At 59.6% G+C, this 43,730-nt stretch carries 44 protein-coding genes (1 of these 44 only partly in view); 38 read left to right on the top strand and 6 right to left on the bottom strand.

What is annotated here, in order from left to right; all coding sequences use genetic code 11:
* The 8 genes from alaS to HGHM_RS04285 form a co-directional block, all read left to right on the top strand.
* On the top strand, positions 1 to 64 hold the 3' portion of the coding sequence (gene alaS / locus HGHM_RS04250) for an alanine--tRNA ligase (protein WP_019140270.1). Its footprint begins 2,546 nt before the window's first position; only the last 64 of its 2,610 coding nucleotides appear in the window; its start codon lies off the left edge, out of view; its stop codon occupies positions 62 to 64.
* Between the two features lie 18 nt (positions 65 to 82).
* Entirely contained in the window at positions 83 to 607 is a 525-nt protein-coding gene (locus HGHM_RS04255) for an NUDIX domain-containing protein (protein ID WP_026075685.1), read from the top strand.
* A gap of 77 nt (positions 608 to 684) precedes the next feature.
* Complete coding sequence (locus HGHM_RS04260) at positions 685 to 912, top strand: sulfurtransferase TusA family protein (protein ID WP_019140272.1); 228 nt, start codon at positions 685 to 687, stop codon at positions 910 to 912.
* A gap of 257 nt (positions 913 to 1,169) precedes the next feature.
* On the top strand, positions 1,170 to 1,919 hold the full coding sequence (locus HGHM_RS04265; protein ID WP_019140273.1) for an electron transfer flavoprotein subunit beta/FixA family protein: 750 nt from the start codon (positions 1,170 to 1,172) through the stop codon (positions 1,917 to 1,919).
* Positions 1,920 to 1,988: 69 nt separating this feature from the next.
* The gene (locus HGHM_RS04270; RefSeq protein WP_019140274.1) at positions 1,989 to 2,921 is read left to right on the top strand and encodes an electron transfer flavoprotein subunit alpha/FixB family protein; all 933 of its coding nucleotides are present in this window, start codon (positions 1,989 to 1,991) and stop codon (positions 2,919 to 2,921) included.
* Between the two features lie 110 nt (positions 2,922 to 3,031).
* Positions 3,032 to 4,822 carry an acyl-CoA dehydrogenase gene (locus tag HGHM_RS04275; protein ID WP_019140275.1) on the top strand — a complete coding sequence of 597 codons (1,791 nt, stop codon included), beginning with the start codon at positions 3,032 to 3,034 and terminating at the stop codon, positions 4,820 to 4,822.
* 130 nt (positions 4,823 to 4,952) lie between these two features.
* Positions 4,953 to 5,387 (top strand): DUF4864 domain-containing protein, encoded by a 435-nt coding sequence (locus HGHM_RS04280; protein ID WP_081583527.1) that lies wholly within the window; start codon positions 4,953 to 4,955, stop codon positions 5,385 to 5,387.
* 191 nt (positions 5,388 to 5,578) lie between these two features.
* Complete coding sequence (locus HGHM_RS04285) at positions 5,579 to 5,797, top strand: DUF1059 domain-containing protein (protein WP_019140277.1); 219 nt, start codon at positions 5,579 to 5,581, stop codon at positions 5,795 to 5,797.
* 113 nt (positions 5,798 to 5,910) lie between these two features.
* On the opposite strand, the gene HGHM_RS04290 is transcribed toward HGHM_RS04285, so the two are convergent.
* Positions 5,911 to 6,402 carry a TM2 domain-containing protein gene (locus HGHM_RS04290; protein ID WP_019140278.1) on the bottom strand — a complete coding sequence of 164 codons (492 nt, stop codon included), beginning with the start codon at positions 6,400 to 6,402 and terminating at the stop codon, positions 5,911 to 5,913.
* 206 nt (positions 6,403 to 6,608) lie between these two features.
* On the opposite strand from HGHM_RS04290, the gene rpsP reads away from it, so the two are divergent.
* From rpsP to fumC, 15 genes are all read left to right on the top strand, one after another.
* Positions 6,609 to 6,863: a 30S ribosomal protein S16 gene (gene rpsP, locus HGHM_RS04295; RefSeq protein ID WP_019140279.1), complete on the top strand. Its 255-nt coding sequence runs from the start codon at positions 6,609 to 6,611 to the stop codon at positions 6,861 to 6,863.
* Positions 6,864 to 6,889: 26 nt separating this feature from the next.
* Positions 6,890 to 7,420, top strand: a complete 531-nt coding sequence (gene rimM, locus HGHM_RS04300; protein WP_019140280.1) for a ribosome maturation factor RimM — start codon at positions 6,890 to 6,892, stop codon at positions 7,418 to 7,420.
* Positions 7,421 to 7,464: 44 nt separating this feature from the next.
* Positions 7,465 to 8,214 (top strand): tRNA (guanosine(37)-N1)-methyltransferase TrmD, encoded by a 750-nt coding sequence (gene trmD / locus HGHM_RS04305; protein ID WP_019140281.1) that lies wholly within the window; start codon positions 7,465 to 7,467, stop codon positions 8,212 to 8,214.
* 112 nt (positions 8,215 to 8,326) lie between these two features.
* Complete coding sequence (rplS, locus tag HGHM_RS04310) at positions 8,327 to 8,710, top strand: 50S ribosomal protein L19 (RefSeq protein ID WP_020693816.1); 384 nt, start codon at positions 8,327 to 8,329, stop codon at positions 8,708 to 8,710.
* 116 nt (positions 8,711 to 8,826) lie between these two features.
* Positions 8,827 to 9,495: a CoA pyrophosphatase gene (locus HGHM_RS04315; RefSeq protein WP_026075687.1), complete on the top strand. Its 669-nt coding sequence runs from the start codon at positions 8,827 to 8,829 to the stop codon at positions 9,493 to 9,495.
* 113 nt (positions 9,496 to 9,608) lie between these two features.
* Complete coding sequence (locus tag HGHM_RS04320; protein WP_019140284.1) at positions 9,609 to 10,568, top strand: CobD/CbiB family protein; 960 nt, start codon at positions 9,609 to 9,611, stop codon at positions 10,566 to 10,568.
* A 350-nt stretch (positions 10,569 to 10,918) separates the two neighbouring features.
* Complete coding sequence (locus tag HGHM_RS04325) at positions 10,919 to 11,263, top strand: DUF3579 domain-containing protein (RefSeq protein WP_026075688.1); 345 nt, start codon at positions 10,919 to 10,921, stop codon at positions 11,261 to 11,263.
* A 383-nt stretch (positions 11,264 to 11,646) separates the two neighbouring features.
* Positions 11,647 to 12,114 (top strand): type IV pilin protein, encoded by a 468-nt coding sequence (locus HGHM_RS23800; protein WP_019140286.1) that lies wholly within the window; start codon positions 11,647 to 11,649, stop codon positions 12,112 to 12,114.
* The gene (locus tag HGHM_RS04335; protein ID WP_019140287.1) at positions 12,108 to 12,701 is read left to right on the top strand and encodes a GspH/FimT family pseudopilin; all 594 of its coding nucleotides are present in this window, start codon (positions 12,108 to 12,110) and stop codon (positions 12,699 to 12,701) included. Before HGHM_RS23800 ends, HGHM_RS04335 begins: the two co-directional genes overlap by 7 nt.
* A gap of 7 nt (positions 12,702 to 12,708) precedes the next feature.
* A complete protein-coding gene (locus tag HGHM_RS22165; RefSeq protein WP_019140288.1) occupies positions 12,709 to 13,146 on the top strand; it encodes a type IV pilus modification PilV family protein in 438 nt (145 codons plus the stop codon).
* Between the two features lie 10 nt (positions 13,147 to 13,156).
* Positions 13,157 to 14,251, top strand: coding sequence for a PilW family protein (locus HGHM_RS04345; protein WP_019140289.1), 1,095 nt, complete (start codon positions 13,157 to 13,159; stop codon positions 14,249 to 14,251).
* Positions 14,245 to 14,862, top strand: a complete 618-nt coding sequence (locus HGHM_RS23365) for a pilus assembly PilX family protein (protein ID WP_161603768.1) — start codon at positions 14,245 to 14,247, stop codon at positions 14,860 to 14,862. The genes HGHM_RS04345 and HGHM_RS23365 overlap by 7 nt, the downstream gene beginning before the upstream one ends.
* A 64-nt stretch (positions 14,863 to 14,926) precedes the next feature.
* Positions 14,927 to 19,576 (top strand): pilus assembly protein, encoded by a 4,650-nt coding sequence (locus tag HGHM_RS22170; protein WP_161603769.1) that lies wholly within the window; start codon positions 14,927 to 14,929, stop codon positions 19,574 to 19,576.
* A gap of 48 nt (positions 19,577 to 19,624) precedes the next feature.
* On the top strand, positions 19,625 to 20,329 hold the full coding sequence (locus HGHM_RS04360; RefSeq protein WP_019140292.1) for a hypothetical protein: 705 nt from the start codon (positions 19,625 to 19,627) through the stop codon (positions 20,327 to 20,329).
* Between the two features lie 254 nt (positions 20,330 to 20,583).
* Positions 20,584 to 21,993: a class II fumarate hydratase gene (gene fumC, locus HGHM_RS04365; protein WP_019140293.1), complete on the top strand. Its 1,410-nt coding sequence runs from the start codon at positions 20,584 to 20,586 to the stop codon at positions 21,991 to 21,993.
* 6 nt (positions 21,994 to 21,999) lie between these two features.
* Here fumC and HGHM_RS04370 read toward each other — a convergent pair whose 3' ends face one another.
* Positions 22,000 to 22,929 carry a LysR family transcriptional regulator gene (locus tag HGHM_RS04370; RefSeq protein ID WP_019140294.1) on the bottom strand — a complete coding sequence of 310 codons (930 nt, stop codon included), beginning with the start codon at positions 22,927 to 22,929 and terminating at the stop codon, positions 22,000 to 22,002.
* A 96-nt stretch (positions 22,930 to 23,025) separates the two neighbouring features.
* On the opposite strand from HGHM_RS04370, the gene HGHM_RS04375 reads away from it, so the two are divergent.
* The 7 genes from HGHM_RS04375 to HGHM_RS04405 all read left to right on the top strand — a co-directional run bounded on the left by HGHM_RS04375 (position 23,026) and on the right by HGHM_RS04405 (position 30,146).
* Positions 23,026 to 23,733, top strand: a complete 708-nt coding sequence (locus HGHM_RS04375) for a histidine phosphatase family protein (RefSeq protein ID WP_019140295.1) — start codon at positions 23,026 to 23,028, stop codon at positions 23,731 to 23,733.
* A 9-nt stretch (positions 23,734 to 23,742) separates the two neighbouring features.
* A complete protein-coding gene (locus HGHM_RS04380) occupies positions 23,743 to 24,513 on the top strand; it encodes an SDR family oxidoreductase (protein ID WP_019140296.1) in 771 nt (256 codons plus the stop codon).
* A 31-nt stretch (positions 24,514 to 24,544) separates the two neighbouring features.
* Positions 24,545 to 24,970, top strand: coding sequence for a PaaI family thioesterase (locus HGHM_RS04385; RefSeq protein ID WP_019140297.1), 426 nt, complete (start codon positions 24,545 to 24,547; stop codon positions 24,968 to 24,970).
* A 61-nt stretch (positions 24,971 to 25,031) separates the two neighbouring features.
* Positions 25,032 to 26,264, top strand: a complete 1,233-nt coding sequence (locus tag HGHM_RS04390) for an acyl-CoA dehydrogenase family protein (protein ID WP_019140298.1) — start codon at positions 25,032 to 25,034, stop codon at positions 26,262 to 26,264.
* Positions 26,265 to 26,648: 384 nt separating this feature from the next.
* Complete coding sequence (locus HGHM_RS04395) at positions 26,649 to 27,608, top strand: TAXI family TRAP transporter solute-binding subunit (protein ID WP_019140299.1); 960 nt, start codon at positions 26,649 to 26,651, stop codon at positions 27,606 to 27,608.
* 67 nt (positions 27,609 to 27,675) lie between these two features.
* Positions 27,676 to 29,763 carry a TRAP transporter permease gene (locus HGHM_RS04400; protein ID WP_019140300.1) on the top strand — a complete coding sequence of 696 codons (2,088 nt, stop codon included), beginning with the start codon at positions 27,676 to 27,678 and terminating at the stop codon, positions 29,761 to 29,763.
* A gap of 14 nt (positions 29,764 to 29,777) precedes the next feature.
* On the top strand, positions 29,778 to 30,146 hold the full coding sequence (locus HGHM_RS04405) for a DUF1850 domain-containing protein (protein ID WP_245549153.1): 369 nt from the start codon (positions 29,778 to 29,780) through the stop codon (positions 30,144 to 30,146).
* A 256-nt stretch (positions 30,147 to 30,402) separates the two neighbouring features.
* Here the strand turns inward: HGHM_RS04405 and HGHM_RS04410 are convergent, their stop codons facing one another.
* From HGHM_RS04410 to HGHM_RS04420, 3 genes are all read right to left on the bottom strand, one after another.
* Positions 30,403 to 30,672 carry a GlsB/YeaQ/YmgE family stress response membrane protein gene (locus tag HGHM_RS04410; protein ID WP_026075691.1) on the bottom strand — a complete coding sequence of 90 codons (270 nt, stop codon included), beginning with the start codon at positions 30,670 to 30,672 and terminating at the stop codon, positions 30,403 to 30,405.
* 217 nt (positions 30,673 to 30,889) lie between these two features.
* The gene (locus HGHM_RS04415) at positions 30,890 to 31,168 is read right to left on the bottom strand and encodes a DUF2188 domain-containing protein (RefSeq protein WP_019140303.1); all 279 of its coding nucleotides are present in this window, start codon (positions 31,166 to 31,168) and stop codon (positions 30,890 to 30,892) included.
* Positions 31,169 to 31,698: 530 nt separating this feature from the next.
* Positions 31,699 to 32,538 (bottom strand): universal stress protein, encoded by an 840-nt coding sequence (locus tag HGHM_RS04420; RefSeq protein ID WP_019140304.1) that lies wholly within the window; start codon positions 32,536 to 32,538, stop codon positions 31,699 to 31,701.
* Positions 32,539 to 32,954: 416 nt separating this feature from the next.
* On the opposite strand from HGHM_RS04420, the gene HGHM_RS04425 reads away from it, so the two are divergent.
* From HGHM_RS04425 to HGHM_RS04440, 4 genes are all read left to right on the top strand, one after another.
* Complete coding sequence (locus HGHM_RS04425) at positions 32,955 to 33,728, top strand: Mut7-C RNAse domain-containing protein (protein ID WP_019140305.1); 774 nt, start codon at positions 32,955 to 32,957, stop codon at positions 33,726 to 33,728.
* 19 nt (positions 33,729 to 33,747) lie between these two features.
* Positions 33,748 to 34,344, top strand: coding sequence for a DUF938 domain-containing protein (locus HGHM_RS04430; RefSeq protein WP_019140306.1), 597 nt, complete (start codon positions 33,748 to 33,750; stop codon positions 34,342 to 34,344).
* A gap of 98 nt (positions 34,345 to 34,442) precedes the next feature.
* Complete coding sequence (locus HGHM_RS04435) at positions 34,443 to 35,579, top strand: glycosyltransferase family 4 protein (RefSeq protein ID WP_019140307.1); 1,137 nt, start codon at positions 34,443 to 34,445, stop codon at positions 35,577 to 35,579.
* Positions 35,566 to 36,393: a DUF2334 domain-containing protein gene (locus tag HGHM_RS04440; RefSeq protein WP_019140308.1), complete on the top strand. Its 828-nt coding sequence runs from the start codon at positions 35,566 to 35,568 to the stop codon at positions 36,391 to 36,393. The genes HGHM_RS04435 and HGHM_RS04440 overlap by 14 nt, the downstream gene beginning before the upstream one ends.
* Here HGHM_RS04440 and HGHM_RS22175 read toward each other — a convergent pair.
* Positions 36,341 to 39,427, bottom strand: coding sequence for a bifunctional diguanylate cyclase/phosphodiesterase (locus HGHM_RS22175; RefSeq protein WP_019140309.1), 3,087 nt, complete (start codon positions 39,425 to 39,427; stop codon positions 36,341 to 36,343). The two genes, HGHM_RS04440 and HGHM_RS22175, sit on opposite strands and share 53 nt — an antisense overlap.
* Before the next feature lie 484 nt (positions 39,428 to 39,911).
* On the opposite strand from HGHM_RS22175, the gene HGHM_RS04450 reads away from it, so the two are divergent.
* From HGHM_RS04450 to HGHM_RS20645, 4 genes are all read left to right on the top strand, one after another.
* The gene (locus tag HGHM_RS04450) at positions 39,912 to 40,679 is read left to right on the top strand and encodes a 3',5'-cyclic-nucleotide phosphodiesterase (RefSeq protein WP_026075692.1); all 768 of its coding nucleotides are present in this window, start codon (positions 39,912 to 39,914) and stop codon (positions 40,677 to 40,679) included.
* A gap of 78 nt (positions 40,680 to 40,757) precedes the next feature.
* On the top strand, positions 40,758 to 42,392 hold the full coding sequence (locus HGHM_RS04455; protein WP_019140311.1) for an HD family phosphohydrolase: 1,635 nt from the start codon (positions 40,758 to 40,760) through the stop codon (positions 42,390 to 42,392).
* Positions 42,393 to 42,653: 261 nt separating this feature from the next.
* Positions 42,654 to 43,118, top strand: coding sequence for a chemotaxis protein CheW (locus HGHM_RS04460; protein WP_019140312.1), 465 nt, complete (start codon positions 42,654 to 42,656; stop codon positions 43,116 to 43,118).
* A 74-nt stretch (positions 43,119 to 43,192) separates the two neighbouring features.
* A partial coding sequence (locus tag HGHM_RS20645; RefSeq protein WP_034348394.1) for an MCP four helix bundle domain-containing protein occupies positions 43,193 to 43,730 on the top strand: 538 nt, incomplete at its 3' end.

Here is a 43,730-nt window from a genome sequence, read left to right on the forward strand (position 1 = left end):
CGACCCGAGTGGTCTGGGCAAGGCCTTGGGCGGTGTGGCCGACTGGGTGCGCGAGCGCGCCTGATTGCGGCGCGGATTCCCGATGACGTATCGCTTTTGTCCGATGTGCGCCGCGCCTCTGGTCGAGCGCGCGGACGCAGGCGAGGGCGGCAAGGTCCGCTTGGCCTGTCCGGACGGGCATTGGACGCATTGGGACAATCCGCTGCCGGTGCTGGCGGCGCTGGTGGAATACGAGGGAAAGATGCTGCTGGCGCGTAATGCCGCCTGGCCGGAAAAGATGTTCGCGCTGATCACCGGCTTCATGGAGCGCGGCGAAACGCCGGAGCAGGGCATCGCGCGCGAGCTGAAGGAAGAAACCAATCTCGATGCCGACGAAATTCACCTGATCGGGGTCTATGAATTCGTTCGCAAGAATGAAGTGATCATTGCCTATCATGTGAAGGCGTCGGGAACCATCCGCCTGTCCGAGGAACTGGTCGATTACCGGCTGGTCGCCCCGGAAAAACTGCGGCCCTGGCATGCCGGCACGGGATATGCGGTCGCAGACTGGATGCGGGCCCGCGGCCTGGAGGTGCAGTTCATCGAATTCCCCGGCGGTTCCTCCTGAGCTTGTTGCGTCGCACAAAGACCTCGCCTTTTCAGTAAAATTATCAACTTCTGTCGATCCAATCGCTTCTCATTACCATGGAATTTCACAAAGAGGTCGATGCCCGCGGCTTGAACTGCCCGCTGCCCATCCTGAAAGCCAAAAAAGCCCTGGCCGAGCTGGTCAGCGGACAGGTGCTGAAGGTGCTCGCAACCGATCCCGGATCGGTGCGCGATTTCCAGGCGTTCGCAAAGCAGACCGGCAACGAGCTGCTGTCGCATAGTCAGACGGGCCAGGAATTCGTTTTTTTGATGAAGCGTAAATAACAGGTGTAGCGGACCGCGCTATCATCCGGCGTTCATTGCTTCAGGCTTGTTTCGGATCAATCTGCCAGTACTTCTTCCGGCACAAGTCATCTCCCGGCAGGTTTTCAAGTGTTTTCATTTTTCATTAAAAGTTTTAGTAGATATTCTCTACCCTTTAAACGAACGGTCGTGCTAAATTTTCGCGTTCAGCAGCGATCTCTCCTATAATCCGGTTTTAGCTTACGTTATCGTCAATATCCCTTTAAAAAGGCAAAACTATGAAAGTGTTGGTTCCAGTCAAACGTGTCGTTGATTACAACGTCAAGGTCCGTGTGAAGTCGGATGGGACGGGCGTGGATGTCGCCAATGTCAAGATGTCGATGAACCCGTTTGATGAAATCGCCGTGGAAGAAGCAACACGCCTGAAAGAAGCGGGCAAGGCCACCGAAGTGGTCGCTGTCTCCTGCGGCGTGACCCAATGCCAGGAAACCCTGCGCACCGCGATGGCGATCGGCGCTGACCGCGGCATCCTGGTCGAGACCGACGCGGAATTGCAGCCGCTGGCCGTGGCAAAACTGCTCAAGGCCCTGGCCGACAAGGAACAGCCGCAGCTGATCATCCTCGGCAAGCAAGCCATCGACGATGACTGCAACCAGACTGGCCAGATGCTCGCCGCCCTGCTGGGCTGGCCGCAAGCCACCTTCGCATCCAAGGTCACGATCGACAACGGCAAGGCCACGGTTACCCGCGAAGTGGACGGCGGCCTGGAAACCGTCGCGCTGACCCTGCCGGCAGTTGTCACCACCGATTTGCGCCTGAACGAGCCGCGCTATGTGACCCTGCCCAACATCATGAAGGCCAAGAAGAAGCCGCTGGAGGTGGTCAAGCCCGCCGATCTCGGCGTGGACGTGGCGCCGCGCCTGAAGACCCTGAAAGTGTCCGAGCCGCCCAAGCGCTCCGCCGGCATCAAGGTGCCGGACGTCGCAACGCTGGTCACCAAGCTCCGGAACGAAGCGAAAGTCATCTAACCATCTCCAGACAGAAGATGCGCCGGCGCCTTCTAGAGGCGCGCGCTCACCAACAAACAGGAAACCATCATGACCGCACTTGTCATTGCTGAACACGACAACGCTTCGCTCAAGGGAAGCACCCTCAATACCATCACTGCCGCTGCCCAATGCGGCGGCGATGTCCACGTTCTGGTTGCCGGCCACAACTGTGGCGCGGCGGCCGAAGCCGCTTCCAAGGTGGCCGGCGTTGCCAAGGTACTGGTGGCCGACGCGGCGCAATTTGCCGACGGCCTGGCCGAGAATGTCGCCGAGCAGGCGCTGGCCCTGGCGAGCGGCTATTCGCACATCCTCGCTCCGGCAACCGCCTTCGGCAAGAACGTGCTGCCGCGCGTGGCCGCCAAGCTGGACGTGGGGCAGATCTCCGAAATCACCAAGGTCGATTCGCCCGATACCTTCGAGCGTCCGATCTATGCCGGCAACGCCATCGCTACCGTGCAGTCGAGCGATGCCGTCAAGGTCATCACCGTGCGTACCACCGGCTTCGATGCCGCAGCCGCGACGGGCGGTTCGGCAGCCATCGAGAAAGTGGAAGCAGTTGGCGACTCCGGCAAATCCGCTTTCGTGTCGCGCGAAGTGGCGAAATCCGACCGTCCGGAACTGACCGCTGCGAAGATCATCGTTTCCGGCGGCCGCGGCATGGGCTCGGGCGACAACTTCAAGATCCTGGAACCGCTGGCCGACAAGCTGGGCGCTGCCATGGGTGCATCCCGCGCGGCCGTGGACGCTGGCTTCGTGCCGAACGACTGGCAGGTCGGCCAGACCGGCAAGATCGTCGCGCCGCAGCTGTATATCGCCGTCGGCATTTCCGGCGCGATCCAGCACCTGGCCGGCATGAAGGATTCCAAGACCATCGTGGCAATCAACAAGGATCCGGAAGCGCCGATCTTCTCGGTGGCCGACTACGGCATCGTGGGTGACCTGTTTGAAGTCGTTCCGCAGCTGGTAAAAGAACTGGGCTAAATAAAAGTCCATAGACTGCCTGGCAGGATTTGCCGGTTTGTTACGGGTCTGCGGCACATTTCCCGCTGTTCGTAACGAGCCCAGTCCTGCCAGTTTTTTTGGAGACAACAATGAGCTACGCCGCCCCCTTGAAGGACATGCTGTTCGTGATGAACGAACTGGCTGGCCTGTCCGAAGTGAATGCCTTGCCCGGTTGTGAAGATGCCAGCCCGGAAACCGTGGAAGCGGTGCTGGAAGAGAACGCGAAATTTTGCGCCGAAGTGGTCGCCCCGCTGAATGTCGTCGGGGACAAGGAGCCGAGCTACTGGCACGACGGCAAGGTCACCACGACCAAGGGCTTCAAGGAAGCGTTCAAGGCGTTCGGCGAAGCGGGATGGCAGGGCGTCCAGCACCCGGTCGAGTTCGGCGGCCAGGGTCTGCCGAAGCTGGTGGCGACGCCTTGCATCGAAATGCTCCATTCGGCCAATTTGTCTTTTGCGCTTTGCCCATTGCTGACCGACGGCGCGATCGAAGCCTTGATGACTGCCGGCAGCGACGAACAGAAGCAGACCTACCTCGCCAATCTGATCTCCGGCAAGTGGACCGGCACCATGAACCTGACCGAGCCGCAGGCCGGTTCCGACCTCGCGCTGGTGCGTACCCGCGCGGTCCCGCAGGGTGACGGCACGTTCAAGATTTTCGGCACCAAGATTTTCATTACCTATGGCGAGCACGACATGGCGGAGAACATCGTCCATCTCGTGCTGGCCCGTACTCCGAACGCGCCGGAAGGCGTCAAGGGCATTTCCCTGTTCATCGTGCCGAAGTTTCTGGTCAATGCCGACGGTTCGCTGGGCGAGCGCAACGATGTGCACTGCGTGTCGATCGAGCACAAGCTCGGCATCAAGGCCAGCCCGACGGCGGTACTGCAGTTCGGTGACCATGGCGGCGCCATCGGCACCCTGGTTGGCGAGGAAAACCGCGGCCTCGAATACATGTTCATCATGATGAATGCGGCCCGCTTCGCGGTCGGCATGCAGGGCATCGCAGTGGCGGAGCGCGCCTACCAGAAAGCCGTGCAATATGCGAAGGAGCGGGTGCAGTCGAAAGACCTCGCCGGCTCGCCCGGCCCGGTCACCATCGTCAATCATCCTGACGTGCGTCGCATGCTGATGTCGATGCGTGCACAGGTTGAGGCCGCACGGGCGCTTTCGTACGTCACCGCAGCGGCGTTCGATGCTGCACATCATCATCAAGATGATGCAACGCGCAAGGCGAACCAGGCGTTTTACGAATACATGGTGCCGATCGTGAAGGGCTGGTCGACCGAGATGTCGCTCGATGTCACTTCAACCGGCGTACAGGTACACGGCGGAATGGGCTTCATCGAAGAAACCGGAGCGGCCCAGTACTATCGCGATGCCCGGATCCTGCCGATCTATGAAGGCACGACGGCGATCCAGGCAAACGACCTGGTTGGCCGCAAGACGGTGCGCGACGGCGGCGCAACGGCAAAGAGCATCCTCGTGCAGGTGCGCCGGACCGAGGAAGAGCTTGCCGCATCGTCTTCCGCCGATATGGCTGCAATCCGCGCGCGACTGGCCGCAGGTTCCAAGGCGCTGGACGAAGTCGTGACCTATGTCGCGACGAACATGAAGTCCGATATCAAGGCTGTCTTTGCGGGCAGCGTGCCCTATCTGAAGCTCGCCGGAATTGTCCTTGGCGGCTGGCAGATGGCGCGTGCCGCACTGGCGGCAGAACACAAGTTGAAAGCCGGCGAAGGCGATGCGAAGTTTTATCAGGCGAAAATCGCTACCGCGCGCTTTTTTGCGGATCATTTCCTGTCGCAAGCCGCGGCTTATCGCACGGCGATTGTCGAGGGAAGTGCCGGCGCGCTCGCGCTTGCCGAAGATCAGTTCTGAACTGAATTCGGCACTTGCATTGGATGAAGAGGGCAGCCATGGTGCTGCCTTTTTCATTCCGGGTTGAACTAACAGCTTTTTTTCAGATCTGCCCTATACTGGGTTAAGTAGTTGCAGTCCGGAGGCGATCATGAAATCCTGGTTGGCGATGGTAGGTCTGCTCTTGAGCTTGGGGATGCCCCCGAATGGTGCAGTGGCGGCCGAAAGCCTGACTGCAGCGGATGCACAAGCCATCCAGGCCGTCGTCCAGACCCAGCTGGAAGCTTTCATGGACGATGACGCGACAACTGCGTTCCAACTTGCTACAGCCTCGACGCGCATGCAGATCGGCACTCCGGATAACTTTCTGCGGCTTATCAAGGAACAATACACCCCCATGTATCGCCACGAGACCGCCATTTTTTCCAAGCCGGAAGTGGTGGATGGCGATGCGATTCAGCTGGTACGACTGACCGATGGCGCAAGCCATGTCTGGCTGGCGATTTTCTGGATGCAACAGGACGAAGACAACACCTGGAAAGTCGACGGTTGCCAATTGCTCGAGACAACGAGCATTTCGATTTAAATCAAATCTCCTCAAAGAAGAAGCCAGCCCACTTGCAGGAATGCCGCTGCAGGCCTTGAAGCTGCTGCTCGTTTGCCTATAACTGAATTACGGCGTCAGTTAGCCTGCCCTCACACACAGGCCGGACTCTCCAGACTCGCCTCGGATTAATCGCCCTTGTACTCCCAGGGCGCACACCAAGGAGGCTTATCATGACTCGCAAATACATCGATTGCCGTGAATTCCCGAGCGACATGAATTGCTCCGTTGCCCTGTCGGCTGATACGGAGCAGGAATTGCTGGATGCGGCGGTACAGCATGCGGTGACAGTACATAAGCACCAGGACACACCGGAATTCCGCCAGCAGCTCCGGCAGATGTTCAAGGAAGGCACGCCACCGGCCGAGCATCCGCTCGGCCATGAAGCATAATTTGCCGCTGGTTTTAGTCGCGTCGCATGGCTGTGAGCAGGCAGATAATATTTCCTACTGACAATCAGCATCCGGGAACGGTGCGACGACGGTAACGCAATGAGGGCCGGACGTCAGCCGTAGGCACCGCCTGTGTACAACAGGTCGAAAACCCGGGCGAGGGTGGCAATGACTGCGACGGCGCCCACTCCGACAGTCAGGACCAGCAGGACGGCCAGCGGCCACCCGGAATCGGATTGCCTGCCGGAGGAGGGATTGCGCGTCGCATCCCATTTTTCATCCGGCGTCAATCCGATGACAAGCGCTTCGATGAAGCCAGCATAAGTCGCCAGCGGAAGGAGCGTCAGGATGCTGAAGACAAGCGAATCTGTGGACGAGGCGAGAAAGACGAAGCAGCAATACAAGGAAAAAGCAGCCAGATAAATCCAGGCCCAGAAGTCTTTCTTTCCATGCAAATAGAAGCGGTGCGCTCCTAAACTGCCAAACAGAAATGCGAGCAGGGTGGCAAGCGTCTTGTTTTTGTGCGGGGCGTTCCTGGCCATGTAAGCGTCAAAAAAGTTGGTCGGCGGCTCTTCGAGGGGCAGGGACGGCGCTATCGATCTCATGTCGCTGCCACGAAAGGTCTAGGGGCAGCCCTCAGGGAAGTGTCTAGTTTGCACGACTAATGCCTCAAGGGCAACGCGTCGTGGACTGTGGGAGCGGGAAGGCTCCCCCAAGTACTTGTCCTCATTGCCAAACTTGCTGTTGCCTGCTGAATGGACTATAATTGCCGGCTTTTCCGTGTTCGAACACTTTTTGGAAATAATCAATTATGGTCGTTATCCGTTTAGCTCGCGCTGGTGCCAAGAAGCGCCCGTTTTTTAATATCGTCGCCACTGACTCCCGCAATCGCCGTGATGGCCGCTTCATCGAGCGCCTCGGGTTCTATAATCCGATCGCTGCCGAAAGCGCTGAAGGCTTCCGCATTGCGCAAGACCGCCTGGCTCATTGGCAAGGCGTAGGCGCCCAAGTGTCGCCGACCGTTGCCCGTCTGCTCAACACGGTTGGCAAAAAAGCTGCCGCCTGAGATTGTCGAGCAAGGCAGCATCGGGGATGGAAATCCCTGAAGACCTGGTCCTGGTAGGGCATGTCTCCGGCGCATACGGAATTGCCGGATGGGTTCGCATCAAGCCTTACTCTTCCGACGCGGATGCATTGTTGTCGGCAAAGACGTGGTGGCTGGATAAGCCGGACCTCCATGACGTGGAGATGATGCAAGCCAAAATCCATGGCGAGGATGTGGTTGCCCAGCTGATGGGCGTGGCCGATCGCAACGCAGCGGAAGCGCTCAAGGGCGCGACCGTGCAAATCCGGCGCAGCCATTTTCCGCCTCTGGATGACAATGAGTTCTATTGGATAGACCTGATCGGTCTGGCGGTGGAAAACCTGCAGGGCGAACCGCTCGGAACGGTCAGCGATCTGATGGACAATGGCGCGCATCCGATCCTGCGAGTGACTGTGCCAGGCGAAGCGGTTGCTGACAAGGCGCCGCGTGAAATGCTGATTCCGTTTGTCGATCAGTATGTCAAGACGGTCGATCAGGCGGCGAAGAAGGTGATTGTGGACTGGGGGCTGGATTATTAAGCTTGCAGTCCTTGCGCATGGATGTTTTTGGAATAGGCAACGAGATGCAATTTGATGTCATCACGCTGTTTCCTGAAATGTTCACTGCGCTGACGCAGTCGGGAATTACCCGGCGTGCGTTCGAGCAGAAGAAATGCTTTTTGTCGCTCTGGAATCCACGCGATTTCACGACCGACAATTATCGCACTATCGACGACCGCCCCTACGGAGGCGGGCCCGGAATGGTGATGCTGGCCAAGCCGCTGGAAGCGGCAATACAGGCAGCCAGGGCACGTCAGGCGCAGGCAGGATTGCCGGCTCCGCGCGTGGTGTACATGTCGCCTCAAGGCCGTAGGCTCACGCACGGACGAGTGATGGAGCTGACGGCAGAACCCGGACTGGTATTGCTGTGCGGGCGTTATGAGGCAGTGGACCAGCGCTTGCTGGATCGTTGCGTGGACGAAGAAATCAGCCTCGGCGACTTCGTCCTGTCAGGCGGAGAATTGCCTGCCATGGCGTTGATGGATGCAGTGATCCGGCAATTGCCGGAAGTGTTGAATGATGATGCGTCAGCGGTCGAGGACAGTTTCGTCAACGGCTTGCTGGATTGTCCGCACTACACTAGGCCGGAAATTTATGAAGGCATTGCGGTGCCGCCGGCCTTGCTTAGCGGGCACCACGCCGAGATCGAAAAGTGGCGGCGCGAACGGGCGCTGGAAGTAACGGCCAGAAAGCGGCCGGATTTGATCGAACGGGCGCGGGCAGCGGGATTGCTGTCGCGATCCGATGAAAAGTTTTTGAGCAGTTTGCAGTAGCAGTTTGCAGTAACGAGCAGGCGGATTTCGCCTGTATGTATAACCCCATCCTCTACTGGGCAAGAAGCTGTGCGAATCAGCGGCGCCAGCAAGATGGTAATTGGAGCACATCATGGACTTGATCCAGCAACTCGAGAAAGAAGAAATTGCCCGTCTGGGCAAAAACATTCCCGACTTCGCCCCGGGCGATACCGTCGTGGTCAGCGTGAACGTCGTCGAAGGCACGCGCAAGCGCGCCCAGGCTTATGAAGGTGTGGTGATTGCACGCCGCAACCGCGGCCTGAATTCCAACTTCATCGTCCGCAAGATCTCTTCCGGCGAAGGCGTGGAGCGTACCTTCCAGCTGTATTCCCCGCTGATCGCATCGATCGAAGTCAAGCGTCGCGGAGATGTCCGTCGCGCCAAGCTTTACTATCTGCGCGAGCGTTCCGGCAAATCGGCGCGCATCAAAGAGAAACTGTCGAGCCGTCGTACCGACGAACAAGCGGCAGAGTAATCGGCGAGCGCTGCGTAAAAAGGGCACCCAGGGTGCCCTTTTTTGCATTTGTCGAATCGAATTGTGTAGTTTGCATGGAGCCACGAAGGCCATGCCGGCAATTGAAGGAACTGGTTTTGTCCAAGCTGATTTTTGATCCCGAAGCGAGCCCGGTTGAGGGCCTGGCCGGCGAACCTGCTGTTGCTCCCGAGCGCCTGTCGGTCGAATGGCTGCGTGCGCGCTTTGCGAATCCGCCTCTGTGGCCGCACGAAAAAACCGAGGAATACCGCTTGCGTGAAGGCATGCCTTCACCGATCCCGGCGGCAGTGCTGATGCCGCTTGTCGTGCGCGAAGGGGGGCTGACCCTGCTGCTCACCCAGCGTACTGCGCATTTGCACGACCATGCAGGGCAAGTCAGCCTGCCGGGCGGGCGCATGGACCCGGACGATATCTCCTCGATTGCAACGGCCTTGCGCGAAACGGAAGAGGAAGTCGGGCTAGCCCAACGCCATATCGAAGTTCTGGGGACCATGCCGGACTATTTCACCGGAACCGGCTTTCGCGTTACACCTGTCGTAGGCATCGCGCGGCCACCCTTCGAATTGCGGGCCGACCCTTTTGAAGTGGCGGAGATTTTTGAAGTCCCGCTTTCATTCCTGATGAACGGCATGCATCACCAGCGCCGCTCGGTCCAGCTGCCGAATGGCAGCCGGCGCAGCTTCTATGCCATTCCTTACGACCGCTTCTTCATCTGGGGAGCAACCGCGGCGATGGTCCGCAACCTGTTTCATTTCCTACGGGCCTAGTCCTTCCTTCACATGCAATTGCTCGTGTGCCAATGAATGCAGAGCGCAGGCGGTTTGATTCCGGGCTTACGCTGCGTTATCGTATCGGCTAGACGATTTTTCAAGGCAGTCTGATGACATTCATTTCCATTCTTTGCGCGCTGATCATCGAGCAGCTGAAGCCCCTGCGTGCAGACAATCCGATATACGACAGCATCAAAACTTTGGCGGCGCGAGTGGAGGCCTGGTTCAATGCAGGCAGGGAAAGCCACGGACGAATGGCCTGGTTCGCCATGGTGCTGGCACTGATGCTGCCAACCGCCCTCGTGTACTGGCTGTGCATGAAGATCAGCCCGCTGGCGGCGCTGGCATGGAATATTCTGGTCGTTTATCTGACTCTGGGCTTTCGTCATTACAGCCATTACTTCACTGCGATCCAGCTGGCGCTTGGCAGCGGCGACGAGGCAACTGCGCGCAAGATGCTGGCGGAGTGGACCGGGCAGGAAACCACCGGCCTGGAGGCCAAGGAGATTGCGCGGCTTGCGGTCGAAAATGCGCTGGTCACCACCCACCGCAATGTATTTGGGGTTTTCTTCTGGTTCCTCTTGCCTGTTGGTCCGGCCGGTGCGGTGATGTACCGGGTGACGGAATACCTTGCGCGAGCCTGGAACGAACCGGAGCACTTGCGCAACGAAGCCTTTGGCCAGTTCGCGATCAAGGCTTTTTACTGGATCGACTGGATTCCGGCCAGGTTGACCGCTGTTGCTTTTGCCGTCGTCGGCAATTTTGAGGACGCAGTTTACGCCTGGCGCAACTTTGCCCATCGCTGGCAGGATGAAGCCGTTGGCATCATTCTTTCTGCAGGCTCTGGCGCCATGGGAGTTCGTCTTGGTACACCGGACGAAATTGCCGTCGGGCTTGTATCTGATGACGCAGCAACGCTCGAAGGGGTGGCAACGGTCGAAATGGACAGTCCTCCGGGCGAGGAAGTCACGCCGCGCGCCTTGCAGAGCACGGTTGGGCTGGTGTGGCGCGCCTTGTTGCTCTGGATGCTGATGCTGCTCCTGATATCGCTGGCCGTCTGGCTGGGATAAGCCCTAGTCGTCCTGTTCCGCTTCCCGGAAGCCGGGAGAAGGCAGCCAAGGCAGTTGGGAAGCGCTCACCCTCATAATATCTGCCTTTGTGGCACTTAAACCCGGTTTCCGGCTCCAAGAATCGTGATTCTCGGGCCCGGAAATACCCGCCGCTTCGTTCATTGCCCTGAGCCGACAAGCCAGCGAACGCTTTTTTAAAAGAAAGACCTGACAGGGAGCGGCCGTATTGCTTTCACATATTATTTCCAGCAGGTCTTATATAAGATATCATATGCAAGAATACTGAGGGCGTTGTGCCACATAATGGCAAATCGCAACTCCAGCCAGCAACCGCTAAAGAAGCCGAGCAGATGGCCGATCCCAAGCAAATCCCGAAAAAGCTTGCTCGCGAGTTTTTCATCCAGGGTATTACCAGCAATGGCAGAACGTTTCGTCCTAGCGATTGGGCGGAGCGCTTATGCGGCGTCATGGCCTGTTTTCGCCCTGAAGGATCGGGTGGTCCGAACGCACATCTGAAATATTCTCCCTACGTCCGGCCAACGGTACTCAATGGCATCAAGTCAGTGGTGGTGAACGAGGAGTTGCGGGAGATTGAGCCACTGGCTTATCACTTCGTGCTGAATTTTGCCAAGGACAATGATCTCCAGATTGTTGATGCATGTTTGCTGCCGGACGCAGAAACAAAAAAAGCCTGAGTATTAACAGGAAAACCTTCCCTGTATTGGCGGCGCTATTCTTCTTCTCGAGCGCTCCCTAGCGCACCTGCTTCGCGCCCGTCCTCGATTCTTTCCCCGCCCGTTTCGCTTGGTCTTCAAGACCTTCGTGTGCGTTCAAGACGCAGACAATCCATCGGACCATCGCCAGCAAGAGCAGAGCATTGTTGAGAAGGCGATCCACTTTCCATGCTGGCAAGTGGCTGCGCGAGTTGGTGGAGTTTCGTCTACATAGTCACAACCAGCCATCCGCCGGATTGATCCGTTCGTCGGCAGCATTACTTTATTGCAATTGCCTTAGGTAAGGTGGAAATGCCTTAAGGAAACAATAGTTTCCGAGGTATGACGACTTACGAGGAATAGCAATGAAGAAGACAAAGGCCCAGGACCAGGGTGGCTTCAAGCGATCGAATGCCGGGCAAGCGGGTTTTACGCTGATCGAACTGATGATCACCGTGGTAATCGTTGGAATTCTTGCAACCGTCGCCGTGCCTTCCTATCGCGACTATGTAACGCGCAGCCGAATTCCCGATGCGACATCCAACTTGGCCGCGAAGCGTGTACAGATGGAGCAGTTCTTCCAGGACAACAAGACTTATGCGAGCGCGCCTGCCTGCACCTCCGACAGCACTTCGAGCAAATACTTCACCTTCGACTGCGGCACGACCGCGCCTACCAGCACGACCTTCGAACTGCGTGCTGTCGGCACCGGTCCCATGGCAGGCTTTGAATATTACGTCGACCAGAGCAACAGCAAGCGAAGCGTCATCACCGCTTCCGGCTGGACGGGCAGCACCTCATGCTGGGTCACGCGCAAAGGTGGCGTATGCTGAGCCGCCTGCCAAGCCAGCGAGGCGTGACCCTGATCGAGCTCATGATAGGGCTCGTGATCATGGCCATCGTTCTGGGCTTCGGCGTTCCCAGCTTCAGCAACTTCATCCAGAGCAGTCACATACGCAATGCCGCGGAGGCGGTGCAAAACGGGCTCAGTCTCGCCCGTTCAGAAGCTGTGCGGCGCAATACCCAGGTCAAATTCGTTCTCGGCACCGGGTCCTCATGGAGTGTCGGTTGCGTTACTGCAGACCCCGACAATTGTCCTGATCCCATCACTAGTCGGGATGCGGCTGAAGGCTCCTCCAAGGCATCAGTCACGACGTCCGAAGTCGTGGCATCCACCAATGCGGCCGTCGCAAGTCCGGCTTTTACGGACACGCTGGTTTTCAATGGTCTCGGCCGGGAACGCACGCTGCCTCCTGCAAACAATGCAGTGTTCGACATCACCAATCCGGACGGAGGCACCTGTGTCGCGGCAGGCGGAAAGATGCGGTGCCTGCGTGTGGTTGTCACGCCGGGTGGCCAGATCCGCATGTGCGATCCGGCGATCCCCGCCGCCACGCCCCCCAACCCTCAAGCATGTTGAATGAGCTATGGCGAAACCCTTTCAAAACTTGTCCCGGGAAGCAGGCATCGTCCTGCTGGAAGGTTTGATTGCAATCGTGATCTTCGCGCTTGGCATTCTCGCGATCGTGGGCATGCAGGCCGCCGCCGTGAAGCAGTCGACCGATGCGCGATATCGCTCTGAAGCATCCCTGCTGGCGGACAAAATGATCGGGATGATGTGGGCGAGCGATCGTACGCCGGCTTCGCTGAAAGCCAATTTTGCCACCGACGGCCCAGTTTATACCGCGTGGAAGGACAACCAGGTGGCTACCACGCTGCCGGGAGTAGAGGCCAATCCGCCGGACGTGAACGTCAATGATGACGGCACGGTGACGATCACGATCCAGTGGCTTGCGCCGAGCGAAAAGGCCGGAACCCTTCCGCACAAGCATGTCGCGATTGCGCAAATTCGGCCAAATAGCTAAGGAGGGCAACGTGGTCCGCAAGCCCCAATCATTCCTTCATCGCGCCGCCGGCCTGGGGCTGGTAGAGATCATGGTCGGCCTGGCGATCGGCAGCTTCGCCGCCATCGTCATGCTGCAGGTTTTTGCCATGTCCGAGGGGCGGAAGCGCACAACCACCAGCGGCGGCGACGCGCAAAGCAACGGCATCATCGCCTTCAATCAGCTGCAGCGCGACATCAGCCAGGCAGGTTATGGCATCGCCGCGCTCAATCTTTTCAATTGCAATACGACCTGGACATTGGGTAGCGGCACTACCAGCATCACCAATCCGGTTCGGCTTGCTCCGGTGACCATCAACCCAGGTACGATACCCGCCGGCGATGCCAATACCGATACCTTGCTAGTGGTATATGGCAATACCGACGGACAGCCTCAGGGCAATAACATCCTGTCCCAGGACGGCGCGAAGAACACGGTGCAGATGCCTACCGCCTTCGCTGTCGGCGACCGGGTCATCATCGCGCCGGCCGCATGCTCATCCAACCTGCTGATCGACAGGGTTACCGCGACTGCGACGACCACTGTGACCGTGACAAACGCGGCGACGGGCACCGCGATGTACAACCTAGGCAACTCGCCCAGCATACTGGCCTATGCCGTTCGCGGCGGCAACCTGACTGTATGCGACTACATGGTGAACGACTGCGGCAAGGCTGCCGACAAGGATAAGCCGTCGGTCTGGGTTCCGGTCGCGAACAACATCATCAGTATCAAGGCCGTGTACTGGCGCGATACAAAGAATCCGACAGGCACCCCGGGCTCGCGCAATCAAACCACGCCGACCGACAACCTTGACTGGACAAAGGTTTGTGCCGTGAACCTCGCACTGGTCGCGCGCAGCGGCGAATACAGCAAGGACATCGTGACCGCGACTGCACGCAATGCACCCCAGCCGGTGAATGCCCCGACCTGGTCCGACAATGCCGCCGCCCCGATCATTGGTACGGGCAGCCTCGGGCCCGATGCCGTGCCCGACGAGCCATGGAAGCATTACCGCTACAAGGTATTTGAAGCAGTAATCCCAATTCGTAATGTCGGATGGATGCAGGGGAGTGCCGGATGTTAGCGAAAACACTTATCTCCATGGCGCCGGCGCCTCGTTCCAGGCAGAAGGGTGTCGTGCTGATCGTCGCGCTGGTCGTGCTGGTGGCGATGACGCTGGCCGCCATCGCCCTGGTTCGCTCCGTGGATACGAACACGATCATCGCGGGCAACGTGGCATTCCAGCAGGCGGCCATTCATTCCGCCGATACCGGCATCGAAACGGCTGTCGCCTTTCTCGAGGCTAACAAGACGGGTAATGCCCTCGATGCCGACGATTCGACGAACGGCTATGCGGCGAACGGTGCCAGCACCGACATGAGCCCGGCTTCCGGTCAATCTTGGGACGCCTTCTGGCAGCAATCCCTGGATAACCGGGCCTACAAATTCACCAGCCCCGACGAAGCCGGCAATACCGTTGCCTTCGTCATCGACCGTTTGTGCAGAAATGCGGGTGCCAGGACAGCCGGCGCGTCCTGCGTTGCTTCTCCATCGGTTACAGCGGCGACCGGAAACGCGGAAGAGGCGGGCGAAGTCCAGCTCAACGCGCCTTCCGTCGTTTACTACCGCATTACGGTGCGGGTCAGCGGGCCGAAAAACACAGTCAGCTATGTGCAGTCGGTGGTGGCCCTGTAACAGGGACGCCGACGGACCAAAAATTTTACGTATGCAGGATATGCTTCAGATTCAGGAGACCGCCATGACCCTCGATCGACCGTTCAAAGCAATCAGGGGCTTGCTTATCGTTTCGGCTTTCATCGCCGCGCAGGCTGGAGCGACGGACATCTCGACCGAACCGCTGAACACCTATTCGGCGACTTCGAGCACCGACGTGAAGCCGAATGTGTTTTTCGTGCTGGACGATTCGGGAAGTATGGACTGGGATTTCATGCCCGACTGGGCGTGCGCCAGCTACTCGACAACCAACAGCAGCTGTTCAAGCACGGGACAAGACCCGAGATCCACGCCCACCCAAGCTCTTTTCCGGAACGCTGCTTATAACGGCATCTACTACAATCCGGCAATCACCTATAAACCGCCGATTGCCGTTGACAGCAGCGGGGCGCTCGATACCTCGAAGTATCCCAGCATGACAGGGATGAGCACTGCGACCGGCGCAAATTCGACGACCAAGCCGAATTGGAAGGCCGTCAAGAACGACGCCTATGGTGTCCAAAGCACTTCCTCGTCCGATCTGCAATCCAACCCGCCCTCGTTTTACACCATAGTAGCGGGGGAGTACTGCACATCGGCGAGCCTGCGGACTTGCGTAACCGCCAACGCTCCAACCACTGTTGGCGGCGTTGCCTACAACTTTCCGGCGAAGTTGCGCTGGTGCGATAGTACCGGTTTAAGCAACTGCCGTGCAGCCTTCGACACGAGCTTCAGCTATGCGCGCGCTCCTTCGCCACGCGAAACCAGCATCACGATTAGTAGCGTGTCAAGCGGTGCCAGCATTACTAGCATCAAAGTGAATTCGCAGGAAATCCTGCCAGCGACTGTTACCGCGGGCTCCAACAGTACAAGCGCTATGGCTGCTGCTATCGCTGCTGCCATCAATAACTGCAATGGAACGGCCACGGGGAACTGCACGGTGCGCGGTTTTGCCGCTGAAGTTTCAGGCAGCACTGTCACCATTACTGCTGGCATGATGGCTACACTTACCACCCCGTCGATATCAAGATCGGGAAGCGTTAGCTGGAACACCCTCAATGCATTTACCACCAGCGCAGTCCCCGGTTACAACCTGAAGACCGTCATCGTGCCGGGCACCAGTGCCGTCTACCCCTTCCCGGGCACAACGGCCAAGCATACTGACAGAAAGGATTGCGCCGGCAGCCTTTGCACCGGCAATGAGGAAATGATCAACTATGCGAATTGGTGGACGTATTACCGGACGCGTATGCAGATGATGAAGACAGCTGCGAGCAATGCCTTCGCGCAGATTGACTCGGCAAGCGATCTGGTGAACAACGTATCGCGTTTCCGTCTGGGCTATATGAGCATCAACAACAATACTGGCAGCGACTTCCTTAACCTGGGAGAATTCGCAGGCGCGCAAAAATACAACTGGTATAACAAGCTCATCAGTGCCAATCCAAACAGTTCGACGCCGGTGCGCGCTGCATTGGCAAAGGCTGGCCGGCTCTATGCGGGCAAGCTCAATGGCCAGACCCTGAACGGAAGCAGAGTGGTCGATCCGCTTCAGTATTCCTGCCAGCAGAACTACACCATTCTCTCCACCGACGGTTTCTGGAACGAAGGTTCAGGATTCAATCAGATGGATGGCAGCACTACTGTCGGAAACCAGGATGCCGGCCTGCCGCGTCCATACTACGACGGCGGAAGCGCTCGCCTCCAGACGAGGACCAGTCGCCTTCAAACGCGAACCGGCAAGCTGCAAAAACGCACGAAATCAGGGAGCCGGTGGGGCAGCTGGAGCAATGCGACCAGCTGCATGCCCGGCACCAACACCCAATGCCAGTATTCCTGGGGTTCTTGGGCGAATACGTCAACCAGCTGCACCGTGAATTACAGCAGCGGCTCAGGCAACTGGACGATCGCCAATGGAACGGATTGCCAGTACGCCGCCTGGACTTCCTGGGCCAATGCATCGTCCTGCACGCCGGCGGCGCAATCTCCCGGACCCAACTATACGGTGATCACCGCGAGGGAGTGCGAGACCAATCCCGTGACCGGCACCTTCAACACTCTGGCGGACGTCGCCGCCTACTATTACGGTACCGATTTGCGTGATCCGGATCCGGACCTGGGCACCGGCACCTGTACCGGCCCCGTCGTGCCTCCCGCAACCACGCCGAACAACCTGTGCGACAACAACGTGCCGGCCAACGGGCGCGACGTCGCGACGACGCAGCACATGACGACCTTTACCCTCGGCCTGGGTGCACAGGGCAAGATGATTTATGCGCCGAACGATGGGAAGGATTACTGGAACGATACAAGCGGGGACTTTTACGATGTCCTCAAAGGCACCAATGCGAACCCGGCAACCGGTATCTGCTCGTGGCAGAGCAGCGGCGCATGCAACTGGCCCACACCGGTATCGAACGAGAACACCACCATCGATGACTTGTGGCATGCGGCGGTGAATGGCCGCGGCGCCTACTTCAGTGCGAAGGATCCGACCTCATTGGCCGACAGCCTGACTTCGACGTTGAAGTCGATCATGAATACACCCAGGCCGGGTACGGCGGCCGCGGCGGCGAGCAGTAACCCGAACGTCAGCGCCAGCGACAACTATGTATTCAGCTCTTCCTACAAGTCGATTGAATGGTATGGTGAGCTGATCCGCCAGCAGATCACGGAAACCGGAACCCTGACCGCACAAAATTGGTCGGCGATGAAGCTGGTCGATTGTGCGACCACTACCTGGCAGCCTTCGACCACGTATGTAGTCGGGAATGTGTACAGGCGGGGAAGCTCCTGCTACACGGTTACGCAGGAATACACCTCGGGAACAACTTTCGATGGCAGCAGCACGGGCACCGACGGAGCGAACATCGAAGTCGTGCATGTCGATGAAGCCGCAGAATCACCGGTTGCTGTGACTGCGCCGACGTCGCGCACCATCTATACAAAGGGTGCGGCCGGACTCATATCGTTCGACTGGGCCAGTCTGCAGACTGCCGGGCTGACTTCCCATTTCACTACGCCCCATATCAGCTTTGTTTCCGATACGGTCGGCTTGTCCCAGTTCTGCTCTTCGGGCGGCAACTGCCTGAGTGACACTGACCAGACCAATGCAGCGGGAGAAGCGCTGGTGAACTTCTTCCGCGGGGATCGCAGCAATGAGGGCAGCTATTTCCGGCAACGTACCCATGTCCTGGGCGACATCGTGTCTTCGGAAGCAAGATATGTTCAGGCGCCGATGTTCAACTATATCGACGCCGGCTACAGTGCCTTCAAGACAGCGAAAGCCGCGCGCAGCGGCACGGTCTACGTGGGTGCCAACGACGGCATGCTGCATGCGTTCGATGCGGCGACCGGCAAGGAATTGTGGGCATACGTTCCTAGCATGGTCCTGCCTGACCTGTACAAGCTGGCTGACAAGAACTATGCATCCAAGCACCAGTTCCTCGTCGATGCTTCACCAGAAACCGGCGACATCTGTCCCAACGCACCGGCATCGACCTGCACCGGCAGTCAGTGGAAAACCATCCTGGTCGGGGGGCTGAATCGTGGCGGCAAAGGCTATTACGCACTGGATATCACTAATCCCGCCAGCCCGACGCTGTTATGGGAGTTCACCAACGCCAATCTCGGCTATTCCTATGGGAACCCGAAAATCACCAAGCTGAAGGATGGCACCTGGGTTGTCCTGCTGAGCTCCGGCTATAACAACGCCGACGGCATCGGCCGGCTGTTCGTGCTGAACGCGAATACCGGCGCCCTGATCCGTACCATCAGCACCAGCGTAGGCACGTCAGACAATCCGAGCGGTATGGCACGCATCAGTGCCCATGCGCCCCAGTCGATGACGGACAACACGACGGTGGCGGCGTATGGCGGCGACACTTATGGCAATCTATGGCGTTTCGACGTCAACGGCGACATCGGCGACGCCGGCTATGATGCGCAGCTGCTGGCGACCTTCAAGGACGAAGACGGCAAGCCTCAGCCGGTTACCGTCAAGCCGCTGGAGGCGACGGTCAATGGCATGCCGATCGTTTATGTCGGCACCGGCCGCTTCCTGGGGGTGAGCGATGTCGGTGATACCAGCAAGCAGTCGTTCTATGCAGTGAAGGACAACCTCGGCAACACGAGTTACGGCAATCCGCGCCTGGCGACGAACAAATTCGTCAAACAGACGCTGACCGACGATAACTGCCCGGCCGATGCCCCGACCACGGTATGCGCCCCGGGCCAGACGGTGCGCACGGGCACCAACAATCCGGTGGACTGGGGCATTAACAACGGCTGGTATATGGATTTCCTTGTTCCCGGGGAGCGCTCCAGCAGCGATCCGTCGCTGGGCTTGGGCACGCTGCTGTTCACTACCATCACTCCTCAAAGCTCCTCGATGAGCGCGTGCGGCGCTACTGCAGCGAACTCGTCCGGCAGCTTTGTCTATGCGCTCGACTATCTTACCGGCGGGCCGGTGGAAGGCTCTAGCGGCGTGGTGGGTATCAACCTGGGCTCCAGCCTCGTGACGCGCCCAGTCCTAATCGAACAGGCGGACGGCACGGTGCGGGCGCTGATCCGGACATCAAGCGGGGCATCGAGCGGCACTGACCTCGGCGGCACCGTGGTTATTACCCCGCCGGTCAAGCCGTCGATAGGCAGCGGCACGCGGCGCGTCTCATGGAGAGTATTGACCACCCGATAAGCAGGAGAGGCCGGCGTGATGCGTGCATGATCCATCAGGCTGGCCTACATGAAACTCGTGCAGCGCCCATCCTCCCATTTAGCCATTTTCCTGTTGTCGGTCGCCCTGCATCTTGGCGTGGCTGCCGCTATTGGTCCGAAGAACGGAATCGCAGGCGGGCAGAGCAGCCGCCCGGAACCTGCGAGCACGATTGCCGTTGAGTTGAAATCATCTGAGAGCCGGGTACTATCCGAAAAGGCGTCGGCCGTGGAATCGGAGAAGACGATTGAGCCGGCGCAGTCGCGCACGACCTTCGAGAACCATAAACACGAATTCGATGAACATGCTGCGGATGCCGAAGACCGGCCGTCAGCGGAGCAGACCCGATTTCAGCGGGAACGTCGAGAAAAGGTGGCTGCGGTTCCGGTTCTGCCAGCATCGGATCTCCGCTATTTCCCGTTGTCTGACTTGACGGAAGCTCCCGTTGTCGTGGAGGACATCCCTTCGGGCAGGACATTGATCCTTCCGGATGTCGCCCCTCCGCCAATAAATGTAAGCCTGCTGATCAACGAGCAGGGAGAGGTGGATGAAGTCGTGATACATGAAACCGCGTTGTCCGAGCTGGCGACGCGTTTCATCACCAATGCTTTCCTGAAGACCAAATTCCGCCCAGGAAAAATAGGCTATGTCGCAGTGAAGAGCGAGCTCAACATCGAAGTCAGGCTGGAAGACCTCGCGGTAATCTCGGTGCAGAAGCCTGTGCCGGTTTATTGAGATCAGGCATTTCAATGCCATGCCTGCGGACTCTTTAATTTGAGCTAATGTGCGGCACGTCATTAAGCCGGCGAAAACTTGGCCCCAATATCGGGGTCTGACTTTCGAGGCCGGCTGGCATGGCGGGAAAGCAGGGCGGCGCAGCATTCAGTATCCCGTTCGTGGCAGCTCCTGTTTCCTTCAATAAGCCTACATCGTGAAGAACACGGTTTGCGCCCGCAGGCGCAAACCTTACATTTCCCAAGGTAAGAGGCATGGCAAACAGAAAAGAACGCGACACTTTCGGCGAGATCGACGTCCCCAGCGACCGCCTGTGGGGCGCGCAAACCCAGCGCTCGCTCCACCATTTCCACATATCCACTGAGCGCATGCCGCAGGAACTGATCTTCGCGCTGGCGATGGTCAAGCGGGCCTGTGCCAGAGTTAACCGCGACCTCGGCCGGCTGAAGGCGGAGAAGGCAGAGGCGATCATCAAGGCGGCGGACGAGGTGCTGGCGGGCCGGCATCCGGATGAGTTTCCGCTGTCCGTGTGGCAAACCGGCTCTGGCACGCAGAGCAACATGAACATGAATGAAGTGCTGGCCAACCGCGCTTCGGAATTGCTGGGCGGGCCGCGCGGGCAGGGGCGGCTGATTCATCCAAATGACGACGTCAACATGGGCCAGTCATCGAATGATGTCTTCCCGACGGCGATGCATGTAGCGGCTGCAATCGCCGTGCAGAAGCATCTCGCTCCGCCCTTGCAGGCATTGCGCTCTACGCTGGAGGGCAAGGCGCGGGCCTTCGACGATGTCGTGAAGATCGGGCGCACGCATTTGCAGGATGCCACGCCTTTGACGCTCGGCCAGGAATTTTCGGGTTATGCCGCGCAGCTCGGCCATGCCGAATCCCTGGTTGCGGCTTGCGTGCCCATGCTGTGCGAGCTGGCCATCGGGGGGACGGCAGTCGGAACCGGGCTGAATACGCATCCGGAATTCGGCGACCGGGTGGCAGCCGAACTGGCGAAGGATGCCGGCCTGCCGTTCAGGAGCGCTGCCAACAAGTTCGCCGCATTGGCCGGCCATGAGGCACTGGTGGCAGCGCACGGCACGATGAAGACGCTGGCTGCCGCACTCATGAAGATTGCGAACGACGTGCGCTGGCTGGCTTCCGGCCCGCGGTCGGGGCTGGGGGAGATCAGCATTCCGGAAAACGAGCCCGGAAGCTCGATTATGCCGGGCAAGGTCAATCCGACCCAGTGCGAAGCACTGACCATGCTGTGCTGCCAGGTTTTCGGCAATGACGTGGCGATCAACATCGGCGGGGCCTCCGGCAATTTCGAGCTGAATGTCTTCAAGCCCCTGATCGCGCATGGCTTCCTGCAAAGCGCGCGCCTGCTGGCCGACGGCATGAAGAGCTTCGACGAGCATTGCGCGCGCGGCATCGAGGCGAACCGGGAACGGATTGCCGAACTGATGGCCCGTTCGCTGATGCTGGTGACGGCGCTGGCGCCGCACATCGGCTATGACCGCGCCGCGCAGATTGCGAAGAAGGCGCACAAGGAAGGCAGCACGCTGAAGCAGGCGGCGCTGGACCTCGGTTATGTCAGCGATGCCGATTTCGACCGCTGGGTGCGGCCGGAGGAGATGACGCATCCGGAAGGCGACGCCGGGGGTGCCGACTGAAGGGCTTCAGGATGAGCGCGACGAAGCCGGCTGACGCTTTCCGAAGGATTGCATGATCTGTTTGCGCAGCCAGACATTGGCCGGGTCCTTGTCGACGTTGGCATGCCAGTACAGGAACACATCCAGCGGCGGCAGTTCGATCGGAAAGTCGAGGATCTGGTTGTCGAATTGTCGGCTCGCTACCTGCGCGTAACGGCCCGGCATGGTCAGGATCAGGTCGGTCTGGCTCACCACGCGGCAGGCGGCGAAGTAATGCTGGCAGCGCAGGCGGATGCGCCGCTGCAGGCCGAAGCGGCTCAATTCGAAATCTTCCAGCCCCGGCCCGCGGCGGCGCGAGCTTGCCAGGATGTGATCCTGCTGCAGGTAGGTGTCGAGGTCGATCGAGCCATGGATGGCGGGATGGCCTTTGCGCGCCACGACTACGATGGTGTCCTGCCCGATGCGCGTGCGATGGATGTCGTTGGACAGTGCAAGCAGGACGTCGATTGCGCCATCCAAAGTTCCCGCCGCCAGTTCGCTTTCCAGTTCGCGCCTGTCCACCTGGCTTGCGGTAATGCCGGCCTGAGGTGCCGCCTTGCGCACGCGCTGCATGAGCGGCGGCAGGATGGTCGCTTCCAGCACATCGCGCAGCGCGAGGTTGAACTGCTTGGTGGTGGTTGCGGGGTCGAAGCGCTCCAGTCCGGTGAGCGTGACTTCCAGGCCGCGCAGGGAACGGCGCACCGGTTCGATCATGCTGCGCGCCAGTGGCGTCGACACCATCGCATGGCCTTGCCGGACGAACAGCGGGTCCTTGAACATTTCGCGCAGGCGCGCCAGGGCATGGCTGATGGCGGGCTGAGTCAGGTTCAGCTTCTGGCTGGCGCGCGTGACGCTGCCCTCGGTATAGATCGCCTCGAACACGATGAAAAGATTCAGGTCGACGCGCGATATATGCATGAGACTTATTGACGCTGATTCCGATTATTCATTTGATCGATTCTATGCGGGCCGGTAAGCTTTGGGCAAGCCAAGAAAAAATCTTACGCATCCTCCATGGGCCAAATCTATCTGATCCGCCACGGGCAGGCATCCTTCGGCAGTGCGAATTACGACCAGTTGTCCGACCTCGGCCAGGAGCAGGCGCGCCTGCTCGGCGAATGGTTTGCCAATTGCAAGCAGGAATTTCATCGGGTCGTCGTCGGCGGCATGCAGCGCCACCGGCAAACGGCGGAAGCCTGCCTTGCCGGGCTGGCGCATGCAGCGCCTGCCAATAGCGAATGGGTCACCGATCCCGGTTTCAATGAATATGACCACCACGAGGTACTGGTGCGCTATCGGCCGGAATTCGATGATCCGGTAGCCGCCAGGCGATTTTTTGTAGAAACCAAGAATCCTCGCCAGGCTTTCCAGGAGATTTTCCAGGCGGCGATGGCGCGCTGGATGAGCGGCGAACACGATGCGGATTACAGCGAGCCCTGGCCGCATTTCCGCCAGCGCTGCGTCGCCGCGCTCGAACGCCTGGTGTCATCTCCGGGGCAGTCGCAATCGATCGCGGTGTTTACCTCCGGCGGTACCATCGCCACCCTGTGCCAGCACCTGCTCGGCCTGCAGGACAGGCAGGTGGCGGACCTCAACTGGATGCTCGTCAACAGCGCTGTGACCAAGCTCCTGTACCGTCCGGGCAGGGTCACTCTCAGTTACCTGAACAATTATTCCCACCTGGAGTGGCTCGGGCAGCCGCATACCATTACCTATCGATAGAGGACCATCATGTCAGCTACCAATCTGTTCGATTTGACCGGCAAGGTCGCGCTGGTGACCGGCGCCAGCCGCGGCATCGGGGAATCCATTGCCAAGGCCCTGGCTGCTTACGGCGCCCATGTGATCGTATCCAGCCGCAAGGCGGAAGCCTGTGAAACCGTGGTCGCCGCGATCAAGGCCGCGGGCGGCTCGGCGGAAGCGCGTGCCTGCCATATCGGCGAGCTGGCGCAGATCGAAGCGCTGTTCCAGGCGATCGAGAGTACCCACGGCCGCCTCGACATCCTGGTCAACAATGCGGCGACCAATCCCTACTTCGGGCCTATCCTCGACACCGACCTGTCTTCCTTCCAGAAGACGCTCGACGTAAACATCCGCGGCTATTTCTACAGCTCGGTCCATGGCGCGAAGCTGATGGCGAAAAACGGCGGGGGCAGCATCATCAATGTCGCCTCGGTCAACGGCGTCATTCCGGGCGACGGGCAGGGCATCTATTCGATCACCAAGGCAGCGGTGATTTCGATGACGCAGGCCTTCGCCAAGGAATGCGCGGGGTCGGGTGTGCGCGTCAATGCACTCCTTCCGGGCGCGACCGATACCAAGTTCGCCGCCGCGCTGGTGCAGAACGAAGCAGTGCTGAAACGGCTGATGCCGCATGTGCCGATGCGGCGTGTCGCGCAGCCCGGCGAAATGGCGGGCGCGGTGCTCTATCTCGCGTCGAACGCGGCGAGCTATACCACCGGCACCTGCATCAACGTCGACGGCGGCTACCTGATCGGCTGAGCGGCTTTCAAGCTTGCGGGGAGGCAGAACCATGCATGATCAGGCGGAGAGGCTGAAGCAGGCGGTACTCGCAATGCCGATGGCGAAATCGCTCGGCCTGCAATTCCTTGACATCGGTGCAGGCACGGTGGAGCTTGAAATCCCTTATCGGGATGAGCTGAGCTTTCGTCCCGGGCAGTTACAGGCGACGGCGATTTTTGCGGCGGCCGACTTTGCTGCGGTCGCGGCTGCGGGAACCCTGCTGCCACCAGGCTGGATCAATGCCAGCATCGATTGCACGCTCAAGATTGTCGGCCCTGCCAATGGCGACAAGCTGCTTGCGCGCGGGCGGGTGGTCAGCCCGGGCAAATTGATCACGGTGTGCGCCGCCGAGGTTTATTCGGTGCGGGGCGGGCAGGAAACCCTGTGCGCGAGCGCGCTGGCGACGGCGCGCAACATCGAGCCGGTGACGCACTGAGGCTTGCGGCCAGAGATTTTTTACGAAAACTGCGCATGGCGCGCATCAAGACGGAGCAAACATGGATTTCCAGTACAGTCCCAGAGTCAAGGAGTTGCAAGCCCGCCTGAATGCCTTCATGGACGAGCATGTCTATCCGAACGAAGCCCGCTTTCACGCCGAAATCGAGGAAAACCGGAAGAAGGGCGATGCCTGGGTGCCGACCATGGTGATGGAAGAGCTGAAGGAAAAGGCGCGTGCCGCAGGGCTGTGGAACCTGTTCCTGCCGGAGTCGGAACACGGCGCCGGGCTGACTAACCTCGAATATGCGCCGCTATGCGAGATCATGGGCCGCGCCGGTTGGGCGGCGGAAGTCTTCAATTGCAGTGCGCCGGATACCGGCAACATGGAAGTGCTGGCCCGTTATGGCACGCCGGAACAGCAGGAACAATGGCTCAAGCCGCTGCTGGAAGGAAAGATCCGCTCCTGCTTCGCCATGACCGAACCGGCGGTGGCGTCCTCGGATGCGACCAACATCGAAAGCCGCATTGAACTTGACGGCGACCACTACGTGATCAACGGCCGCAAGTGGTGGTCGTCCGGCGCAGGCGATCCGCGCTGCAAGGTCTTCATCTTCATGGGCAAGAGCGATCCCGACAATCCGAACAAGCACAAGCAGCAATCGATGATCATCGTGCCGCGTGACACACCGGGCGTACGCGTCGTGCGGCATCTGCCGGTGCTCGGCTTCGACGATGCGCCGCATGGCCATGCCGAGATCGTGTTCGAGAATGTGCGGGTGCCGGCTTCCAACATGCTGCTCGGGGAAGGGTGCGGCTTCGAAATCGCCCAGGGCCGGCTCGGGCCGGGACGCATCCACCACTGCATGCGCCTGATCGGGCTGGCCGAGCGCGCCCTGGAAAAGATGTGCCAGCGCACCATGAATCGCGTCGCTTTCGGCAAGCCGATCGCGGAACAGACCGTCACCCTGGAACGCATCGCCAATGCCCGTATCCTGATCGATCAGGCACGCTTCCTGGTCCTGAATGCGGCGCAGATGATGGATACCGTCGGCAACAAGGCTGCCCTCAAGGAAATCGGCATGATCAAGGTGGCGGCGCCCAATATGGCGTGCCAGGTGATCGACTGGGCCATCCAGGCGCACGGCGGCGGCGGCATGGCCGATGAATTCCTGGCGCATGCCTATGCAAGCGCACGCTCCCTGCGCCTTGCCGACGGCCCGGATGAAGTCCATCGCAACCAGGTCGGCAAGCTGGAACTGGCGAAGTACAGGCAGACGCCGAAGCCGCATTGAAGACCAGCCTTGCCGGCATCCGGCGGGGAAAACCGATGCGGGATGGAGGCGGCCGACCGCAGCCTGGCTGCCTCCATCCGGTTTGGCTTGGTGCAATGCGAGGTCAGGCGATGAAGGAGCGGGGCTCCATTCCTTGTGGATCCACAGATGAGGCGAAGGGTATCGCCGTCCGCCGTACCCGACAATGCGCATGCGGCACCCTGAATCGATGTCATTTTTCCAAGTGTGCCTACGCAATATCCCGCATGTTTTTGCCCGTTTTTCTACTTTAGACTAATCGCGCCGATCATATTGCGGCTAAGATTCAGTTAGTCCGGCTATTCGTGCCGGCTTGAATCTACCCGTTCCTCAAGCTGTTTCGAAATAAATCTAAAGGAGACCAACATGCGATTTGGAATTTTGCGCCGTCTTTTGGCTGTGGCAGGCGTATCCCTGCTGGCTGCAGCCCCGGTTCATGCTCAGCAACAATTCGTCAACATCCTCACCGGCGGCACCAGCGGCGTGTATTACCCCATGGGCGTTGCTCTGTCCCAGATCTATAGCAAGATGCTCCCGGATGCAAAGGTTTCGGTGCAGGCGACCAAGGCGTCGGCCGAGAACCTGAACCTGCTCCAGAGCGGCCGCGGCGAACTCGCATTCACGCTGGGCGACTCCCTCTCGGACGCATGGAAAGGTTCGGAGGAAGCCGGTTTCAAGGCCCCGCTGAAAAAGCTGCGCGGTGTGGCCGGCATCTACCCGAACTACATCCAGATCGTTGCTTCGGCTGACTCCGGCATCAAGACCCTGGCCGACCTCAAGGGCAAGCGTATCTCGGTTGGCGCACCCAAGTCCGGCACCGAACTGAATGCCCGTGCGATTTTCAAGGCCGCAGGCATGGGCTACAAGGATTTTGCCAAGGTCGAATACCTGCCCTTCGGCGAATCGGTGGAACTGATGAAGAACCGCCAGCTCGACGCGACCTTGCAGTCGGCCGGCCTGGGTGTTTCTTCCCTGCGCGACCTCGCGTCGTCGGTCAGGATCGTGGTGGTGCCGATTCCTGCGGAAGTTGTCAAGAAGGTCGGCGACGCGGCTTACCAGTCGGCCACTATCCCTGCCAATACTTATGAGGGCCAGACGGCCGATGTGCAGACTGCCGCAGTGCAGAACTTCCTTGTGACGCATCAAGGCGTGCCGGCGGATACCGTCTACAAAATGACCAAGGCGATCTTCGAGAACAAGGACCAGCTGCTTGCTGCCCATGCTGCGGCAAAGGCCATCAATAAGGAAACTGCAGCGCAGAACATGCCGGTGCCTTTGCATCCCGGGGCAGAAAAGTACTATCGCGAAGCCGGCCTGCTCAAGTAAGGCATCAGGAACTCGCACCGATGGAAGGCTGAGCGCCTTCCATCGCAGCTACTTTTAGGAACACGTCATGTCTACTATCGATCTGCACGCCCATCCCCAGGGCAAAACTCCCTCACCCGAAGAATTTCAGGAACACGGCGTACAACGCCAGCTGGCCGGCCTGTCGCTGAAAGTTCTGTTTGCGGCGGCGCTGGCATTCTCGGTCTACCAGCTCATCGTTGCCGCTTTCCACCCGCTTTCCAGCCTCGTGATCCGCTCGCTGCACGTAGGCTTCCTGCTGATGCTGTGCTTCCTGCTGTATCCCGCAGTCAAGCGCGGCACTCATACCAGCATTCCCTGGTATGACTGGCTGCTCGCCGCAGGCGCCTTCGCCATGGGCACTTACCACTGGATTTTCGAAGCCGATCTGATCCAGCGCGCTGGGGACCCCACCACGGCCGATCTGGTGGTCGGCACCATCGCGGTAGTGATGGTGTTCGAAGCCGTGCGCCGGGTAATGGGCCTTGCGCTGCCGCTGGTGTGCGGCGCTTTCCTGCTGTACGGCTTGTTCGGACAATACCTGCCGGGCGCGCTCGCGCATCGCGGCTACGACTACGGCCAGATCATCGACCAGCTGTTCACCGGAAGCGAAGGCATTTTCGGCACTCCGACCATGGTGTCGGCGACCTACATCTTCCTGTTCATCCTGTTCGGGGCTTTCCTTGAACATGCCGGGATGATCAACCTGTTCAATTCCCTGGCGCTGGGCCTGGTCGGCCATGCCAAGGGCGGTCCGGCCAAGGTCGCGGTGATTTCCTCCGGCTTCATGGGCACGATTTCGGGTTCCGGCGTGGCCAACGTGCTGACGGTCGGCCAGTTCACCATTCCCCTGATGAAGCGCTTCGGCTACAGCGGCGTGTTTGCCGGCGCAGTGGAAGCCACCTCGTCCATGGGCGGGCAGATCATGCCGCCGGTGATGGGCGCCGTCGCCTTCATCATGGCCGAGACGCTCAACGTGCCTTATGTCGACATCGTCAAGGCGGCGGCAATTCCGGCCATCCTGTACTACCTGACCGCATTCTGGATGGTCCACCTGGAAGCCGGCCGTGCCGGACTGTCCGGCCTGCCCAAGGATCAAATCCCGAATCCCTGGCGCGCGCTCAAGGCGAACTGGCACCTGATCCTGCCGCTGGCCGCGCTGGTGGCCATGCTGTTTCACGGCTTCACGCCGATGTTCGCCGGCCTGACCGGACTCGCACTGACCGCGATCCTGATCCTCGGCGCTGCAGTGGCAGCCGGATTGTCGAAGCAGGCGTTCCGCTATGTGTTCTGGGTCGCCCTTGGTCTGGCAGCCGCGACCTTCCTCCAGTGGGGCATCTATTCGATCCTTGCGATCATCGCGCTGCTGGTGGCGGCCTGCTTCGTCGTCCAGGGCGGCCGGGAAACCCTGCGCTCCATGAAGATGAGCCTGATCGATGGCGCCAAGCAGGCCTTGCCGGTCGGGCTGGCCTGCGCGATCGTCGGCGTGATCATCGGCGTGCTGACCCTGACAGGTGCGGCATCCAGTTTCGCCGGCTTCATCCTCGATGTCGGAGCGAAGAGCCTGTTCCTGTCGCTGTTCCTGACCATGATCGTCTGCCTGGTGCTGGGCATGGGCATCCCCACCATTCCGAACTACATCATCACGAGTTCGATCGCGGCGCCGGCCTTGCTCAATCTGGGCGTGCCGCTCATCGTCAGCCACATGTTCGTGTTCTATTTCGGGATCATGGCTGACCTTACCCCGCCGGTCGCGCTGGCCGCCTTTGCAGCGTCCTCCATCGCCAAGGAATCGCCGATGAAGATCGGCTTCAAGGCAACCCAGATTGCGATTGCCGGCTTCGTGATTCCCTACATGGCGGTCTACGATCCCGCCTTGATGCTGCAAGGCGACTGGACGGTGCTGGCAGTGGCTTACGTGGTGTTCAAGACTGTGCTTGCCATCATCCTGTGGGGTGCCACTGCAGTCGGCTACCTGTGGACGCCGCTCAAGGTGTACGAGCGCATTTTCACCGGCGTGTCGGCCCTGCTGCTGGTGGCAGCGGTGCCCATCACCGATGAAATCGGCTTTGCGATGGCAGCGCTGTTCTTTGCCTGGCAGTTCGTGCGGAAACGCCGGCTGGCGGTGGCGGCGTGATCGGGATCTGCCTTGTGGCAGCGGCATTTTCACTGCCGCTGCCGCATGCGCAATTCACCCTGGCCTGGAACCATTCCATCGAAAAGATCCGCTGGGAAGAGGATTACCGGGTCGCCGGCGACAGGCTTCGACTGGTCGAAGCCCGTATCCGCGGCAGTGGCGCCGGAATGGAGCCGCCGGAAGGAGCGGTGCTGAAAGACGGTGCCTGGCATTACGTTCCGCCCCTGCCGCCGCTCGAACGCCTGCGCCTGACGCGCTCTCCCTATGTTCCGGATTACACGCTGTGCTGGGACAACACATGCCGGCCGCTGACTGCATTGGTCGGGCCTGTCGAAAACGCTCCCTTGCTTGAAGTGGCGCCGTGCGAAATTCCGCAGGAATGACCAGCCGGAACGACAATCGCTAGGCGCATGCCAGGATCCGCCTGTTCTGTCGAATCAGGCCGAAAGCCGTGCGGGAAGCAGCAGCTGCCACGCACGCACATGCACGCTGCAGTGCTTTCACATCAAGCGGAAAATCAAAGGGAAGAACAGAAGGGCGGGAGAAAATTGTAGTGCAGGAGCCTGCTGAATCCGGCTTCCTGCACTACCGATGCGTATTTCACGCTGAGTCGGTGCTGGACCGACGGTGTAGTGTGTTTTAACGGGGCGTGCCACGCCGCAGCAGGTTGACGATCGCCAGCAGCACGACGGCGCCCAGGAAGGATACCAGCAGCGATCCGATGCTGAAATCATTCTGGTTGATCGTGCCGGTGCCGAACAGCGGTGCCAGCAACCATCCGCCTAATAGCGCACCAACGATGCCGACGATGATGTTGAGGAAAAGCCCCTGCTGCGCATCAGTCCGCATCACCATGCTCGCAAGCCACCCGAGAATACCGCCAACTACAATCCAAATAATGAAATTCATACTGACCTCCAATATATGTTGATAAACTGGCTAGCTGATAGACTGGCTGAGTATGAAATGGTTCATCACCGTTTTTTCTGCCGGGACATCATCAGCATGTGCCGGCAATCTTCCAGCTCCTGCTTCCCTTTCCATATCCCGCATCGCGCAAACCCTCGCATGCATGTACAGAGCCGTACGAAGTCTTGCTGCGCAGGCTAACGGCGCGCCGGCGCAGTCAGGCAGCGTCATTGCGTGCATGCCTGTTCTGATCCGCGGCGGCTGCGTCATCGCGCAAAGGGAGCGGTGAAAAACCTTCTTCATCTTCTACCAGGACGGTTGCATCCTTCCTGGACCTGGTCAGATCTCTGGCATAGGCATAGGCATCCTCCTTGTCGTCAAACGACGCAAATGGTTGTTCAAACCCCTTTTCCGATACATCCCATCTCCCATTGATACCCGGCGATATGCAGATCACCAATTCATCCAACTGATCATCTCGCCGATCGAATTCCATTTCTCTCATCCCTTCGTGAACATATCCATGAGCGTCGTCGACTCCACGCAGCAAGGATGCCGCGGCGCGCGTGCGAATACATGCGTCATGCATGTTCCTGTACGTTCTGCCAGGTGCTCAACTATTCCCTGCGCTGCACCCGTATTTGCGCCTGACTCATGAAGCATCGGCCTTCCGGGGACGCCGCTGAAACCAGCCGTTGAAGACCGGCCTTTGCCTCTCATTGCAACGCGAGCAGCTTTCTCGCACGCATGCCGTTCTTGTTTCCCATCAACAGCGCGTGTTGGACAGACAGCTTGCACGACGAAAAACATCCTGCAATTCTTGTGCCTATTCGCACCCCGCAAAAATTCCCCTGTGGCGGGGTCGCCAGATGTGTAAGGCCGTCCTTGACTCGGGAAAAGATTGCAAGGCATGCCCGCAAAGAAGTAAGAGTTACAAGCAGGACGGGGAAGCCATGGAAAAGAGAATGAAATGCAAGTGAACTGCCGGCGTGTTCAGTGGGGTCCCGTCACGAGGAATGCTTTGCGTCAATGGGACATCAGTACGGGGATCGTCGCTTCTTCCAGCACGGTACGCGTGACGCCGCCGAGCAGTATTTCGCGAAAGCGCGAATGACCATAGCCACCCATGATCAGCAGGTCGCATTCGTCTTCGGCGGCAAGCGACAGCAGGGCGGCACCGATGCCGGTATCGGTTTCCTTCTGTTTCACTTCAACCTGGATGCCATGCCGGGCCAGATAGGGCACGATACCGGAGCCCGGATCCGTACCCTGCATCTGCGGCTGCGCTTGCGGATTGAATACCGCAGCCTCCACCACCTGCGCCCGGCGCAACAGCGGAATGGCATTGGTAATTGCCCTCGTTGCCGGCATGCTGGCATCCCATGCAATCAGCACCCGCCGGCCTATGCTTTCACATCGGCCCGAGCAGGGGACGATCAGCACCGGCCGTCCGGAATTCAATACGACATACTGTGGAAAGTCCGGCATCACCACGGCCGAAGGGTGCTCCGGGTCGAGCTGGCCGATCACCACCAGGTCGCAGTAGCGTGCCTGGAGGCAAATCCCGCCCCCCGCTTCATCATCCACCAGCCGCTTTTCGAATGACGGTATGCCGATCTTTCTTGCGGTCGCTTCGAAGCGTTCCAGCCCGAGCCTGGCCTGGCATCGCAGCATGTCGAGATGGGCGGCAAGATGCGGCGTGGGCGCGGACGAAAGCGTGGACTGCTGCAGGAAGCGCGATACGCCGGTGGTGGCCGTGCCGATGAGGTGGGCATTTTCCGTCATGGCGACCGCGGCAGCGATCTTGATGCGTTCGATGGCATGCTCGGATTCGTCCACATGCACCAGGATGGTTTTATAGGACATTTCATACTCCTCGAGCTGCAGTGCGCATCAAGATAATTAGTTCAACCATAGACGGAACGGAAAGCGGCCGCCGAGGCATGCATGCAGGATTTGATTGGAGTCAAACAAGGAAGGTCTTCCTGCCGGCTGGCTTCGCTTCGTTTCCATAAGCCGCAGCCGATGTGTTCGTGCATCATCTGCTATTGCGCTGCGGAGATATCTTGGAGCGTTGAATACGGTTTGGGTTCTGTCCCCTTGATTTAGCGACACCTTTACATAGAATGAAAGTCTGCAACATCAATGCCGGCACTGTCTCGCTTGCGTCAACTTGCCGTCCGCCGGCATGCTCCAATCTGGCTGGCAATCGGGCCGGAATTTATTGACGCAACGATAGCGCTGGCCGATTCGCGGCCGGGCCAAATGAACAGGCATTTACCGTGGCCAATGTCACATTCCGCTTTTATGCAGAACTGAACGATTTTCTGGCGCCGGGCCTGCGACAGCGCAGCTTTCCCCATAGCTCTGCAGACAATGCGAGCGTCAAGCACATGATCGAAGCCCTCGGCGTCCCGCATACCGAAGTCGAGCTGATCCTGGTCAATGGAAGGCCGGTCGATTTCTCGCGCCGGCTGGAAGAAGGGGAAAGGGTGAGCGTCTATCCCCACTTCGGCATGTTCGACATTACGCCATTGATGAACCTGCGCCGGCCGCCTGCCCGCGGCTGCCGCTTCATTGCCGATGCGCATCTGGGACAACTTGCGAAAAACCTGCGCATGCTTGGCTTCGATGTGCTGTATCGCAATGACTACAGCGATGCCGAAATCGCCCGCATTGCCGCCAGCGAAGACCGCATCGTGCTGACGCGGGATCGTGATTTGCTGATCAGAAAAGAAATCATCCACGGTTGCTATCTGCATGCGGTCGCATGCGATGAACAGCTGGTGGAGGTGATCAGCCGTTTCAACCTGGCTCAGGCAGCCCGTGCGTTCAGCCGCTGCCTGACCTGCAATGGCGAATTGCACAGCATCGACAAGAGCAGGGTGGCCGACCGGGTGCCGCAGCACAGCCGGCAGGTCTATGAGCGCTTCTTCGAGTGCAAGGGATGCGCCCAGGTATATTGGGAAGGTTCGCATGTCGACCGCATGCGCGACCGGGTGGCGCAGATGCTGGAACTTGGCACACCGCCCGCTTCAGATGAAGAAACCGGATAGTGCGTCATTGCAGGAGGAAATGAATTCCCGGCCATTCTCCGCGGCATGCGAACGCAACAAGGAGCCGATCCTCGCCATCCTGCGCGAGATGCTGGCGGACAAGACACGGGTACTGGAAATCGGCAGCGGCACCGGCCAGCATGCGGTCCATTTCGCGCGATACTTGCCGCACATGCTCTGGCAGACGAGCGACCTGCCAGGCAATCATCCGGGCATCCTTGCCTGGATGGAAGCAGAGCCATTGTGCAATGTGCTGCCGCCACTTGCGCTCGACATGAATGATCCTTCCTGGCCGGCTGGGCCGTATGACGCCGTCTTCACCGCCAATACCTGCCACATCATGTCCTGGCAACAAGTACAGGCAATGTTTCGCGGCATTGGCCGCATTCTGGCAAAAGACGGCGTGCTGTGCATCTACGGCCCTTTCAATTATCGGGGACGATTCACCAGCGCCAGCAATGCCCGCTTCGATGCCATGCTGAAAGAGCAGGCACCGCACATGGGCATCCGCGACATGGAAGCGGTGAATGAGCTGGCGCGCGAACAAGGCCTGGCAATGCTGTCCGATTTCGAGATGCCGGCAAACAATCGTCTGCTGGTGTGGCGCCGTTGCTGATTCGGCTGGTACTCGGCTTGGATTGAGAGAGCTCAACGCGTCCGAAAGTCATATCAGATAAGTTGCCCCTTTATCTCCTACAAGTTACAGGCAAAAAATTGCGCTTAGTAGATCTCACGCTGTTTTACACGGTGGAGAGCGGCGGCATCCGAACTTACCTCACTTCCAAGGCGCGCTGGCTGGCCAGACATACGCGCGTCGAGCACATCATCGTCGGGCCGTCCCTCATCGATGCCCAGGCAGAGCCGGCATTTGTTTCCGTGCCAAGCGTGCCGGTGCCTTATGCGCCGGGTTACCGCATGCCCTTGTCGACACGCCTTGCCGCGCAAAAGGTTGCCCGCCTCAAGCCCGACCTGATCGAAGTCGGTGATCCTTATCAGTTCGCCTGGACGGCATTGCGGGTCAAGCGCAAGCTCGACATACCAGTGCTTGCCTTTTGTCATTCAGACCTGCCGCGTCTGATCGCGCATCGTTTCGGCACCGTTGCGCAGCCGATCGCCGCCGATTATCTGGCGCGGCTGTACCGGCGCTTCGATCTGGTGCTGGCGCCGAGCAAGGCGATGATGCAGCGCCTGCAGGAGCTTGGCATCGAGAATGTCGAGTATCAGCCGCTGGGCGTGGACACCGAAACGTTTTCGCCGCGGCAGCGTGATCCGCAGCTGCGGGACAGGCTGGGCATACCGGAAGGAGCGCGTCTGCTGGTGTTCGCAGGCCGGTTTACCCGCGAGAAAAATTTGCCGCTGCTGCTGGAAGCCGTGCGGCGGCTTGGCCCTCCCTACCATCTTCTGATGGTGGGATGCGGGGCCGACTTCCCGCCGCAGGAGAGAGTGAGTTATTTGCCTTTCCAGTCCGACCAGGCGGCGCTGGCATCGGTGCTGGCCAGCTGTGATTTGCTGGTGCATCCGGGAGACCGGGAGACATTCGGGCTGATCGTGCTGGAAGCAATGGCAAGCGGCATTCCGGTGGTTGGTACCGCCGCCGGCGGAGTGCGGGAGCTGGTCGATCCCGACACCGGCGTGCTGGTGGAGCCCGGCAGCGCCGACAAGCTGGCAGAAGGCATTATCCACGCATTCGAAATGGACTGTGCAGCGCTCGGCGCGGCCGCGCGCCGCAGGGCCGTGGAAAAGTTTTCCTGGGAATCCATCTTTCCGCAACTGCTTGGCCACTACAACAGCTTGCTGGCCGCCTATCAGCAGGTGCAGCCCGATCTGGGAACTTCCTATGTCCCGGACTGAGCTGGCGCCTGCCTTGTGCGTGTCGATCCACGATGTCGCCCCAGCGACCTGGCCGCAATGCGAACTGCTGCTGCAAGCCATCCACGCCGTGGCCGACGTGCCGGTGACGCTGCTGGTGGTGCCGCATTACCACCGGCTGCCGACCGGCGATGGCAGCCACTATCATCGCTTACTGGAGGGCCGGCTCGTGCGGGGCGACGAACTGGCGCTGCATGGCTACACCCACCTCGATGAAGCGCAGCGGCCGCGCGGCCTGGCCGAGCGCTTCACGCGACAGGTCTATACCCGCAGCGAAGGCGAATTCCTGGCAATCGACCAGGCCGAGGCGCGGCGTCGGCTGGAAGCCGGGCTGGCGTGGTTCGCTGAACGCGGATGGCCGGTGGAAGGCTTTGTCGCGCCCGCCTGGCTGCTCGGCCCGGATGCCTGGCGGGCTCTGACCGAATTTTCCTTTCGTTACACGACGACCCTGCGCCGCTTTTACCTATTGCCGGAGCGGGAAGCCATGCCCACCCAAAGCCTGGTCTACACCGTCGGCAGCGCCTGGCGCCGCGGCATGTCGCTGGGCTGGAATACGTTCTTGTGCGGAGCCTTGCGTAATACGCCGCTGGTGCGCCTGAGCCTGCATCCGGCAGATGCCGACCATCCGCGCATCGTGCGGCATTTCCAGGTTCTGCTCGAAAGGCTGCTGCCATCGCGGAAGGCGATGACGAAAGCGGCCTTCGCCCGCCTCTGGGCTGCGAGCCTGCAGCAGGAAGGACAAGCTAATGCAGCTGGTCCGACTGCTGAAGCAATTGGCCGAAGCGGTCGGCATTGACCGGCCCGCTGAAATAATAGCCTTGCACGCTGTCGCAGCGATGCCGGTACAGGAAATCGACCTGTTCCTGGGTTTCCGCACCTTCCGCGATCACGCTGCAATCCAGGTCGTGCGCCAGGTCGATGATGGCGCGAGCGACAGCTTCATCGCCACGGTTGCCGGGAATGCCTTGCACGAAGGAGCGGTCGATCTTCATGGCACGGATAGGGAAGCGCTTCAGGTAGGCCAGGGACGAATAGCCGATCCCGAAATCGTCCATGGCCACGCTGACGCCGATATCGTGCAGGGCGGTCAGCGTGGCGACCGCCTTTTCCGGATTTGTCATCACTGCACGCTCTGTAATCTCCAGTTCCAGGTACGCCGGGTCGAGACCGGTTTCATCCAGGATGGCGCGCACGGTCTCGACCAGGCGGTCGCTGGCAAGCTGCCTCGCCGACAGGTTCACGGCGACTTTCAGTCGCATGGCGCTGGCCTGCTGCCATTGCCTGTTCTGCAGGCAGGCTTCCCGTATCGTCCAGTCTCCGATGGCATTGATGAGACCGGTTTCTTCGGCCAGCGGGATGAATTGTTCCGGCGGAACGAATCCCTTTGCCGGATGCTGCCAGCGCAGCAGCGCTTCCATTCCCGTGATTTTCCTGGTCCGCACATCGAACTTCGGCTGGTAATGCAGCGACAGCTGCTGCCGCGCGACGGCATGGCGCAGTGCATGCTCAAGGTTCAGGCGTTCCGTCGTGTGCAGGTTCATTTCGGAAGAAAAATACTGATAGCCGTTGCGTCCCATTTGCTTGGCGCGGTACATCGCGATGTCCGCCTTTTTCAGCAGCGTCGTCGCATCCTTTCCATCGTCGGGAAAACAGCTGATGCCGATACTGGTACTCGTGACAAGCGGCTTGGTATCGCGCATGAAGGGCAGGGCGATCGCGGCAAGGATTTTCTCGGCGATCACGCCGCCGCGCAGCGGTTCGTCCACGTTCTCGACCAGCACCACGAATTCGTCGCCGCCCAGGCGCGCCACCGTGTCCGATTCGCGCAGGATGCTTTGCAGGCGGTGCGCGGTTTCCTTCAGGACGAGGTCGCCCACCGCATGCCCAAGCGTATCGTTGATTTCCTTGAAGCGGTCGAGGTCGAGGAACAATACCTCGAGGGAGCGTCCCGGCCGCTCGGCGATGGTCAGTGCGTGATTGAGTCGCTGATGGAACAGGGCGCGGTTCGGCAGGCCGGTGAGCGAGTCGTAATGGGCGAGATAGGCGAGCTGCTCGGCACTTCTCTTGCGCTCGGTGATGTCGCGCATCATCCGAAGTACCGCCGGCCGGCCCTTGTGCATGAAGGACGAGCTGTTGATGTCGACATCGACAGTGCTGCCATCGACCCTGACCAGCTTTTCCTCTGTCCTGGAAACCTTGCCGCCTTTCCCCAGGATGGCGAGTCTTTCCCGCTCCTGTTGATGGAAGTCGGGATGGAGGAAGTCGAATACCGCCTTGCCGACGATCTGCCCGGCATTGTCCGCACCCAGGAGGGCGATCGCCGCCGGATTGGCGAAGCTGAATACCTGGTCCTGCTGGACGAGGATGGCATCCGGGGACAACTCCACTACCAGCCGATAGCGCTCCTCGGCCTCGCGCAATGACGCTTCCGCCATCTTGGCTTCGGTGATGTCCTGGGTGCTGCCGAAAATGCGAACGATGCGTCCGCTCTCGTCTTTCTCCGCAAAACCGCGGGCGGCAACGATCTTGCTTCCCCCCGAGGGTAAACCGATACGATGTTCGGTGCTGAAGGGAAGGCCGGTCCGCCGGGCCTGCTCCATCGTTTCACGCACGCGCTCCCGGTCGTCCTCGTGCACCAGCTGCCAGTAGCTGGAAAGCCTGGGCTCGAATTCGCCCTTTTGCACGCCATAGATCCGGTACAGTTCGTCCGACCAGGTGATGTCGTCTGAATCCAGGTCATGACTCCAGCTGCCGATCTGCGCCAAGCGCTGGGCTTCAGCCAGCTGTCTCCCCCGGTAGGCCAGCTCCCGCTCGATCCGCTTGCGTTCCTCGATGTCGCGCGTGAGCTCATGGGTCCGCTCCTGCACCCGGTGCTCCAGCTGGTCCCGTTCCGACTTCAGCGTTTCTTCCGCATCGCCCAGTTGACACAGCAGGCTGGCCAGAAAAAGGCCCAGCTTGCTGACGGTTACCACATAAGCCAGCAGCAGGAGAATGGTGAGATTGAAGTCGCCTATGGCGAAAGGGCCGCTTCCCCGGGAGGTATGCCAGACAGCGATGGCGCACAGGATGCCGGCGGTCCAGGTGACGCCGGGCAGGCTGAACCTGAAGGCTGCCCAGATGACGAGTGGGATCGGTACATAGGCCAGCGGCCAGCGTCCCATGGCACCGCCGAACACGACGTGGGTGAGCACGGACAGAAACAGGCCGAAGCCGATCGCTTCAAGGCTGCGCAATGTCGTCCAGTCAGCGACCACTTTCGTACTGCGCCCGAGCAGGAGCGGCGTGATGATGATCATCACGACTGCGTCGCCGAGCCACCAGGTCAGCCAGCTGAGCGTCATCCCGGCGGCGCCGAGGCGGTCGGCATGCTCCAGCGTCGTGACGCCGATCGATGCGGCGAGCATGCTGCCGAGGACGGCAATGCTGACGAATTTGGCGGTTTCCTCCGAACGGGTAAAGTCGAGCGGTGTGCGCAGCAGGCGCCGCATGAGAAATGTGGCAACACAGGCTTCGAGTGCGTTGCCGATGCCGATCAGCGATGCCGCATAAAACGGAATGGAAGAAAGATAGTTGGCAAGCGTGGCGCCCAGCCAGACGGCGGGTGCCATTTTCATTCCCCACATGAGGCAGGCACACAGCGCGAGTGCAGCGGGCGGCCAGAACGCGCTCGCCACCCCGGGAGGCGTAACGAAATGTACGGAAAACCGGGTGAGCAGGTAATAAGCGCAAAAGACCAGCAGCAATTTGACCAGTTCGGGCAAGCCGCGGCGCGAGAGGTCCACCCCCGCACGGGCGCCTGCTTGACTCAGCAACGTATCAATCAGCCCCATGGCGGGCGTCCCCCAAAACGGTTGTAATTGTTTTCTTTACTCTGCCAGCGCCATGATGGCTTTGTTTGCAAAGGATCAAACAGTGTTGCGAATTGTCACCGCGCCTGGCGCGTGCCATGTCCACGCCATGTCCATGCCGGAAGGGCAGTGGTTCTGCGCGACAGTCTTGTCCCATATACATGGGAGAAAATCGACTTTCCCGAATCCTCACCGGGAGAAAATTCGCGCCGTCCTTCCTCGGCCATCCCGGCTTTCTCCGGAGTTATAAAGATCATCAAAAAAATGTATGATGGAACGATTGCAACTGGCTGGCCGAACGCAGGCATGGCCGCTTCCACAAGATGCGGTCACAATCAATCAAGAAGAGCAGGGGGAGAATCCAGATGGCGACACCATCATCCATGCGCAGTCATGCAAGCGAGGAGACGCACTCCGCTTTCGCCGGCTACCGGTCAGTTGCTCCTGCATGGCAGGCTTGTGCAAGATGAGGCTGGAAGTACTGGGGTGCGCCGGCGGCATCGGCGGGCAGCAGCGGTTCACGACCTGCCTGCTGATCGACCATGACATCCTGCTCGACGCCGGCACCGGGATCGCGGCCCTGGGCGTCAATCAGCTGGCTGCGATCGACCATGTCTTTCTCTCGCATTCCCATCTCGATCACGTAGCGGGTCTGGCCCTGCTGGCTGACGCGGTCAATGGCAAACGGAAGTCGCCGATTACCGTGCACGCCACTCAACAGGTCATAGACGCGCTCAGGACCCATCTTTTCAACTGGGTTCTGTGGCCCGATTTCGCCGCCATTCCGAACGCCGACCATCCGGTATTGCGCTGGCAGCCCCTGGAGCCCGGCATCGCCCTGGACCTGGCTGGACGGCAGATTACGGCCCATCGAGTCAATCACATTGCAGGATCCGTCGCCTATGCGGCATGTTCGACGGAATCGGGATTCCTGTTCACCGGCGACATGGGTTCGACGCCGCCATTGTGGGATGTACTCGCGCGCGACCGGCGGCTTTCCCGGGTGATCGTCGATTGCTCCTTCCCGGACGCCGAATCGCAGCTCGCTGCATTGTCCCGCCATTTCTGCCCGCGCTCCCTGCTGGAGGACATCGCTGCCCTGCCGGCTTCCATTGAATTCCTGATCTATCACCTCAAGCCGGGGCAGGAGGACAGGATCATGCAGGAGCTGAACGTCGCGGGTGGAAGCCGCAGCTTCCATGCCCTGAAATGTGGCGACGTCTTTTCCTTCTGATGCAGGCCGGCGGCTGCACGCTGCGGTTGCGATAGCGCCGGGCAGAACAAAACGGATCACTGAGAAAGTCGACAGTTCATGAATCTCGACCATACTGAAGTCGCGCAGAGGCTGGAGCAGCTCACGGAATTGAGCGTGCTGCTCAGCACCAGTCACGACATTCCACTGCTGCTCGAGAAAATCCTCAATGTGGCCAAGGCCATGACTCACGCGGACGGCGGCACGCTGTATCGTGTCAGTGGCGACAAGAAAAGCCTGTGCTTCCATATTTCGATCAACGATACGCTGGGCCTGCATCAGGGTGGGGCGAACGGGGAATCGATTGCCATTCCCGACATCCCGCTGTTCAATGACAATGGTGAGCCGAACACGAGCGCCATCGCGGCCTACGTCGCCAATACCCGTGCCTCGTCCAATATTGACGATGTGTATGCAGAGGCGGGCGACTTCAATTTTTCCGGGATGCGCAGGTTCGACGAGCGCTTTGGCTACCATTCGCAATCGGTCCTCACCGTCCCGATGCAGGACCATGAGGGCGAGCTGATCGGCGTGCTGCAGCTGATCAATGCCAGGCACCGCCGCTCCGGCGAGATTCATCCCTTTACCGAGACCGACCAGCGCTTCATCGAGGCGCTTGCATCGCAGGCGGCATTCGCCATCACCAACCAGCAGCTGATCGCCCGGCTGGAGGACCTGTTCGAGTCCTTCGTCAAGCTGATCAACCTCTGCATCGATGAAAAATCGCCGCATACCGGACGTCACTGCGAACATGTACCGGCACTGACGATGATGCTGGCCGAAGCGGCGCACAAGACGGAGGCCGGCCCGCTTGCCGCCTTCAGGATGAGTGACCGTGACCGCAAGCAGCTCTGGCTGGCCGGCCTCTTGCATGACTGCGGGAAGATCACCACGCCGGTTCATGTGATGGAAAAGTCGACAAAGCTGGAAACGATCGTCGATCGCATCCATACCATCGATACCCGGTTCGAAGTGCTGAAGCGCGATGCGCAGATCCGTGCCCTTGAAGAAAAGCTTGCAGCCGCCGGCAACCGTGACTGTCATGCTGAAACCCTCATCGACAGCCGCCTCCAGCAGGAGCTGGAACGACTCGACGCCGACCGCGAGTTCCTGCGACGCGCGAACATCGGCGCTGAAAGCATGTCGGCGGAGGACCAGAGCCGCGTTCAAAAAATCGCGCGCTATCGCTGGACTGGTCCGGATGGCAAGGAACAGGCTTTCCTGAACAGGGATGAAGTCACCAATCTCACGGTGCGTGCCGGTACGCTCAATCCCGCGGAAAGAAAGATCATCAACAACCACATCAACGTCACCATTCGCATGCTGGAATCCCTGCCGTGGCCGAAACACCTGCAGAAAGTGCCGGAATATGCAGGCGCGCACCATGAACGAATGGATGGCAAGGGTTACCCGCGCGGCCTGCGCGGCGACCAGATGTCGGTGCAGGCAAGAGCGATGGCGATCGCCGATATCTTTGAGGCGCTGACGGCCCAGGACCGCCCCTACAAGAAGGCGAACACCCTGAGCGAAGCGCTGCGTATCCTCGGTGGCTTCAAGCAGCGCAACCATATCGACCCCGACTTGTTCGACGTATTCATTCGTCAGAAGGTCTATCTCGAGTATGCCCGACGCTTCCTCGACGCGGAGCAGATCGACGCAGTCGACGAAAGCAGAATCCCTGGTTACGTGCCTTGATTTCCGGTTAATGCACGATGTGCAGTGACAAGCGGTGTGCCTTCCACATTATCCGGAAGGTTCTTCATTGCAAAAATATTTTCACTTCTTATCAATAGAGTCTGCGCATAAGGCGGCGTGCAAAAATCGCAAGGCAATTTTTTGCGGCTACCCTAAATTGACTCCCATCCCTGACGTTACTCAGTTGTCGCGGGCATATTTCTGCGACGCTGAGTAAATTGATAACCACGTTTGTCAGGAATAGGTTTGGCTGAGAGCGCAATGAACAACAAGCTGGCCGAAGTGCTTTCCTTCCGGCTTGGAAAAGAGGAATACGGGATCGACATCCTGAAGGTGCAGGAAATCCGCGGCTATGAAGCGGTGACCCGGATTGCCAACGCGCCGGACTATATCAAGGGCGTGATCAACCTGCGCGGGGTGATCGTGCCGATCGTCGACATGCGCATCAAGTTCAATCTCGGCACCCCTACCTATGACCAGTTCACGGTGGTCATCATCCTCAACCTGGGCAGCCGGGTAGTGGGCATGGTGGTCGACAGTGTCTCGGACGTGATCACGCTGACGCCGGAGCAAGTCAAGCCGGCACCGGCCATGGGCACGGCGCTGAACACCGATTATTTGGTGGGGCTGGGCACGATCGACGAGCGCATGCTGATCCTGGTCGACATCGACAAGCTGATGTCGAGCGAGGAGCTGAGCCTGGTCTCGGAACCCGCAATCGCATGAGTATTGGGGCGGTAACAACATATCGTCGCATCAAGCTCGACCACACCGATTAACACTTTGATTTTGGATTCACCATGTTTTTCACGAATATGAAAATCGGCGCGCGCCTTGGATTGGCTTTTGCCGCCGTACTGGTACTGACGGCCATCCTGGCCGTGATCGGCATCGCGAAGCTGCAGGATGTTGCCCGGGCCACCGAAGAGATGGATGTTGCGATCCATAAGGCCCGGCTCAGCGAGAAATGGTACGCAGGGAGTGTGACCAACGATGCGATGACCGAAGCCAGGCTGAGGGCAAGGGATGCCAGCGACGATCAGGCCATCCTTGCCCGGATGAAGGCGAGAAGCGCGGAAATCTCGAAGGTCCAGGAAGAGTTGAAGTCCCTGATCACGACCGAAGAAGGCAAGAAGCTGATCGCCACGATTGCCGACAAGCGCAAGACGTACATGGACATCCGGAACCAGGTCTTTGCGCTCAGGGATAGCGCGGGCACGGACCCGGCGCAGATCAAGGCTTTCGTTGTGAGCAAGATGGCCCCGGCCATGGGGGCATATCACCAATCGATCATGGACCTGGTCACTTGGCAGGATCACATTTTCGCGCAAGCGAAAT

This window comes from Noviherbaspirillum massiliense JC206 (assembly GCF_000312045.1).
GTDB classification, from domain to species: domain Bacteria; phylum Pseudomonadota; class Gammaproteobacteria; order Burkholderiales; family Burkholderiaceae_D; genus Noviherbaspirillum; species Noviherbaspirillum massiliense.

Bases quoted from the DNA above. Each gene is read 5' to 3' on its own strand.
- HGHM_RS04290 (WP_019140278.1), bottom strand. From the start codon at position 6,402: ATGAGATCGATAGCGCCGTCCCTGCCCCTCGAAGAGCCGCCGACCAAC.
- HGHM_RS04400 (WP_019140300.1), top strand. From the start codon at position 27,676: ATGTCTACTATCGATCTGCACGCCCATCCCCAGGGCAAAACTCCCTCA.
- HGHM_RS04385 (WP_019140297.1), top strand. From the start codon at position 24,545: ATGCATGATCAGGCGGAGAGGCTGAAGCAGGCGGTACTCGCAATGCCG.
- trmD (WP_019140281.1), top strand. From the start codon at position 7,465: ATGCAATTTGATGTCATCACGCTGTTTCCTGAAATGTTCACTGCGCTG.
- HGHM_RS04255 (WP_026075685.1), top strand. From the start codon at position 83: ATGACGTATCGCTTTTGTCCGATGTGCGCCGCGCCTCTGGTCGAGCGC.
- HGHM_RS04390 (WP_019140298.1), top strand. From the start codon at position 25,032: ATGGATTTCCAGTACAGTCCCAGAGTCAAGGAGTTGCAAGCCCGCCTG.
- HGHM_RS23365 (WP_161603768.1), top strand. From the start codon at position 14,245: ATGTTAGCGAAAACACTTATCTCCATGGCGCCGGCGCCTCGTTCCAGG.
- HGHM_RS04370 (WP_019140294.1), bottom strand. From the start codon at position 22,929: ATGCATATATCGCGCGTCGACCTGAATCTTTTCATCGTGTTCGAGGCG.
- HGHM_RS04450 (WP_026075692.1), top strand. From the start codon at position 39,912: ATGAGGCTGGAAGTACTGGGGTGCGCCGGCGGCATCGGCGGGCAGCAG.
- HGHM_RS04430 (WP_019140306.1), top strand. From the start codon at position 33,748: ATGAATTCCCGGCCATTCTCCGCGGCATGCGAACGCAACAAGGAGCCG.
- HGHM_RS04460 (WP_019140312.1), top strand. From the start codon at position 42,654: ATGAACAACAAGCTGGCCGAAGTGCTTTCCTTCCGGCTTGGAAAAGAG.
- rpsP (WP_019140279.1), top strand. From the start codon at position 6,609: ATGGTCGTTATCCGTTTAGCTCGCGCTGGTGCCAAGAAGCGCCCGTTT.
- HGHM_RS04410 (WP_026075691.1), bottom strand. From the start codon at position 30,672: ATGAATTTCATTATTTGGATTGTAGTTGGCGGTATTCTCGGGTGGCTT.
- HGHM_RS04375 (WP_019140295.1), top strand. From the start codon at position 23,026: ATGGGCCAAATCTATCTGATCCGCCACGGGCAGGCATCCTTCGGCAGT.
- HGHM_RS04320 (WP_019140284.1), top strand. From the start codon at position 9,609: ATGACATTCATTTCCATTCTTTGCGCGCTGATCATCGAGCAGCTGAAG.
- HGHM_RS04360 (WP_019140292.1), top strand. From the start codon at position 19,625: ATGAAACTCGTGCAGCGCCCATCCTCCCATTTAGCCATTTTCCTGTTG.
- HGHM_RS22175 (WP_019140309.1), bottom strand. From the start codon at position 39,427: ATGGGGCTGATTGATACGTTGCTGAGTCAAGCAGGCGCCCGTGCGGGG.
- HGHM_RS04420 (WP_019140304.1), bottom strand. From the start codon at position 32,538: ATGTCCTATAAAACCATCCTGGTGCATGTGGACGAATCCGAGCATGCC.
- fumC (WP_019140293.1), top strand. From the start codon at position 20,584: ATGGCAAACAGAAAAGAACGCGACACTTTCGGCGAGATCGACGTCCCC.
- HGHM_RS04325 (WP_026075688.1), top strand. From the start codon at position 10,919: ATGGCCGATCCCAAGCAAATCCCGAAAAAGCTTGCTCGCGAGTTTTTC.
- HGHM_RS23800 (WP_019140286.1), top strand. From the start codon at position 11,647: ATGAAGAAGACAAAGGCCCAGGACCAGGGTGGCTTCAAGCGATCGAAT.
- HGHM_RS04265 (WP_019140273.1), top strand. From the start codon at position 1,170: ATGAAAGTGTTGGTTCCAGTCAAACGTGTCGTTGATTACAACGTCAAG.
- HGHM_RS22170 (WP_161603769.1), top strand. From the start codon at position 14,927: ATGACCCTCGATCGACCGTTCAAAGCAATCAGGGGCTTGCTTATCGTT.
- HGHM_RS04280 (WP_081583527.1), top strand. From the start codon at position 4,953: ATGAAATCCTGGTTGGCGATGGTAGGTCTGCTCTTGAGCTTGGGGATG.
- HGHM_RS04440 (WP_019140308.1), top strand. From the start codon at position 35,566: ATGTCCCGGACTGAGCTGGCGCCTGCCTTGTGCGTGTCGATCCACGAT.
- rplS (WP_020693816.1), top strand. From the start codon at position 8,327: ATGGACTTGATCCAGCAACTCGAGAAAGAAGAAATTGCCCGTCTGGGC.
- HGHM_RS04275 (WP_019140275.1), top strand. From the start codon at position 3,032: ATGAGCTACGCCGCCCCCTTGAAGGACATGCTGTTCGTGATGAACGAA.
- rimM (WP_019140280.1), top strand. From the start codon at position 6,890: ATGGAAATCCCTGAAGACCTGGTCCTGGTAGGGCATGTCTCCGGCGCA.
- HGHM_RS04415 (WP_019140303.1), bottom strand. From the start codon at position 31,168: ATGGAATTCGATCGGCGAGATGATCAGTTGGATGAATTGGTGATCTGC.
- HGHM_RS04270 (WP_019140274.1), top strand. From the start codon at position 1,989: ATGACCGCACTTGTCATTGCTGAACACGACAACGCTTCGCTCAAGGGA.
- HGHM_RS04455 (WP_019140311.1), top strand. From the start codon at position 40,758: ATGAATCTCGACCATACTGAAGTCGCGCAGAGGCTGGAGCAGCTCACG.
- HGHM_RS04395 (WP_019140299.1), top strand. From the start codon at position 26,649: ATGCGATTTGGAATTTTGCGCCGTCTTTTGGCTGTGGCAGGCGTATCC.
- HGHM_RS04285 (WP_019140277.1), top strand. From the start codon at position 5,579: ATGACTCGCAAATACATCGATTGCCGTGAATTCCCGAGCGACATGAAT.
- HGHM_RS04335 (WP_019140287.1), top strand. From the start codon at position 12,108: ATGCTGAGCCGCCTGCCAAGCCAGCGAGGCGTGACCCTGATCGAGCTC.
- HGHM_RS22165 (WP_019140288.1), top strand. From the start codon at position 12,709: ATGGCGAAACCCTTTCAAAACTTGTCCCGGGAAGCAGGCATCGTCCTG.
- HGHM_RS04380 (WP_019140296.1), top strand. From the start codon at position 23,743: ATGTCAGCTACCAATCTGTTCGATTTGACCGGCAAGGTCGCGCTGGTG.
- HGHM_RS04260 (WP_019140272.1), top strand. From the start codon at position 685: ATGGAATTTCACAAAGAGGTCGATGCCCGCGGCTTGAACTGCCCGCTG.